This window comes from Halomonas halodenitrificans DSM 735 (assembly GCF_000620045.1).
Taxonomy (GTDB): Bacteria; Pseudomonadota; Gammaproteobacteria; order Pseudomonadales; family Halomonadaceae; genus Halomonas; species Halomonas halodenitrificans.
The window spans coordinates 55,588-108,392 of the sequence record NZ_JHVH01000014.1 but is presented as its reverse complement, the minus strand read 5'-3'; the positions used below and the strand labels follow the sequence as shown (position 1 = coordinate 108,392).

Genomic DNA, 52,805 nt, shown 5'->3' with positions numbered 1-52,805 from the left:
TTGCGCCGGGTGTTGACGGCACCGATGCGGTGAATGTCAGCCAGCTGAATCAGCAGGACAGCGACCTGACCACCAAGGGGCTAGACTTTGCCGGCGACAGCGGCACTGACGTGCACCGTGACCTGGGTCAGACCCTGAATGTCACCGGCGGTGCGGATGCCAGCGGCAACACCAACATCACGACCGTCGCCGATGACGCTAATGGCGAGCTCTCGATCGTGATGAGCGATCAGCCGCAGTTCGGCAACGTGACTGTCAACACCGGCGGCGACGACACCATCGACGGGCTGGGCAACACCACATTCGATCCCGACAACGTGGTCGACGACCGTGCGGCGACCGAAGGCCAGCTGGATGAGGTCAATAAGGTGGCCAACGCTGGCTGGGGCGTCGCGACCAGCGACACCACTGCGACGGACACCAGCAACGTGGCCCCGGAAGCTGAAGTCGACTTTGTCAGCGACGACGCCAGCATCATGGTTGAGCACACTCGTGACGATGCGACTGGCAACACCTCGATCGACTTTGCGCTGGGCAGCGACCTTAGCGTTGGCGGCCCGGGGGAAGACGGTGCTGACGGCCAAGATGGCAAAATCGGTGTCAATGGTGCCGACGGCGTTTCTGGTGTAGGTATCGACGGTTCCGATGGCTCCATCGGCCTGACCGGCCCGGCGGGGGCAGACGGTACCAGCCCAGAGCTGACCATGCATCCGGGCATCGAGCCTGGCGATGTGGCGGCCGATGACACCGACGTGACACGCCTTCAGTACGAGGATGGCGACGGCAACCAGAAGAACATCGCGACGTTGGAAGACGACGGTCTGCGCTTCTCGGGTAACGAGAATCCTGCTGACGGCTATGTAACGCGCAATCTGAACAAAGAGATGCAGATTGTGGGTGGTGCCGAAGATGCCGACACAGCGTCCTATTCGTCAGGCAACGTTAATACGGTTGCAACCCAGGAGGGTGGCATTGAAATCCAGTTTGCTGACACCCCGAGTTTCCAGGGTGCCGACATGGGTGGCGAGCAGGTCACCAGCCTGGCAAAGGGTAAGGTCGGTGAAAATAGTACCGATGCGGTCAACGGCAGCCAGTTGTGGAAAATCAAGGACATTGCCAACGCCGGCTGGAACGTTGCAACTAGCAACACCACAGGCATCACGACCAGTAACGTGGCACCTGAAGCTACAGTCGATTTCGTCGGCTCCGATGGGAACGTGGTAGTTGAGCATACCCGTGACGAGAACACTGGCAACACCTCGATCGATTATACGCTGAATGACTCCATCACCCTGGGTGACGGCAATACCGCGGTCACCGTGGATGGTAAGAACGGCAAGGTCAGCGTCGGCGATACGATCATGGACGGCGAGGGCCTGAAGATCGCTAACGGCGGTCCGAGCGTGACGGTTAACGGCATCGATGCCGGTCGCATGCAGATCACCAACGTAGGTAGTGGTCTGGGTGGTCAAAAGCTGGATAAGATTTCCGGTGATGAGCTGATGAATGCCGTGAACGTGGGCGACCTCAAGCAGGTGGCGGGTGACATCGGAGACGATGTGGCCGCAGCGAAGACCGAAGTCACGGAAGGCAATAACATCTCCGTCACAGAGTCGACCGGGGGTGATGGTCAGACCATCTACACTGTGGCTACCGATCCTGAGGTAGAGTTCGACAGCATCGAGATCAGTGAAGGTGGCCCGACCATCAATAAAGATGGCATCGATATGGGTGAGAATAAGATCACCGGCCTGGCGCCGGGTGAGGTCACCGCGGATAGCACCGATGCGGTCAATGGTAGCCAGCTGCACGGGGTCAAGGAGGAGATTGGCGATATCAACTCCTCGCTGGATGGCGGCATGGACTTCGCTGCCGACGAGGGCGATGACGTGAACCGCGAGCTGGGCGATACCGTGGCCATTACCGGTGATGACAACATCACCACACGCACCAATGACGGCGGCGTGGAAGTGGGCCTGAATCGCGATCTGGATGTCGACAGCGTGACCACGGGTAAAACCACTGTCAGCAACGAGGGGGTAACCATCGAAGACGGCCCGAGCATGACCACCGACGGCATCGATGCCGGTGACATGCGGATCACCAATGTGGCACCCGGTGTCGATGCCACCGATGCGGTGAATGTTGGCCAGATGCAGGAGCTCAACCAGCGCTTTGCTCAAGAGATCAACAAGGTCCACGGGCGCATCAAAGATGTGGAAGATAACGCGAACGCGGGTACGGCGAGCGCCCTGGCTGCGGCTACCGTTCCTCAGGCCTGGATGCCCGGCAAGAGCATGGTGGGCGTGGGTGCCGGTACCTACGAAGGCGAGTCTGCCGTATCCGTAGGCGTATCGCGCCTCTCGGACAATGGTCGCTGGGTCATCCAGGGCAAGGTGACGGGTGATTCTCAGAGCAACTTCGGCGCTGGTGTCGGCGCTGGCTGGCACTGGTAAGGAGACGAACGTGAAAGTATTGAGCTCATCTACACTGCTCAAGGCGGCCCTCGGGGCCGCCGGTATCGCCAGCCTGGCAATGGTTGCGGGCTGTGCCAGCCCGCCGAACAACGACCGCACAGATATCCGCGAAGCGGGAGACGGTTTTCCGGCGCTGGAGGATAACTGGCATGACGGCGGTCGCTTTGTTGAACCTCAGAGTATCCTGCGCATTCGCGAGGGGCAGTCGAAGGATCAGGTGCGCCAACTGATCGGCGGCCCCCAGTTCAGTGAAGGGTTCTTCGGCGTTCGTGAGTGGAATTACGTCTTCAACCTGTATACGGGAAAGGCGGGTGGCGATTACATTACCTGTCAGTATCAGGTTGATTTTGATGATGATATGACGCTGGAAAACACGCACTGGCGAGATGCGCAGTGTCCGGAACTGCTGGTGCCAACGGAGGTGCCGGAAGACGAGACACTGGTGCTATCTGGGGATGTGCTGTTCGATTTTGATAGCGACCAGCTGACCCTGGAAGGGCGCCGCGCGCTGGAGCGCGTGGCTCAGTCTGCCAAGGGCGAGTTTACCTCTCCTGGAATGACGATTGTGGGCTATACCGACCGGTTCGGAAGCGTCGAGTACAACCTGGAGTTGTCCCAGTCGCGGGCCGGTGCCGTGGCCACGTATCTCGCTGGCCAGGGTATCAGCCGCAGCAATATTCGCACGGCGGGGCATGGTGAAGCTGACCCGGTGGTGGAGTGCCCCGGTGCCAGGGCGACGCCGAGCGTCACCGAATGCCTGCGGCCTAACCGTCGGGTAGAAATCACGATCAGTGAGCTGGCAGGCGGGTAGTGCCGGTAATCAGCTGATGGCGTAACGCTTTGCAGCATTTAGCGTTGTTTGTATAAGTACCCGGCATGTCTGACATGCCGGGTTTCTCCTTGGTATAGCTGATTCATGGTTGTGGGTTCATGAGAGCAAAGATTTGGCTGGGAATTGTGCTGCTGAGCAGCAGCACGCTGGTATATGCCGATTATGATGCTGGCCTGACAGAGTTCCGGCAGAGGAATTTCGCCTCGGCGGTGCACGAGTGGAGAGAAGGCGCGGAGCAGGGTGAGGGCCAGTCACAGTTTGCGCTGGGCAAGATGTTCGAGAACGGTACCGGCGTTCGAGAAAGCCTGGGCGAAGCCTACAAGTGGTATCGACTTGCCGCTGGCAATGATGTGCTCGAGGCCCAGGTCGGCTTGGCCGAGCTGTTCTTGAGTGAACGGATCGAGGGGCGCGGGCCGGCGGACGCCGTGGAGTGGCTGGAGCGTGCCGCAGAGTCCGGCCATGCCGGTGCCCAGTTCCAGTTGGGGCTGATGTATCTGGAAGGGTTTGGCGTCGAGGAAGACGCGGTAATGGCGGCGCGCTGGTTTGAACAGGCGGCAGACCAGGGGCATGCTCCTGCGCAGAACAATGTCGGCAGCCTCTACGAGAACGGACGCGGGGTCGACCAGGACTTCTCTCGAGCCTTCGACTACTTCAATCAGGCGGCACGGCAGGGTGACGCCATGGCGCAGAGTAACCTGGGCGCCCTCTATGCCCGAGGGCGTGGCGTGGAGGCCAATCACGCCTGGGCGGTTTTCTGGTTTGCCACTGCATCGCGCAATGGTAATGAAGTGGCCAAGGAGAATATTCAGGCTAGCCTGTCGAACCTCCAGAAAAGAGAGGTTACCGGCTCCCGTGTGAATATTCGTTCGGGCGCTGGAACGGAGAATGCGCGGGTAACTCAGCTGGCTCGGGGAGCAGAGGTGTACGTCCTGGGGGAAGGAGACGGCTGGAGTCAGATCTACTTCGAGATAAAGGGTGAGCCGGTTCTGGGGTGGGTGGCCACGCGATTGATTCAGTAATACCACGCCCGGTGACAGTCCCCCAACCCCCGGTGACAGTCCCCCAACCCCCGGTGACAGTCCCCCAACCCCCGGGGACAGTCCCCTTGCCTGCCTTGCCTGTCTCTTTGCCCACTGGCCTGATGCACGGCCGCGTGACAGAATCTGTGACTGGTCTGGACACCGAGCCGCCGGCACAGGCGGCCGTCGCTAGAAGACAAGAGAAGAAGAGGACAGCATGCCCGAGTATCGTTCCCGCACCACCACCGCCGGTCGTAACATGGCCGGCGCCCGCGCCCTGTGGCGTGCCACCGGCATGAAGGACGACGACTTCCACAAGCCGATCATCGCCGTGGCCAACTCCTTCACCCAGTTTGTGCCGGGGCATGTGCACTTGAAGGACATGGGGCAGCTGGTGGCCCGCGAGATCGAGAAGGCCGGCGGGGTGGCCAAGGAGTTCAATACCATCGCCGTGGACGACGGCATCGCCATGGGCCACGACGGCATGCTCTACTCGCTGCCCAGCCGTGACCTGATCGCCGACAGCGTCGAGTATATGGTGAACGCCCACTGCGCCGACGCCCTGGTGTGTATCTCCAACTGCGACAAGATCACCCCGGGAATGTTGATGGCCGCCATGCGCCTCAATGTGCCGGTGATCTTCGTTTCCGGTGGCCCCATGGAGGCGGGCAAGACCAAGCTGCTCGACCATGGCCTGGACCTGGTCGACGCCATGGTGATGGCCGCCGACGACAGCGTCGATGACGAGACGCTCGCCGAGGTGGAGCGTAGTGCCTGTCCGACCTGCGGCTCCTGTTCCGGGATGTTTACCGCCAACTCCATGAACTGCCTGATGGAGGCGTTGGGCCTGGCGCTACCGGGCAACGGTACCGTGGTGGCCACCCACGGCGATCGCCGCCGCCTGTTCGAGAGTGCCGGCCACCGCATCGTCGAGCTGGCCAAGCGCGTCTATGAGGGCGACGAGGCGCACCTGCTGCCGCGTGCCATCGGCTCCAAGGCGGCATTCAAGAATGCCATGACCCTGGATATCGCCATGGGGGGGTCCACCAATACCATCCTGCACCTGCTGGCCGCCGCCCAGGAGGCCGAGATCGATTTCGGAATGACCGATATTGACCGTCTCTCGCGGGAAGTGCCGCAGTTGTGCAAGGTGGCGCCCAATACCCAGAAGTATCATATCGAGGATGTGCACCGCGCCGGCGGGATCATGGCGATCCTCGGGGAGCTGGATCGCGCCGGGGTGCTGGATACCCGGGTATCCACCGTCTATGGCGACTCGCTGGCCGAGGCCCTGGAGGAGTGGGACATCATGCGCACGCCCTCCCCGGAGGTGATGGAGTTCTATCGCGCCGGCCCCGGAGGGGTGCCCACCCAGGTGGCCTTCTCCCAGAGCGCGCGCTGGCCTAGCCTCGATGGCGACCGCGCCACCGGTTGTATCCGCGACCTGGCCCATGCCTTCTCGAAGGAGGGAGGCCTGGCCGTGCTCAAGGGCAATATCGCCGTGGATGGCTGTGTGGTGAAGAGCGCCGGCGTGGATGAGTCGATTCTGGTGTTCGAGGGGCCGGCCCATGTGGTGGAGTCCCAGGACCAGGCGGTGGAGGATATTCTCGGCGGCAAGGTAGAGGAGGGTGACGTGATCATCATTCGCTACGAAGGCCCCAAGGGCGGGCCCGGCATGCAGGAGATGCTCTACCCGACCTCGTATCTCAAGTCCAAGGGGCTCGGCAAGGCCTGTGCCCTGCTGACCGACGGGCGCTTCTCCGGCGGCACCTCGGGGCTCTCCATCGGCCACGCCTCCCCGGAGGCCGCCGCCGGCGGTGCCATCGGCCTGGTCGAGCAGGGCGATATCATCCAGATCGATATTCCCAACCGCGCGATCAACGTCAAGCTCAGCGATGAGGCGCTGGCCGCGCGTCGCGAGGCCATGGAAGCCAAGGGGACTCAGGCCTGGAAGCCCGAAACCCCGCGCGATCGCAAGGTCTCGGCGGCGCTCAAGGCCTATGCGCTGCTGGCCACCTCGGCCGACAAGGGCGCGGTGCGCGACCTGTCCAAGCTGGATTGATCCATCCTATGACGCCCCGGCCCTGGCCGGGGCGTCGGCATGTCCAAGGAGAGCCTGATGAAAACCCATACGCTGAATGTCGGACTGGTCGGTTATGGCCTGGCGGGCCGGGTGTTTCATGCGCCCTTGATCCAGGCCGCCGACGGCATGGAACTGGTTGCCGTCGTGACTACGGATGCCGACAAGGTTCACGCCGACCTGCCGGAGGTCGAGGTGCTGCCCAAGGCCGCGACACTGTTCGAGCGTCGCGATATCGACCTGGTAGTCATTGCCACCCCCAACGATACCCATTTCTCCCTTTCCAAGGCGGCCCTCGCGGCGGGCAAGCACGTGGTGGTGGATAAGCCCTTTGCGGTAACGCTATCCGAGGCGCGGCTGTTGCGCACTCAGGCGGAGAGTGTCGAACGCAGCCTGTCCGTCTTTCATAACCGACGCTGGGACGGTGATTTCCTGACCCTCAAGGCGTTGCTCGAGGAGGAGCGCCTGGGCCGTGTGGTGTCCCTGGAATCACGCTTCGATCGCTTCCGGCCGACGGTGGTCGACCGCTGGCGCGAGAAGCCGCGCCCGGGCGGCGGGATCTGGTATGACCTGGGCCCGCACCTGCTTGATCAGGCGATACAGCTGTTCGGCATGCCCCGGGCGGTTCTGCTGGAGCTGGATACCCAGCGTGATGGCGCCGAAGTGGATGACGACTTCCTCTGCCTGCTGGAATACGACGGGCGACGGGTCAGCCTGAAGGCGAGCGCGCTGGTGGCCGACCCTACCCCGCGTTTCCGCGTGCATGGCACTCGCGGCAGCTACGTGACGTTTGGTCAGGACCCCCAGGAAGCCCGCCTCAAGGAAACGCTGGCGGTGACGCCGGAGATGGGCATGGGCGCCGAGCCGGGGCGGCTGACCCTGATGGCGGATGATGGCGAGGCACCGGAGGTACAGCCCCACCCCACCCTGCCCGGCGATTACCCGGCCTTCTACGCCGGCATGGCCGAGATGCTGCTTCAGGGTGGGCCGCCGCCGGTACCGCTGGAGGGTGCCATGCAGGTCATGGAGCTGCTGGAGGCGAGCCTGGACAGCTATCGCCAGGCGCGTTGGGTGCGGCTCAAGGAAGGTAACAGCGTGCTGCGTCAGCGACTGCATCGCCGTTGAACCACGCTGGTCGGCGGGCTACCAGAGCCCGCCGTCGTCGGCCTCGCTGCGTAGCCGTTCCCTGGCGATATACAGCGCGGCGATGGCCCGAGCCTCGTGGAAATCCTCCCTGGCCAGCAGCGCCGGTAGTTCATCGAGGGCGTGGGTCTCCACGATGAGTGGCTCGGGTTCGTCACCGGGCAGGCGCTTGGGATAGAGGTTCGTGGCCAGCAGCACCTGCATGCGATGGCGCATGTAGTTGGGCGCCAGGGAAAGCTCCACCAGTGGCTCGATGCGTTGTGCGCCGAAGCCGCACTCTTCCATCAGCTCGCGATTGGCGGCGCTGACGATATCCTCACCGGGGTCGACCAGGCCCTTGGGCAGGGTCAGCACATATTCCTCGAAGCCGGCGGCGTATTCGCGAATCAGCAGCACATGCTCGGGGTCGGGCATGGCCACGATCATCACGGCACCGCGGTCGGTGCCGGTCAGGCGCTCGAAGGTGCGTTCCTCGCCGTTGGAGAAACGCAGGTCGAGCGATTCGACATGAAAGAGGCGGCTCCTTGCCTCCGAGCGACGATCGAGAATGGCGGGTTTCTGAGGCCAGTCGGGCGAGGTCATGGCGGCTCCGGTTCTGGGGAAGGGGGCTTGGCTGTTACCATATCACCTCCTGCTAGCCACGACCCGGAATCCTCATGATCGACTGGCGCGCCATCGATACCGTCCTGCTGGACATGGACGGCACCCTGCTAGACCTCCACTTCGATAGCCACTTCTGGCTCGAGCATCTGCCGCGCCGCTATGTGGAGCTGCATCAGCTCGACGAGGCCACCCAGGAAATGGTCCGCGCCAAGGTGATCGGCGAGCAGGGCACCCTTGACTGGTACAGCCTCGACTACTGGAGCCGCGAACTCGACGTCGACGTGGTCGCCCTCAAGCGCGAGGTTCAACACCTGATCGGCCTGCGCGGCGATGCCCTGGACTTCCTGCAGTGGCTCAAGCTGGCCCATCCCCGTGTGGTATTGGCCACCAATGCCGACCGTGCCAGCCTCGAGCTCAAGTTGCCACTTACCGGCCTGGCGCCCTACCTGGATGCCATCGTTTCCTCGGCGGATCTCGGTGTGCCCAAGGAGGAGCAGGCGTTCTGGTCCGGCCTGCAGGAGGTCGAACCCTTCGTGCCGGCCCGCACCCTGTTTATCGACGATAATCCGCGGGTGCTGGAGAGCGCCCGACAGTTCGGCATTCAGCATCTGCTGGGCATCAAGCAACCCGACAGCCGCCAGCCCGAGCGTGAGCTGGAGGAATTCACTGCTCTGGATACCTTCGCGGCCATCTTGCCCGGTTATCAGGAGGCCCCCAATGGATAGTGTCAGGCTCGACAAGTGGCTGTGGGCGGCGCGTTTCTTCAAGACCCGCGGCCTGGCCAAGAAGGCCATCGAGGGAGGCAAGGTGCATTACAACGGTGGCCGAGCCAAGACCAGCAAGAACGTGGAGGCCGGCGCCATCATTCGCGTGCCTCAGGGCTGGGATATCTGGGAGGTGGAGGTAATGGCGCTGTCCGACCAGCGTCGCGGCGCCCCCGAGGCTCGCGCCCTCTATCGCGAGACCGAGGAAAGCGCCCGCCGCCGCGAACGTGAAGGTGAAGCGCGCCGACTCAACAACCAGGTCATGCAGCACCCGGTCAAGCGCCCGGACAAGAAGCAGCGTCGCGAGATCCAGCGCTTTCAGCGCAACCAGGGGGAGTAGGCGACGACCCGGCGCGATTGGTGCCGTCTGGCGACCGGGCGATGTTAACGCTGCTTCGCCAGCCAGCGATCCAGGGCATTGGCAAACTCCCGGCGGTCGGCATCGGAGTATCCCTTGGGGCCGCCGGTGTGCTCGCCGCTGGCGCGCAGGGTTTCCATGAAGTCTCTCATTTGCACCCGGGCGCGGATGTTGTTGGCGTCGAGCGCCTCGCCGCGTGTGGTCATGACCCTGGCGCCGCGCTCGATGGCCGTCATGGCCAGCGGCAGGTCCGAGGTGATGACCAGGTCACCGGCCGCCAGGCGCTCGATGATCTCGTCGTCGGCGGCATCGAAACCATGGCTGACGGCGAGTGACTTGACGGTTCGTGAGCGGGGCAGGGGGACCGTGTGGTTGGCCACGAACCAGGTCGGCGTGGCGGTGCGTTCGGCGGCGCGCACGATAATCTCGCGGGCCACCCTGGGGCAGGCATCGGCATCGACCCACAGGCTGGGCATGTCATCTCCTCGATTCAGCGGCAATATGAGACGGCAGCCGAAAAGGCTGGCCAGGTCATGTCGACGATGGTAGCATGCGCCTTCCTCGCATGTGCTGACCCCACCATCATGTACGACGCCACCGCCTTTCAGGCCGTGGGCGCCGCAACGCCAGGCCCAGCGTCACTGCTGATTGCCGCCAGCGTTCGAAGTGTGTAGATGGAGCGCCAACCGAGATCCCGCCATTCTGGGCGAGATCGGCGCAAACGGTCGCCACGGGGGTTCACTGCCATCGCCGATGGCGTGGACCCGATGCTAGGTGCGACCGGCGTCCCCGACTCCGATGTCCCGTGCTGCTTGCCACCATTGGCCGCAGCGCGCCTGACCGCTTTTGCTCGCGTCAGGGACGCCAATGAATTTACGCCGGTGATACCGGCTTACCAAGGTGTGATTAATGACCTCTTCTTCTGTCGCCTCGCCGAGCTTCGGTGATCTTGCCCTGCTGCCTGCCGTTCTCTCTGCCGTCGAGTCTCTGGGCTACCAGACCCCCTCGCCGATTCAGGCCGAGACCATTCCTGCGCTGCTGGAAGGACGCGACATGCTGGGCCAGGCCCAGACCGGCACCGGCAAGACCGCCGCCTTTGCTCTGCCGCTGCTCTCGCGTCTCGATCTGAGCCGCCGCGAGCCTCAGGTGCTGGTCATGGCGCCGACTCGCGAGCTGGCACAGCAGGTTGCCGTTTCCTTCAGCCGCTATGGTCAAAACCTCAAGGGGCTGGAAGTGGCTACCCTGTGCGGCGGCCAGGAGTATCGTGAGCAGCTGGGTGCACTGCGGCGTGGCGCCCAGGTCGTTGTCGGCACACCGGGTCGGATCATCGATCACCTGGATCGCGGCAGCCTCAAGCTCGACGGTCTCTCCGCCCTGGTGCTGGACGAAGCCGACGAGATGCTGCGCATGGGCTTCATCGATGACGTCAAGCGCGTGGTGGCCGACACGCCCAAGGAAGCACAGCGGGTCTTCTTCTCCGCGACGCTGCCTGCCGAGATCGAGCGCATCGTCAATCGCTACCTGGTTGACCCCGTGAAGGTGGCCATCGAGTCGCGCACCACCACCGGCGAGAATATCGAGCAGCGTCTGGTACGCGTCGATGGCGGCGCCAAGCTGGAGGCGTTGTCACGCATCCTCGAGGTGGAGCCGGTCGATGGCGCGATCGTCTTCGTGCGTACCCGTGCCGCCTGTACCACCCTGACCGAGCAGCTCACCGCCCGTGGCCTCAACGTCGCCAGCCTCTCCGGTGATCTGGATCAGAGCCTGCGCGAGCGCACCATTCAGCGCCTCAAGCGCGGCAAGGTCGACGTGCTGATCGCCACCGACGTGGCCGCCCGTGGCCTCGACGTGCCGCGTATCACTCACGTCTTCAACTACGACCTGCCCCAGGATTCCGAGGCCTACACCCACCGCATCGGGCGTACCGGCCGCGCTGGGCGTAACGGCACCTCCATCACCTTTGTCGGCTTCCGCGAAGGCCGCAAGGCGGGCTGGATCGAGCAGGCCACCGGTCAGAAGATGAGCGAGATGGCGGTGCCGGATGAGGCGGCTATCCGCGGTCATCGCGACGAGGCCTTCCACCAGAAGGTCATCGCCGCCCTGACCGCCGGTGCCGAGGAGCAGCAGGCGCTGGTCGAGCGCCTGGTCGCCGAGGGCTACGACGCCGTCGAGCTGGCCTGTGCCTTCGCTCGTCTGGCCCGTGCCGACGAGGCGCCCATCGGACGCCTGCAGGCGCCACGCAAGGAGCGTGCTCCGCGTGACGCCAAGCCCGGCCGCCAGGGTGGACCGCGTGATCGTGGGCCGCGCGAAGGCATGACCCGTTACCGTGTGGCCGTGGGTCACAAGGACGGCGTCAAGCCGGGTCAGCTGGTTGGCGCCCTGGCCAATGAAGGCGGCATCGAGGGCGCGCGTATCGGCCGCATCGATATCCGCAACGCCTTCTCCGTGGTCGAGCTGCCCAGCTCGCTGCCGGCCAGCATCCTGACCAAGATGGCACGCGCCCGCGTCGCCGGTCGTCCGCTGGAAATCAGCGAGGACAATGGGGCGCCCGAGCGTGCCCCGCGCCGTCGCAATGACGATGGCGATGCGCCGATTCGTCGCCAGTCGCGCGCTTAAGGCTTCGGTTGCCGCCTGACGGGCGGCACCCCAGTCTCACGACAGGCCGGAGCCCAGCTTCGGCCTGTTCTCGTTATTGAGCCCGGCAAGTCTTGGCATCGGGAGGATGCACCATGTGGAAGCGGCTGCCATTTCGCCTGCGCGGCTATCTGATCACCATGACCGGCGTGCTGTTGCTCTCGCCGGATGCGCTACTGGTCAAGGACACCACGGTGGACGTGGCCACCTTCATGTTCTGGCGCGGCCTGTTGCTGGGCCTGGTGCTGTTGCTGATCGCCGCCGCGCGCTATCGCGAACGCCTGGTGGGTGCGGTTCGCGCCTGCGGGCCGGCGGCGCTGTGGTGCCCCCTGGCCTTCGCCGCCAGCGCCTGGGCCTTCGTGGGGGCCACACGCTTGACCTCGGCGGGCAATGTGCTGGTCATGCTCAACCTGGCGCCATTGGTGGCCGGGCTGATCGGCATGCTGTTCTTCGGCCAGCGGCTGCGCCGCCAGACCTGGGTGGTCATCGTGGTATGCATTGCCGGGGCCTGCCTGATGGCCGCCGGCGAGGTGGGGCAGGGCAGCCTGCTGGGACTGGGGGTGGCGTTGATCATACCGGTCTCCATCGCGGTTAATACCAGCGTGGCCAGCTCGCGGCCGGGTACCGGCAAGCGGGGCCTGGATACGACCGTGGTGCTGCCGCTGGGCTGCCTGGCGATGCTGTTGCCCGCGGCATTGATGGGCGGCGCCCAGCTACCGGATGCCGATAATATGCAGCGCCTGATAATGATGGGGCTGCTGTTGCCATTGGCCTACTTCCTGATCCAGACCGGGGCCCGCTATTTGCCCGGCGCCGAGGTCAGTCTGGTGATGCTGCTCGAGACCCTGGTGGGCACCCTGCTGGTGTGGTGGTGGGTCGGCGAGGTGCCGGCACTGCTGGCCTTCGTGGGCGGCGGCATGATCGTCGCGGCCATGCTGATAAGTTCGTTGCGTGATCTCCACCGTCAGCGCCGCAAGGCCGCCGAGGGTGCCCCTGACGCCCGGCGCCTGCGTGACGAAGCGGCAGAAGAGAGCATCGAGCGCGGTGATGCGGCCCCGCCGGTGGGGGAGCGTCACTGACCCTCAAGAGGGCGTCGCCACTGCCTGGGCGAAGCGCGCCAGCAGTGAGCTCGCCTCCGGTGTGGGGGCGACGCGGCGCATCAGGCGGTTGGCGTCCTGGCCCTGGTCGCGGAGCTTGTCGACCTGGCGCGCCAGGTAGGCACGCATCGTGTCCGGGGTGAACTCGGGGTGGAACTGTACGCTCCATTGGCGGGGGCCGTAGCGCAGTGCCTGATGGGCGTCGTGGGCATTACGCGCCAGCACGACCGAGCCGCTGGGTGCCTTGAGCACCGATTGGGCGTGGGTCAGCTGAGCGGGAAAGTGTGTCGGCAGCGTGCCCAGCAGCGGATCCTCGTGGCCGGACTCGGTCAGCGTTACCTCGTGGGTACCGGACTCGCGTCCCGCCGGATGGTAGTCGCTTACCCCGCCGAAGGCGGCGGCCATCAACTGGTGTCCATAGCAGACGCCAAGCATCGCCAGGTTGCGTTCCCGGGCGGTGACCAGCCACGGCTTGAGCGCCTCGCTCCAGGGTTCGGCATCGCTGACCATGGCGTGGGAGCCGGTAATATAGAGGCCATCGATGCGGTTCAGGTCCGGCAACGGCTCGTGGCGGGCGTCGAATACCTCGGCCTCGAAGCCATCCCGGGCGAGTGCCTCCTGGAACAGTGCCTCGAAATCACCATGGTGTTCGACCACCTCCGGGAAGGCATCACCGGTCTTGACGATCAGCAGGCGGGGCGTGGCGTTTCCTCGGGGCATGGCGTTTCCTGATGTATAGGCGTGAGCATGTGGTCACAGGCTAGCTGCCATTCTACTTTTGTTGCAGGCGTGCGCCCAGTGCCGCCATGAAACGCGTCCCCGCCTGGAGCTGGTCATGTTCGATGTATTCGTCGGGCTGATGGGCCTGGGCGATGCTGCCGGGGCCACAGATTACCGTGGGCAACCCGTGGCGCTGGAACTGACCCGCCTCGGTCGCGTAGGCCACCGCACCGGCGGGGCGCTCGCCGAGCAGTGCATGGCACAGGGTCAGCACCTCGGCGTTGTTGTCATCGGCCAGGGCCGGCACCGTTTCGTTGAGTGTTTCGGTCACGATGGAGGTTTCCGGCGCGCGCCGTTGCATGTCGCCTTCGAGCTCGGTGGTATAGGCGTTGATGCGCGCGACCAGTGCCTCGAAGCGGTCCGATGGCAGATGGCGGATCTCCCAGTCGAAGGTACACTCCCGGGCCATGATGTTGATCGCGGTGCCGCCACTGATCTTGCCCACATGCAGGCTCGAGTGGACCACGTTGAAGGCTTCGTCCACGCGCCCCTCGGCCTTGAGGTCGGCCATCACGTCCTCGATAAAGGTCACCAGGCGCGCCGCCATATGAATCGCCGATACGCCCTGGTTGACCTGGCTGGAGTGGCTGGCGCGGCCGGTCACCGTGGTGCGCAGGTTGGTGGCGCCCTTGTGGGCGACTACCGGCTGCATCAGCGTCGGTTCGCCGACGATCACCGCCGCGGGCCGTGGATGCTCGGCCATCAGCCTCTCGATCATGCGCGGCGCGCCGATGCAGCCCACCTCCTCGTCGTAGGAGAACGCCAGCCAGATCGGCTTCTCCAGGTTCAGGCTCACCCAGCGCGGCACCTCGCTGAGCGCGCAGGCGATAAACCCCTTCATGTCGCAGGTACCCCGGGCATAGAGCCGGCCATCGCCCTTGTCGGTCAGCGTAAAGGGGTCGGTGGACCAGGGCTGGCCCTCCACCGGCACCACGTCGGTGTGGCCGGAAAGCACCACGCCACCGGCCACGTTCGGGCCGATACGCGCCAGCAGATTGGCCTTTCTTCCGTCGTCGCTTTCCACCCGCCAGTGGGGGACGTCGTGCGCGTCGAGCAGCGACTCGACGAAATCGATCAGGTCGAGGTTGGATTCCCGTGACACGGTAGGGAAGCCCACCAGGCGGTCGAGCATCTCGGCGGCAGTCATGGCGCACTCCAGGACCTAAGGGTAAGTGAGGGGAAATCCTCCAGAAAGGGCAGATTACCATGCCCCCAGGGTGGGTCGAAGGTCAGGTCGGGTCGAAGATGGAGCAGGGAACTGGTGTGATAGCTTCCTGCTATCCGGTCGATGGTTACACGCTTATGACAAGTATCGTTAACAGGCTTATTATATGGGCCATTGATTTCTTATCATGCAGTCACTCGATCAGGAGGCATGTCGATGCCCGATACATCACTCTTCACCCCGGTAACCCTTGGTAGCCTGACCCTGCCCAATCGCGTGGTCATGGCGCCGCTGACGCGTGCCCGCACACCGGACAGCGTGCCCGGCAAGCTACAGCAGGCCTACTACGGGCAGCGCGCCGGCGCCGGGCTGATCATCACCGAAGCCACCAATATCTCGCCCACCGCCCGGGGCTATGTCTACACGCCGGGAATCTGGACCGACGCCCAGGAGGCGGGCTGGAAAGGCGTGGTCGAGGCCGTACACGCCAAGGGTGGTAACATCGCCCTGCAGCTCTGGCACGTGGGCCGGGTCTCCCACGAGCTGGTGCAGCCCGACGGTCAGCCCCCCGTGGCCCCCAGTGCCCTGAAGGGTGAAGGCGCCAAGTGCTTCGTCGAGTTCGAGGACGGCAGCGCCGGCCAGCATCCCACCAGTACCCCGCGGGCGCTGGAGACCGACGAGATCCCGGGCATCGTCGAGGACTACCGCCAGGCCGCGGTGCGTGCCAGGCGGGCCGGCTTCGATATGGTCGAGGTCCATGCCGCCAACGCCTACCTGCTCAACCAGTTTCTGGCCACCGGCACCAACCAGCGTACCGACCGCTACGGCGGCTCCATCGAGAACCGCGCGCGCTTCCCACTGGAGGTGATCGACGCCGTGGCCGAGGTGGTCGGCCCCGATCGGGTGGGCGTCCGCCTGACACCCTTCATCGAGTTGTTCGGCCTTACCGATGAAGAGCCCGAGGCGATGGCCCTCTACCTGGCCGACGAGCTCAATCGCCGCGGCCTGGCCTACCTCCACTTCAACGAGCCCAACTGGGCGGGCGGCGACATCACCTTCCCCGATGGCTTCCGCGAGCAGATGCGCGAGCACTTCACTGGCGGGTTGATCTACTGCGGTAACTTCAACGCCGAGAGCGCTCAGGCGCGGCTCGACGAGAACAGCGCCGATGCCATCGCCTTCGGCCGGCCCTTTATCGCCAACCCCGACCTGCCCGAGCGCTTCCGCCTCGGCGCGGCGCTCAACGAGCCCGACCACGGCACCTTCTACGGCGGCGACGAGACGGGCTACACTGACTACCCCTTCCTCGATAACGGCCACGACCGCCTCGGCTGATATCGACCCAGGCCCCATGAATGCCACAAGCCCGGCCAGTGTGCCGGGCTTGTGGCGTTATGGGAGAGACGTCCAATGGTTATTTATCGCAAGGAACTGGGACCTTTCCATGTTCGAGAAGACCTTAAAGAACATCCGCGATATCTTGTGTATCGACACGAGGCTCTTTCCATGAGCATGGTGGCTTTCATGATCAGAAAAAGAAGGCTAAGCCTTATAAAGGAGAAATCTGTGAGTGAGCAGGCCGACGTTGCTTGCAAGCTTAATGTGACCTGGAAGGAAACGTAGCGTCTTGAGGTCGTCTCTCAACAGACACTCTACGCCCTCGCCGAGCCGAAGCAATCCTCGTTGCAGAAGGCTTTCGCCAGCGAATTAACGGCCGAAAAACCGAGACAACGGGGGAGGAGACGACGGAATGAACACAGAGAGTCAGGCGCCCATCGTCATCTATCAGGAGGCTGACCAGACAGTCGAGGTGCGGCTGGATGCTCAGCACGACACCGTCTGGCTACGTCAGGAGCAGATGCGTGAGCTATTCGGTCGCGAGCGTTCGGTGATTACCAAGCACCTCCGGAATATCTTCAAGGAAGGTGAGCTGGACGAGAGGGCAGTATGTGCAAATTTTGCACATACTGCCGAAGACGGTAAGACCTATCAGGTTCAGCACTACAATCTGGATGTCATCCTGTCAGTTGGTTATCGGGTGAAATCGCATCAGGCGACTCGTTTTCGCCAGTGGGCGACGCGCGTACTGCGCGAGCACCTTACCCAGGGCTGGACGCTGAATCGCCAGCGCTTCGAGGAGAACGCCCGCGAGCTTGAGGCTGCCATGGCCCTGGTGCGCAAGACGGCCGGCAGCCCGGCCCTGGATGCGGCCAGCGGCCGTGGCCTGGTAGATATCATCACCCGCTACGCCCAGACCTTCCTGCTGCTGCAGCGCTACGACGAGGGCCTTTTGACCGAGCCCCATGCCCAGGCCGGAGGCCGGCTGCCGACGCTGGAGAAAGCCCGGGCGGCGCTTGGCTCGCTCAAGGCCGAGCTGATCGCCAAGGGCGAGGCCACCGAGCTGTTCGCCCGGGAGCGCGGCGACGGCCTCGAGGCGCTGCTCGGCAACCTCGACCAGACGGTCTTCGGTGAGCCGGCCTATCCCTCGGTGGAGGCCAAGGCGGCACACCTCCTGTACTTCGTCGTCAAGAACCATCCCTTCGCCGATGGCAACAAGCGCAGCGCAGCCTATCTCTTCGTCGACTTCCTCTACCGTAACGATCGCCTGCTCGATGCCTACGGCGAGGTAGTGGTCAACGACGTGGGCCTCGCGGCCCTGACGCTGCTGATCGCCGAATCCGATCCCGCCAACAAGGAGACCATGGTCCGGCTGATCATGAACATGTTGGCAAGCCCAGCAGACGCTTGAATGACCTTGCCTTCAAGGAAGTCTCGGTTGATCGAGCGAAAATACCAGGAGCCACCGACGAAGCGAGGCTTAATGGCCCGGCCCCGTAATCTTCGATAGGCTCGCCCCTGGATTTCAAGAAAGGACTCTATACCAATGAAACCCTTCTCCATTCTGTTGATCCGCCTGCTGGGCCTCTATCTCTTTCTGAAGACGCTGCTCGCTATTCTTCCAGCCCTGCTCGGCTCGAATGCCGCTGAGCTCTGGTCCGGGGAGCTGCTGCCGGTGCTTCTGGCAACGGTGGGCGTGCCGGCCGTGGGTGGCTTGCTGCTGTGGTGCTTCGCCGGCCGCCTGGCGAGTCGGTTGCATGGCGGTGGCGATGGAGATGGCGATGGAAATGACGGCGCCAAAGTAGACGCCCACATCAGGGACGATGATCTGGTGCGCGCCGGTACTTTCCTGATCGGGGTCTATCTCCTGGTGCGCCATACCGGGACCCTGGTCGGCATGTACGCCACGTCGGGTGGCGTGGCGTATGGTGACCTGATCGTCGTGGTGGCGAGCCTTGGCATGATTCTGGGGGGAAGGAAGCTCGCCGTGGTGTACCGCCGGATCAAGTACTGTCCTTAGCTCCCATGGGCCATCAGGCGTTTGAGGCCGTCGCGGATCTGCTGCTTGGCCGCTTGCCAGCGTGATGGCGCCGTTGGTGCCGAAGGCGCTTGGGGAAGCGCCGAGCCGGCACGTTGCAGCGCATCGATGATGGCGTCCAGCTGGCGATGACAACGGGTGGTGTCCAGGCCCCCGGGGCATAGGCCCAGCAGTTGCTCGCACTCCTCGCTGGCTTGCCCAAGGGCGCGGCGGGCGGTGTCGTTAACCTCCGGCAGCGCCTGGCACTCTTTCAGTTCACGCAAGAGCATCATCAGCATCTTGCTGTCGAGCCAGCAGGGAATGCTGTCGCTGGCCTTGCCGGCGAGGGAGTTCTTGATCGCCTGAAAGGAGACCTGCAGGAAGACCGTCGTGTAGTAGGCCTTGGGGCGGTGCGAGCTCATGGTATTCAGGCCCCTCGAGGAAACAAGAATTATTATCAATTGTGGTCTTTGTCGGGCCTGTCGTCAATGATGGCACTGCTATAGCATCTCTCGCGTTGCCTCCATTACCCGCCCGTCCACGGTGCGCTGGATCTTGTCCTCGATCTCGCTGAGCAGGGCCTCTACCTTCGGCAGGGGGTTGGCGGCCGCCACGAAGGTCCATTCGCTGATATCCAGGCGGTCGTGGTCGCCGCTTTCGCAAACCGCGATCGCCGGGTTGCGACCGAAGCGTTCGTGCAGGCCGCCCATTCTTTGGCGCTTCTCCTTCAGCGAGCGACAGCCCGGCAGCGAAATGTGCAGGGTAAGAATACCGATGAACATGGAGCCTCCATTCATGGGGAAAGAGTTGGCCATTACGCCGGCCGGGTGGCAATCACCGGCGCCGGCCGCCGAATGGCACCCAGGATGAACGAAAAGCCGCGTAATCCCTCGTTAGGGCGGGGAATAATCACTCGTATAAGACTAAAGTTGAGTCGAGGGGTGTTATTTCCTGGCGAGTGCTTTGCATTCCTTATAATAAACTAAGTTTCTTATCGTATACTCTTGCGCATCTGATCATTACGGCAACTCCAGTGTTCCCGAACCGGGTCCGTCCACGATGGACCCGGCGCAATGCCTGTATTGATTCCTGATAGGTCGGCCCGCGACAGGGACGGGCCAAAGAAGCCATTGGTATTTGAGGTGTCTTTTCATGAGCAAACAGCCTTTCCTGATCGCCATGACCTTCATGTCGATCATCATCGGTGGCGGCTTCGCCTCGGGACAGGAGGTGCTGCAGTTCTTTACCGGCTATGGAGTGATCGGTATCGCCGGCACTCTGGTTAGTGGCCTGCTGTTTGCGTTTCTCGGTATGCAGATCGCGCGGATGAGCTCCACCATGCAGGCGAGCTCCCACAAGGAGGTACTGGAAGCACTCTTCGGCAAGCGTGCCGGGTTGGTCATCGACCTGGTGCTTTCCTTCTTCCTGTTCGGTGTCGGGGTGGTGATGCTGGCCGGGAGTGGCTCCATCTTCGCCCAGCAGTACGGCCTTCCACCGCTGTTTGGCGGCGTGCTGCTCAGTGTACTGGTCATCCTGACGTTGTGCCTGCGAGTGCGGGGCATCATCAACTTGATCAGCATGATCATGCCGGTTCTGCTGCTGCTGGTGCTGACCATCACCATCTATTCCTTCTTCACCAGCAGCGCATCTCTGGACGCGCTGGAAACAGCGGCCGCCGAGGTGCCGACCATCAGTGATAGCTGGTCGTTCTCGCACTGGATTATCGGTGCACTACTCTATGCCTCCTTCAATATTGCCGTTGGCTTCCCCATGCTGTCGGTGATCGGTGGCCTGACCCGCAATACGCGAGAGGCATCCCTGGGGGGCATCCTCGGCGGCGTGGGGCTTGGCGTGCTGATCTTCCTGCTCAATATCGGGCTGTTCGCCAACCTCGAGCGCCTGGTCGACGTGGATATGCCCTCGTTGATGCTTGCCACGGCGGTCTCGCCGGTGGTGGCCGTGGTGATGTCCGTGGCACTGATCTGCATGATCTACAGCACCGCCGTCGGCATGTTCTTCGCCTTCAGCGCACGCTTTGCCACCCCGGAGTCCGGACGCTTCAAGGTGTTCAGCGTTATCTTCACCCTGGTGGGGCTGGTGTTGAGCCAGTTCGGATTCAGCGCCCTGATCGGTACCGTCTACCCCATGCTGGGCGTGGTGGGGTTGATTCTGATCGTTGCCCTGGGCATTCGCTGGAACAGCACGCGCAAGCAAGGCAAGGCCCAGTTGGCAAACGCCGCCAGCCGCTGATACCCCTCCAACCGCTGATAGCTCTGCCCGGTGTCCGCAGGGGCTGTGGTACCGTAAGCGGCGGGGAGCCGTTTTCCGATTGGGCCACTGCGCCCAGTGTGCCATTTCATTTAGAGCGCCAGGCCGGCCACGGTTGCCCGTGGCCGGCCTTTCTCATATCTTGAGGTTACGGGGTCGCGACGCTGCAGGCGGCGCAACCCGGTCTTTCCGCGTTGTGCTTTCAATGGCTAATGCACCGATATGGGGGGATTCATCATGGCTGGCGGTTGGACCCGAGACGGAGCCGTACAGGATCAGATTGATGCCACCGTGGAAGAGGCGGTCGATAGGGCGCGCACCAGCCTGCGCAGCGGAGAAAGCGCCGAGTTCTGCGTGGAGTGCGATGCGTCCATCCCGGAGGGAAGACGCAAGGCACTCCCGGGGGTGCAGCTTTGCGTCGCTTGCCAGTCGCGCCTGGAAGCCAAAGGCGTGGATGTCGCCGCCATCAATCGGCGGGGCAGCAAGGACAGCCAGCTCAGGTGACTCCCCTCGAGGCCCCACCAACTCACACGTTTAAGGCAGAACGAAGATGAGATCTACCGTATTGATCACCGGTGCCAATCGCGGTGTCGGGCTCGCCCTGGCGCGCCATTATCATGCTGCCGGCTGGGCGGTAATCGGCGTGTGCCGCAGTGGCGGCGAGGAGGCGGCCGAGCTGCGTGACGTCGCCGAGACGCTGATCGAAGGCATCGACGTGACCCGCGAAGGGGACGTGGCACGGCTGGCGCAAGAGCTGGCGGGCCGCCGCCTGGAGCTGCTGATCAACAACGCCGGCCTGCTGCAGGATGAGGTGCTCGGCGATATCGACTTCGACTCCCTTCGCACCCAGATGGAGATCAATGCCTATGCGCCGCTGCGCGTGACCGAGGCGCTGCTGGAGAATCTGGGAGAGGGCGCGAAGGTCGCCAATATCACCAGCCGCATGGGGTCCATCGCCGATAACGACTCCGGCGGGCGCTACGGCTATCGCGCCTCCAAGGCGGCGCTCAACGCCTTCGGCAAGTCGCTCGCCGTGGACCTCGAGCCCCGCGGTATCGCCGTGGCCCAGGTTCACCCGGGCTATGTGCAGACGCGCATGGTCAACTTCGGCGGCATGATCAGTACCGAGGAGGCCGCCACGGGCATCGCCCAGCGCATCGAGGCGCTGACGCTGGAGAACAGCGGCGGTTTCTGGCACAGCAACGGCGAGGCGCTGCCCTGGTAGGGTGAGACGCTGGCGTGGCCGTCGGCGCCGCGCCTTTCTCCTTTTCCTTGCGGCCCAGGCCGCGGAGGTTGCCCATGACGCTTGCCACGACCGCCGACAGGGCGCGGCCCGAGTCCAATCGCCTGGCGGGCATGAGCTGGGCACACTTCCTCAACGACGGTGCTGCCAACTATTTGCCGGGCGTTCTGCCGGCCATTCTGATATCGCTGAACCTGTCGGTGGCGCTGGCGGGCACCATCATGGCGGCCTTGCTGATAGGCCAGGCCCTGCAGCCGCTGGTCGGCCTGCTGGCGGATCGCCTGGGCGGTCGTCTCATGGTGGTGGCCGGTCTTGCCGGCTCATCGCTGGGCGGCGCGCTGGTCGGCTTCGTGTCGGGGCTGTGGTCGCTGCTGGGAGTGCTGGCCCTGATTGGCATCTCCAACTCGTTTTTCCATCCCCAGGCGCTGGCCGGTATTCGGCAGCTGGGCGGCAGTCGGCCGGGCATGGCCATGTCGATCTTCATGGTGGGGGGCGAAGTGGGGCGCGGCCTGTGGCCGGCGCTGGCCAGCTGGGTGGTGGTGCAGTGGGGCCTGGGTTATCTCTGGGTGCTCACCCTGCCGGCGCTGTTCTCCCTGCCGCTGCTGCTGCGCTGGGCACCCCGGCTGCCGGCTCGCACGGCGGAGGCAACGCCCATTGCCTGGCGCGATCATGCCGGGCCGGTGACGCGGCTGGTCGCCTTTTCGACGCTGCGCTCGCTGATGATCTTCACGGTGGTGACCTTCGTGCCGCTGGCCTGGACGCAGGCCGGGGGGGCGCTGACCACCGGTGCCAGCTTTATCACGGTGATGCTGCTGGTAGGGGTGATCGGCAACGTGGGGGGCGGACACCTATCCGACAAGATAGGGCGGCGGCCGCTGCTGATCGCGGCGATGGCCCTGGCAAGCGCCATGCTTGCCGCTTTCCTGCTGTCCAGCGGCGGCTGGTTGTGGGTGGTGCTGGGCGTGCTGGGGATCTGCCTGTTCGCCACGCTGCCGTTGGGTGTGCTGGTGGCCCAGGACATCCTGCCCGAGAATCGTTCGCTGGGCTCGGGACTCGCCCTGGGGCTCTCCAACGGCCTCGCGGCGCTGGGTATCATGGCGCTGGGGCCGGTAGCGGCCGCCTGGGGGCCGACGGTGCCGCTATGGATCGCCCTGGCCGGCGGGGTGATCAGCGTACCGCTGGCCATCGGCCTGCCGGAGCATGTGATGCCATCCCGGCAGGCGTAATGATCTCGCCGTACGACCGGGGCCCCAGGTTCTCAGGCGCTCAGGTTCTCAGGTTCTCAGGCGCTCGGCCAATTCGGCGATATGCGCCGGGCTGACTTCACAGCAGCCACCCACTATCGAGGCTCCCCGCGCGACCCAGCCACAGGCGTGCTCGGCATAGCCCGCGGGGTCAAGATCCTGGCGTGCCTCGAGGCCATCCACCGTGCCACCGGGCGCAAGGTCCGCGGCCGAGGTAAAGGCATTGGCGTAGCCGCCGAATGGCACGCCAAGGTCTTCGAGCGCGTCCATGGCGGTGGTGACCGCCTCGGGCACCGAGCAGTTGATCAGCACCGCCGAGGCGCCGGCGGCGACGACCGCCCGGGCCGCCTCGCCCAGCGATTCGCCGGAGCGCAGGCGCCTGCCGTCGGCGTCATCCACCGAGAAGGCGACCCACACCGGCAGGTTGTGGTCTACCGCGGCCTGGGTTGCCGCCAGGGCCTCGCGGGTCAGGGTCATGGTCTCGCAGATAAACAGGTCGACCCCCTCGGCCTGGACCTCTACCAGGCGACGGTAATCACGCCGGCAGGTGGCATCGTCCGGGACCACCTCGGCGTGATAGCTCGCCACCAGCGGAGGCAGGCAGCCGGCGATGCGCACCGCCTGGCCGCTCTCGTCCCGCGCCTGATGAGCGGCACCCAGCGCGGCGGCATGCAGGGCCTGGAACAGGGCGGGGTCGCTGTCGCGAGCCAGGCGCTGCGGTGTCACCGTATAGTTGTTGGTCGTGATGATGTGGGCCCCGGCGGCGATGAAGTCGCGATGCACCGCGGTGACCAGGTGGGGTTCATCCAGCATGACCTGGGCGGACCAGAGTGGCGTGGCGGGGCTCTCGCTGCGCCGCCTGAGTTCCTGCCCCATTCCTCCATCCAGCAGTGTCAGGTGATGTTGTATCGGGCTCATGGGGCTGTCCTTGTGATGAATGGTCGGGGGTACGGCTTCCAGGGGGCGGTGGCCGGCGGCTTCCGGGTGAGGCGCCGATTCTCTATTCGCGTTCGTCCCGAGTCGAGCGCAGCAGCACACGATCCATGCCTGCGGTGCTCAGCACGCGCCTGAGTGCCGCGAACAGATGGGTCGGCAGTGTGACCGCATAGCGCGGCCGTGGTCGCTTGCTCTCCAGGGCATGGATCAGCTTCTTGACCACCGTCTCGGGGCCCAGGGTGAAGGGGGCCTTGCCCTCCTGATTGGCCAGGCGCGCCTCCACCTGCCGATAGGTGGTGGCGTGGGCGCTATGGGTGGGGTCGATGTTGGCCTTGAAGGCGCGATAGGCGTTATCGCGAAAGCGGCTGGTGATCGGCCCCGGCTGGATCAAGCTGATATGCACGCCGCTGCCGGCAAGCTCCTGACGCAGGGTGTCGGTCAGGCCTTCGAGGGCGAACTTGGAACACACATAGGCGCCGCGATAGGGCAGGGCGGCGATGCCCAGCACCGAGCTGTTGTGCACGATGCGCCCGTGGCCCTGGGCGCGCATCATCGGCAGCACCCGCGTGGTGAGCTCGTGGGTGCCGAGCAGGTTGGTTTCCAGCTGGGCGCGCAGCACCTCCCGCGACAGGTCCTCCACCGCACCGGGCTGGCCATAGGCGCCGTTGTTGAACAGCGCCGTCAGGCGGTTTCCGGTGCGCGCCTCGACCGTCGCTACCGCGGCCTCGATGGAGGCGCTGCTGTCGAGGTCGAGCCTCAGGGCCTCGAGGCCTTCCTCCTCGAGCCTGGCCACGTCTGCTTCGGCGCGGGCCGTGGCGAACACCCGCCAACCCCGGGCCGCCAGGGCATGGGCCGCGGCATGGCCGATGCCACTTGAGCAGCCGGTGATCAGGATGCTGCGTGCGGGGATTTCCTGGGTAGGGGGCATGCGGCTCTCCTTGTCACGAGAGCCCCGAGGAGGTCGGCCCATATCACGCGTCCTTGAGCCCGAGGTCCGGTGCGTCGAAGTCGGCCGGCTCGTCGGTATAGACGCAGACATTGGCGTCTTCGATATCGCCGTCCTCGGCTTCCAGATGGGTGGCGAAGAACTCGCGGATCTCGCGGCGCTGGCAGTGGGCATCGAAGGCCGCCCGGTTCGCCCACACCTCATGGAAGACGATAGGGTAGCTGGTGCCCTGGGCGAAGGGGTTATCGATATGGCGGGTCACGGTGTAGCGCAGGCAGGCGTCTTCGCGATGGGCGTTGGGCTCCAGCCCCTGCAGGGCGCGAAACACGGCGTCTTCCCGCCCCGGCTTGGGCTTGAAGCTGGCGATGCAGTAGATCTTCTGTGACATCGAAGGTGTCCTGTGAGGAGGTGTGCGCAGACGATACCATTGCCCGCCCCGGCGGCATAATCGTGGGGGCCGCGCCATGGCTAGCGCGCCTCATGTTTACGGAATGTATTTTTTTCGACACATCACATGGATATGTCGATGTGATAAACATGTCGATCGGATAGGTTTAAAAAATCGGTTTTCAACGAGTGACAAGAAGCGAGAGTACGGCATGAGCGACACCACCCCAGCTCCCTCGGTTTTCCAGTGGCTGCGCTACTGGCGCAACTCCCTGGCGGATGCCGAGAGTGGCCGCGGCGTCCTCGACGAGAAGGAGCTCAAGGCGCTGAGTTCGGTGGATACGACCGTCTACAGGAAGGGGCGAATACCGTCGTCGGCCGCGCTGCTGGCCGAGCTGTTTGACGACGAACCGGAGGAGACACAGCTGGTTCGCGTCGTGCTTCGCCCCGCCGTCTATCGCTCTCTTCAGGAGCACGGCCAGCAGAAGCAGGCGCTCTATCCGGAGGTGGTGACGCCGCTGATCTGCGTGCTGTGGGTCTCCCGTCAGGGCGTCTTGATACCGGCCGAGCCGCCGGTGATTCCTCGGGATCTGCTGAGCCCACAGGCCGATGATCGTTTCACCCTGGGCGAGGTGGAAGCGCAGGATCGACTGCTGACCCGCGAGGCGGTGAGCGTCTGGTCGGAGCAGGAGGCGACGGCGCTGCTCCAAGGGGAAGGTGCCGAAGGCGAGGGTACCGAAGGGAAAGATGTCGAGACCCACGCGAAGCGCTGGCAGGCGTACTACGACGCCTCGCGCCGGCTGTTCGAGCAGCTGGTCGATCGCGAGCGCCTCAAGGCTGCTTTCGAAAGCCTGGGCGAGGCGCGCCTGCTCAAGGTGGAGCCGCAGGCCAAGGGAGCGGCCCGGCATATCCTCGGCTTCTATGACTGGCTCGGCGCCACGCCGCGGGCGTTGCCGCTGCTGGAGCGCTATGCGTTGTCACGCCCGGATGAGGGGTATCGACCCTGCGTCGAGGCGCTGGGCCGGCTGGATACCCGCCTGGGGCATGCCAACACCGCCTATCCCCTGGCTCCCGCGCAGCGTGATGCCCTGGCGCAGACCATGGCGATGGACGAGGGCGAGATCCTTGCCGTCAACGGGCCGCCGGGTACCGGCAAGACGACCTTCGTGCTCTCCGTCGTGGCCTCGCTGTGGGTCAGGGCGGCCCTCGATGAAGCCGAACCGCCGCTGATCGTGGCGGCCTCGACCAATAACCAGGCCGTCACGAACATCCTCGCGGCCTTCGCCAAGGACTTCGAGGAAGGCGATGGCCCCCTGGGCGGCCGCTGGCTGCCGGAGATCGACAGCTACGGCGGCTTCTATCCGGCCCGCAGCCGCGAAGACGAGGCCGCCAAGGAGTACCAGACGCCGGCCTTTTACCGCCATCTCGAGCGACCCGAGTCTCTCGAGGGAGCCGAGGGGGAGTTCCTGGCGCGGGCCAGGGCAGCATTCGATGACGAAGCCCTGAAGGACGTGCCGTCGGTGCGTCGGCACCTGCATGGCGAACTGCTAGCGACTCGAGACAGGCTGATTGATATCCAGCGCCGTTGGGCCACGCTGAGCGAGCTGGCGGAGCGCTTGGGCGAAGACGCCGAGGCCAGACAGCAGGAGGCGCGGCAGGCGCTCGAGGCGTTGGATGAAGAGCGAAGCACGATAGAGGAGGCGCTGCGGCAGTGGAAGCGTTTCTGCGCCGACGAGTCGCTGTGGCTGTCGGTACTCAGTATCCTGCCGCCGGTGGCAAGGCATCGCCGCCTGAAGCGTGAGCTGTTCATCTACGAGTCCCTCGACGATCGGGCCAGGGCGATCATCTACGCGGCAGCACAGCCGTCGCCGGAGGTGGCCTTACAGGCCTGGCTCGATGAGCGTCGGGCGCGTATCGAGCGGCTGAGTCAGGATATCGAGGCCCGCCGGGCGCTGCTGGAGGAACGAGACGCCGAGGCCGCTCGGCTGCGGGCTTTGCTGCCGGCGGGCGCCGAACTCGATTCGCTGGATGCCATCGACAAGTCGCTGGATACCTCGCTGCGCTTCGCGCTGTTTCGGCTAGCCGTCCACTACTGGGAGGCGCGCTGGCTGGAAGACTGTCGCACCCAGGCGCGGACGCTTGCCGAGGAGGCCAGGAAAGCCGAGAAGACCGGCCTCAAGGCGGTGCGCCCTCGCTGGCGTCGGCGCATGAAGCTGACTCCCTGCATCGTGTCGACGCTGCACTCGCTGCCGGGACACATGACGCATTCCGTGTACGAGGGGCCGGATCGGTATCGTCAGGAATATCTGGAGAACGAGATCGATCTGCTGATCATCGATGAGGCGGGCCAGGTCGCGCCGGAGGTGGCCGGGGCCTCCTTTGCGCTGGCCAAGCGTGCCCTGGTGATCGGCGACGTGCATCAGATCCAGCCGGTTTCCACCCAGGTCGAGGCGGTCGACGTGGGTAACCTTCGCCATCAGGGGGTGCTGGGCGCCGTCGAGGACTACAAGGAACTGCGCGAGACCGGGCGCAGCGTAGTCGACGGCAGCGTCATGCGCATCGCCCAGCGGGCGAGCCGCTATCGCTACCTCGAAGAGGCCGAACCAGGCATGTTCCTGCAGGAGCATCGGCGCTGCCTGAAGGCGATCATCGATTACTGCAATGATCTCTGCTATCGAGGCATGCTGCTGCCCAAGCGTGATACGCCTCCCAAGGATCCCGCCTGGCCGCCGTTTTCCTATGTGCATGTCGACGGTCGCGTCGAGTCGCCGCCGGCGGGTAGCCGCATCAACCGGCAGGAGGCCGAGACTCTCGCCGAGTGGCTGGCGACGCATCGCGGCTCCCTCGAGGAGCGGCATGGGACGTCGCTGGGTGAGATCGTGGGAGTGGTGACCCCCTTCAAGGCTCAGGCCCGGCTGATTCAGGAGGCGTGCCGCGCCCGCGATATTCCGGTCGCGGGAGACGAGAGCGCCGTGACCGTGGGCACGGTTCACGCTCTTCAGGGGGCCGAGCGCCCGGTGATTCTCTTCTCCGCGGTCTACTCGCGTCATGACGACGGTGGCTTTATCGACCGGGATCCGTCGATGCTCAACGTGGCAGTATCGCGCGCCAAGGACAGCTTCATGGTGTTCGGCGACATGGACGTCATCGCGGGGGCCGCGCCCGGCTCGCCGCGGCATTTGCTGGGCCGATACCTGTTTGCCGACGAGGACAACGCCCAGTCATTTACCATCGATCGCGCTCGCCCCGACCTCTTGGCATTATGCCGTTCTCCGCAAGTGATCAACGATGCGGAAGCGCACGATCGCTGTATCCGCCAGCTGCTGGAGAGTGTTCGGTTACGAGTTGCGCTCGTCTCGCCGTGGATCTCCCTCGATCGGCTGCGCGACACCGGGCTGCTCGAATACCTGTATCAGGCGGTGGAACATGGCGTCGAAGTCACCGTCTATGTGGACCACCACTTCAATACCACCAGTGCTAACCGGGCGGATGCTCAGAAGTCCGCCCGATTCGACCATTGCAGGGACGTCCTTCAAGAGGGTGGAGTAAGGGTGCGAATCGTGAAGGGGGTACATAGCAAGCTGATCATGGCGGATGATCGCTTCATGTGCGTGGGCTCCTACAACTGGGCCAGCGCCGCAAGGAGCGGGCCCTACAAGAACATGGAAACCTCCATGCTCTACAGCGGCGATCTTCGCGAGGAAATCCAGCTCCAGCTCGAGGCTCTGAATCACCGCGCCCTGCCGGACAAGTGCCAAGAGTCGTCCAGCGTCGTGGAAGAGGAAGTCGGCTAGGCCTGTTGCTGATTTTCCTGCGACTTTGGCATGGCTGGTTCTCAGGCTGCTTTGGTGGCAGCCTGTCCGGTAACCGTGTCGATATGCAGGGAAAGCCCATGATCCTCAAGGAAAGGGATGCCTACCCAAGCCGTAGAACCCATCAAGAGTGCCCTAGCCTGCTGGCAGGAAGAGCACTTGTGTGCCTAAAAGTGGGCAGTGCTTCGCAGATTTTCGCAGGATTAGGATCCCGGATGATCAAATCGCCTATAGGAGTTATTCTCTGCTAGCGGTCAGAAGGCGAGCGCGTTTTCATGGAACGGGCTACCGCCTTTTTGGAAAATGGCATGACAACAACAAGTCTCGCCGTGTAAAGCATTAAAGGGTGTCGTGAGATTGAAAGTCAGCCACTCAGAATAAACTACGTGAAAGGGATGTCGACCGATGAGATACATTGCGTTAGCAACGTTATTTATTATCACCCCTGTGTCTGCCGACATGGAGCTGAGTATCGGCGGGCTGTCAGGCTGGATTTTGAAAGAAGATGTGGTTGCCATCAAGGGCGAGCCTGACGAGAAAGAAGAATTCTTTGCCAGCATGTATACGGAAGCTTATCACTACCCCGGACTTGCGCTATATTTCATGGGCGATCATCTAGTGAGTATTGACGCAGATAGTGAGAACTACTGTACTGCACAGCATATATGTCCGGGCGACCATATTGACCAGGCCATTGCTGCTTATGGCGAACCGGACATAAAAGTCTACGACGCTGTTGATTATGACCAATACAATTTCTATGACGCCATGCACCACGGCTGCTGGTACATCTCTAGCGTTGATGGTCAAAACATCGAGGAAATTTCAATAGCCTGTCATTGATGCTGCCCCACCACTACCAAAGGGCTTGACGGCTCGCTGACGATGAACTTATCCCCGCCAGCGAGCCGTTCTCCTTCCCTTACTGGCTGATCAGCCTGGCCCGGCTGGTGCCGTTGCCCTGGGGCTCTACCTGGATCTGCACCGGGATGCGTTCGTGCATCTCCTGCACATGGGAGATCACACCGACGCGGCGGCCCAGGGCCTGGAGGCCGTCCAGGGCCTCCATGGCGAGCGCCAAAGACTGCGGGTCGAGGCTGCCGAAGCCTTCATCGATGAACAGCGATTCGATGGTGAGCTCTCCGGAGGCCATGGAGGCGAGCCCCAGGGCGAGGGCCAGTGAGACCAGGAAGGTCTCGCCGCCGGAGAGCGAGTGCACCGAGCGGCGCTCGTCGGCCATGTCCTGGTCCACCACCAGCAGGCCCAGCTCGCTGCCACCGCGTACCAGGCGGTAGCGTCGGCTGAGGCCCGCCAGATGAACGTTGGCGTGCTCGAGCAGCTGCTCCAGGTTGTAGGCCTGGGCGATACGCCGGAACACCTTGCCGTCGGCGGAGCCGATCAGCTCGTTGATTTGGCCCCAACGGCGGAACTCGGCCCGGGCGGCCTCCAGCTCGCTCTGCCCGGCCTGCTGGCGCTGGCGCCGGCGGTCATCGTCATTCAGGGCGAAGGTGGCCTCGTCGCGGACCCGCTGGGCCTCCTCGAGGCGCGGCGTCAGCTCGGCCTCGGTCTCCTCCAGTGCTTCCCGGCGGCGACGCAGCTCGTCGGCCACGGCGTCGCCGAGCAGGGCCGTCTCAGCCTCTTCAGCCTCCTCGGTCAGGTTCTGATCGTGGCGATGAGTGAGCAGGGCGGTGCGGCGCTCCGCCAGCGTGGCGGCGGCGTGCTGGCGCTTCGCTTCGGCCGCCTCGATCCGCCGTTCCTCCTCGCGTGCCACGGCGTCGGCCTGGTCGAGCAGTCGGGTGAGGGTGGCATCATGCAGCGCGGGATGCGCCGCCCGCCAGTCGGCCAGCTCACGGGTGAGGGTGTCGAGTTCCTGATGTAGCCGTTCGAGCCGCTCGGCTTCGTGCTCGGCCTGCTGGGCGAGCCGCTGCTGTTCATGCTGGGCCTCGTGGCGTCGCGTCACGGCGCCGTCATAGGCCCGGCGGGCGCTCTCCTGATGGGCGTCGAGGTGCTGCTGCCAGGCGTCGGGCGAGGCGTGTTCGCCGAGTCGCCCGACAAGCGCGCGGGCGAGCGTGTCGCGCTCCTCGCGCAGGGAAGGCGGCTGGGCGTCGAGCTCCAATAGCCGCTTGTCGGCGCCGGTCTTCTCGGCCTCCAGGCGGGTCAGCGCGAGCCGCCCCTCCTGAAGCGCCTTTTCCAGTGGGGCCAGCTCGGCCTCGGCCCGGGCCAACGCGTCCAGGTGTTCTCGCGCCTGCCGGCGCAGGGTCGCACTCGCCTCGTGCTCGGCCTCGAGCCATCCCTCGCGTTGGCTCGCCTCGATGGCGGCGAGCTCCTGTTGCAGGGGGTGGTTATCCAGGGCCTCGTGGGCGGCATGGCGCTGGCCCTCGGCCGTGTCGCGATCCTGCCGATGGCGGGTGAGGGCGGCCTCCACGGCGCGATACGCGCCGAAAAGCTCATCGCGTTGTCGCTGGGCCGCGTCGCGTGCCTCGCGGGCCTCGTCGAGCTGGCGGGTTTCCTCGTCTTCCTGGGCCTCGAGCTGGGCGGCCTCCGGCGTGGCCGGTGGATGCTGTCGCCAGGGATGATCGTGTCCGCCGCACACGGGGCAGGGCTCGCCCTCGACGAGGGCCTCGCGCAGTCGCGCCACGCTCTCGCTACGCACGGCGCGGCTGCGATCGATCAGCGCGCTAATGCTATCGAGATGTGCCTGGGCGCGGTCCAGGGCCTGGCGAGCGCTCTGGCCCTCGGTCAGCAAGTCGTGACTGCGGGTCTCGTCGTCGCCGAGTCGGCGAGCGAGCCGGCGCAGGACCTGGTCCGCGCGGGTGAACGCCTGCCAGCGGCTACTGAGTTCCTCCAGGGCGAGGTGGCGCTGGGCCGCCCGGTCATGGGCATGCTGGCCGGCCTGACGGGCGGCATCGAGGTCGGCATGAGTGCCCTGCAGCTCTTGCAGCGTTGCCTGCCAGTCGTCGCGCTGGCGTTGATGCGCATCCTGGGCGGCCCGGGCCTGGCGATACTGCGCCGCGAGGTCGTCGGCGATTCGCTGCTGCTTGCCGCGATCCGCCTCCAGCCTCTCGAGGCGCTGTTCCAGAGTGGCCAGGCCCTGCGCCTGTTCGCGGGCCTGGCGCAGTTCGGGCTCGGCCCGGCGGCGTGCCTCACCGGCCTCGTCCAGGGCCGCCTTGGCCCGGGTACCCGCGATGTTCGCGGTTTGCTGCTCGGCCGCGGCGGCGTCTCGGGTCTTCAGGGTCGCGGCATGGGTCGCCTCCAGGGTGGCGATGTCACCGGGCAGGGCGGCATGACGCGCGAGGGCATGGCGCTGGGGGGCGATCACCCGGCGCCAGTCACGGTCGGCCCGCGCCTCGGAAAGGGCCTGCCAGTCGGCTTCGGCGGCCTGCTGTTCGGCATGACCGTCCCGGTAGGCTTGGTGCAGCCGGGCATCGTCCTGATGCCAGCGCTGCTGGGCCTTGAGCGATTCCGCCTGTTTCTGCAGCTCATCCAGGGCCTGGCGGCCGGCCCGGGCGGCGCGCTCCAGCTCGGCGCGGGCCTCGGGCTCGGCGGGCCGGTCGTCGGCGAGTTTGGCCTCCTGTGCCTCTACGGCCTTCCGGGCGTCGTGGGCGCGCCGGTAGGCGGCCATGGAGATCTCGGAGTATTCGCGGGTGCCGGTCAGGCGTTCCAGCAGGTCGCTGCGGGCGTTGTCGTCGGCCTGGAGGAAGGCGGCGAACTCGCTCTGGGCGAGGAGTACGGCGCGGGTGAACTGCTCGAAGGTGAGCCCCAGGCGCTCCGGTAGCAGGCGGTCGAACTCGCGCTTCTGAGTGGTCAGCTGGCGGCCGTCGTCGAGGTCACGCAGCGACTGCTCGGCCTTCTGCAGCTTGCCGGTGACCTTCTCCCGGGCACGGCGCACCGACCAGCGGGCGCGGTAGCGGCGCCCGTCGCGGCCCACGAAGTCGACCTCGGCGTAGCCGCTCGCCGTGCCGCGGCGCAGCAGGGTCCGCGGGTCGCTGGTGGTCAGCGTGGAGTCCGCGGTGTCGTCGACCTGGCTGTCCCGGGCCGGCGCCTGGCGCAGCCGCGGCGTGCCGCCGTAGAGCGCCAGGCACAGCGCATCGAGCAGGGTGCTCTTGCCGGCCCCGGTGGGGCCGGTGATGGCGAACAAACCGGCGTCGCTGAGCGGGGCGGCGGTGAAGTCGAGCTCGAGGGGGCCGGGCAGCGAGGCCAGGTTCTCCAGGCGCAGGGCGAGGATCTTCATATGGGGTCTCCCTGGGTCGAGGCATCGTCGGCGTCGAGCACGTCCTGGCGCAGCCGGTCGAAGTCGGCGAGCACGTTCTCCGCCGGCGACTCGCCCCAGCGCTGCTCCCAGGTGCGCTCGAAGAGCCTGCGCGGCCCGAGGGTCTCCAGGTCGACCCGCGTCTTCTGGTCCCCGCCTTCGACCCGAGGCAGGCGGCGCTCGAGGCGTAGCAGGCGCAGGGCCTTGCCTTCGAGAGCGGTCTCCACCCGGGCCCGCAGGTCGGGAATCGGCGATTCGAGTTCGACACGTACCTCCAGCCAGGGCCAGTGCTCTTTTGAGCGCTCCCGCCCCCGAGCGTCGGAAAGCGCGGGGTCGTCCTCCAGGGCCGCGAGCTCGGCCAGCACCCGCTCCAGCGGGGCGGGCCCGACGCGGTGCATGGCCACCGGGCGGGGCACGGGAATCGCCTGGGTCTCGCCCAGGGCCTCGCCGTCGAGGCGGACCTCCACCACCTGATGGGGATAGCCGACCTCGCTGAAGTCCAGGGGCAGGGGGCTGCCGCTGTAGCGGATGCGGGCCTCGCCGACCTGCTGGGCGCGATGCAGGTGGCCCAGGGCCACATAGGCGATGTCCGCCGGGAAGAGGGCGGCGGAGATCGATTCCTCGCCGCCGATCACGATCGGGCGCTCGCTGGCCTCGGAGACGGCGGCGCCGTGCAGATGGGCGTGGCTCATGGCGACCAGGGCCTGGCCGGGTTCACGGCGCTTGCCGGCGGCATCGATCAGCTGGCGGTGCACGCGGGTGATGCCGGCGACGTAGTCGTTGGGTGCGTCGTCGTCCTCGTCCTGGTCGAGGCGCATGCCGGCGCCGGTGACCTCGGCGGGGCGCAGGAAGGGCAGGGCCAGGCACCAGGCGCGGGTCTCGCCCGAGGCATCGGTCAGCGGTACCAGCAGGCGTTCGGTGTCGAGGTTGCCGTCGTCCAGCCAGCTGACCCGACCCAGGGCGTGGGTGCGCAGGCGACGCATCAGCGGGGCGGGCAGTTCGATGCGATTGCCGCTGTCGTGGTTGCCGGCGATCAGCACGATCTCGAGATGGGGCAGGCGCTCGTGGGCGGAGACGATGAAGTGGAACAAGAGTTCCTGGGCCCGCAGCGACGGGTTGACCACATCGAAGATATCGCCGGCCACCAGCAGGGCGTCGGCCCGGCGTTCCACCAGGGTGTCGAGTAGCCAGGTCAGGAAGGCGCGATGTTCGGCGTGACGCTCCTGGCCATGAAAGCTCTGGCCCAAATGCCAGTCGGCGGTGTGAATCAGCTTCAAGGGGTCCCTCCCGGCGTGCCGTGCGAAGAGGAGAGTCTACGCCAGTCGGCGTGTCCCTTCAGCTCGAGGAGGGGGGCCGGCGGGGCCGGCCCCCTCGGTTCAGGCCGAGTAGGCGATGTGAAAGACCTCGGGCGGGCGTTCGGCATCGACGATGCCGGCACGCACCAGGAAGTCACCGAAGCCTTCACCGGCCTCGCGTTCGGCGGCGTAACGGCCGAGTAGCGGGTCGAGGATCGCCAGGATGGTGGCGGTGTCGATGTTCTCCCGGTAGAGGCGGTTCATGCGCTGGCCGCGTTCGTCGCCGCCGAGGTAGAGGTTGTACTTGTCGATGGCCTTGCCGCTCAGGCCGATCTCGGCCAGGTAGGGCCGTGCGCAGCCGTTGGGGCAGCCGGTGACCCGCACGTTGATGGGGGTTTCCGCCAGGCCGTGACCCGCCATCAAGGCGTCGAGTGCCTCAACCAGGCCGGGGAGGTAGCGCTCGGACTCGGCCATGGCCAGGCCACAGGTGGGGAAGGCCACACAGGACATGGCGTTGCGCGCAAGCGGTGTACTGTGGCTGCCGTCGTCGAGGCCGTGGCGGTCGATGATCGCCTGGATGCGGGCCTGCTGCTCGGGCGTGACGTTGGCGATCATCAGGTTCTGGTTGCAGGTGACCCGAAACTCGCCGCTATGCAGCTCGGCGATCTCGCGCAGCGCGGTGCGCAGTCGATAGCCCTGGGTATCGGCGATGCGACCGCTCTGGATCATCAGCGTCAGATGGCGGTTGCCGTTCTCGCCCTCCACCCAGCCGAAGCGGTCGCCGTTGTGGCTGAAGCGATACTCCCGGGCCGCCGCCATGGGCGTGCCGTGATACTCGGCGAAGCGCTCGAGAAACCAGTCCATGCCGTGGTCGTCCAGGGTATACTTGAAGCGGGCGTGGGAGCGGTCGGTACGGCAGCCGTGGTCGCGCTGGATGGCCGCGATGGCCACGCAGGCGTCGACGATCTGCTCGGCGGGCACGAAGCCTGCCTCCTCGGCCAGGCGCGGATAGGTGGCGGCGTTGCCATAGGTCAGGCCCATGCCGCCGCCCACGGCGACGTTGAAGCCGGCCAACCGGCCGTCCTCGACGATGGCGATCAGGCCGATATCGTTGGCCAGCACATCGCAGTCGTTCTCCGGAGGAATGGCCAGGGCGATCTTGAACTTCCGCGGCAGGTAGTAGTGGCGATAGAACGGCTCTTCCTCTTCATCGCCGCCCAGGCTGTGCACCCGCTCCTCGCCCAGCCAGATCTCGGCATAGGCGCCGGAGCGCCACATCAGCCGCTCGCTGATCTCGGTCGAGAGGCGGTGGATCTCGGCGTGCAGGTCCGAGTGGTGCGGATTGACGTTGGCGATCACGTTGCGGTTGTCGTCGCCGCAGGCGCCCTTGGTGTCCAGGCCCAGGGCATTGACCCGCTGCATGAAGGTGCGCATGCGCGGCTTGAAGACGCCGTGGAATTGAAAGGTCTGGCGCGTGGTGAGGCGCAGCGTGTGGTTGGCGCACTCGTCGGCGATGGCGTCGAGCCCCAGCCATTGCTGCGGGGTGAGCACACCGCCGGGCAGGCGTAGGCGCACCATGAACATGTAGAGCGGCTCGAGCTTCTGGCGGCGTCGCTCGTCGCGCAGATCGCGGTCGTCTTGCAGGTAGGTGCCGTGGAACTTGGTCAGCTTGGTGTCGTCGTCCGAGATGGCGCCGGTGGCCAGGTCGTCCAGGCCCTCGGCGACAGTGCCGCGCAGATAGTCGCTCTGGCGCTTGATGATCTCGGCGTCGGGGAACTTGTCGGTCATCAGTAGATATCCCGCTGGTAGCGTTTCTGGCGGGTCAATTCCCGCAGGTAGTCGGTGGCGTCCTCGCGGCTCTTGCCACCCGCCTCGACGATCACGTCAAGCAGCGCCGCATGCACGTCCGGGGCCATGGCCTCGGCGTCGCCGCACACGTAGAGGTGCGCGCCGCGCTCCAGCCAGCGCCATACCTCGGCGCCACGCTCGCGGATGCGGTGTTGAACGTAGACCTTTTCTTGCTGGTCGCGAGAGAAGGCCACGTCGAGGCGGTCGAGCAGCCCCTGGCGACGCCAGGCCAGCCATTCGGCCTGGTAGAGGAAATCGGTGTGGAAGTGCTGGTCGCCGAAGAATAGCCAGTTGGCGCCACCGGCCTCGCGCTCCTCGCGTTCCTGCATGAAGGCGCGGAAGGGCGCGATACCCGTGCCCGGGCCGATCATGATCACCGGGGTGTCATCGTCCTCGGGCAGCCGGAAGTGTTTGTTGCGCTCGATGTAGACCGGCACGCTCTCGTCCTCCGCGAGCCGGTCGGCCAGCCAGGTGGAGGCCACTCCCTCGCGGTGCCGGCCATGGGCCTCAAAGCGCACCGCGGCGACGGTGAGGTGCACCTCTTCCTCTACCGTCGCCTGACTGGAGGCGATCGAGTAGAGGCGCGGCGGCAGCTTGCGTAGCATCGCGACCAATGTGGCCGGGGAGCATTCCGGCACCGGGTGCGCCTCGATGAGATCGAGCAGGTCGCGTCCCGCCATCCAGGCGACGAGGTCGGCAGGGTCCTCGAGCCGGGCGTTGAGGGTCGCGTCGTTGCCCAGGGCCGCCCACTTCTCGACCACCGGCCGAGTCAGCGGGCTGATCTCGCGGTGATGGCCGAGGGCCTGGGCCAGGGTGGTGTCGGTATCGTCGAGACGCACCGGGGCCTGGGGATCCAGCGCCAGGCCCTCGATGATGGCGGCCACCAGGCGGGGATCGTTGCGGGGGTAGACGCCCAGGGCATCGCCGGGCTGATAGCTCAGCCCCGAGCCCTCCAGGGACAGCTCGATATGCCATGTTTCCTTGCCCGAGCCACGGCCGTTGAGCACCAGGTTCTCCAGCACGCTGGCCGGGAAGGGGTGGCGGCGATCGTGGTGCTGGCCGGCGTCGGCGCCGGTCGTCGTATCACCGCCGGCGGTGAGGATGCCGGCCGCTCCGACCTCGCCCTGCAGGGCCTCGAGCAGGGCGTTGCACCATGTCTCGGCGGCGTCATCGTAGTCTACGTCGCAGTCGACCCGGGCCACCAGGCGGCTGGCGCCGAGGCCCTCGAGTCGCTCGTCAAATTCGCGCCCGGTCTGGCAGAAGTGTTCATAGCTGGTGTCGCCCAGCGCCAGTACGCCGTATTGGAGGTGCTTGAGCGAGGGCGCCTTGCGGCCGTGAAGGAACTCATGGAGGTCCAGGGCGTTGTCGGGCGGTTCGCCCTCGCCATGGGTCGAGGTGATCACCACCACGAAGGCCTCGTTCTTCAGCTGGCGCGGCTTGTACTCGACCATGTCGACCACCCGGGCATCGATGCCATGGGCGCTGGCTCGTTCGCCGAGGGTCTCGGCCAGGTGCTCGGCGTTGCCGGTCTGGGAGCCGTAGAGCACCGTCAGTGAGGGGCGTTGCTCGGCACCGGCAGGGGGCGTGGCGGGGAGCGCGGCATCGGCGGGCCCGTCGCGCCGGGACGCCTGCCACCCGGCAATGAATCCGGCCAGCCAGTCGAACTGGTGTGGCTCGAACGAGTCGAGAAGACGGTTCAGGCCGCTCGCCTGCTCGGTTGTCAGGGGGGAGTTGCTGGGGTCAATCATCATCGGAGGTCCTGGCTTGCCAAGGCGCCGAGCTCAAGAAGCATTCGGCGGTGGGTCTCGACACCCGTTCTCTCCGGTCAACCTGGCTTGTCTGTTTCACAAGTCCGTCCTTTAGGATGGGGTCGTTAATAGAGCGATCAGGAGGTAGAAAAATCTTCCTGGCTAACCTACCACTGGCAGGACGATGTTTTGCGGAATCATTCATATCATTTTGTGATATTTTTCGAGCTGATCATCATATGAAGTGGCGATAAGGCGAGCAGGGTTTTCTCCGAAAAATGAGAAATATGGATTAAAATTAATGAATAGAATGTCATTTTTGTTTTATATCAATTTCACGAGATTGGCGTTTATATCATTGATTGTTTTGCATATTTCAATTGAGTATTAAGAGTTTCGTTTTTATTTTCTTCTCTTTGGGGTTGAATGAAAGCAGGAGAAATCGTCATTCCCATCCCTTTTTATCAGGAGATATTGATGAATTCGCAGAGCGAGACTCTACGCCATCAGGTGGTCATCGTCGGTGGTGGTACCGCCGGTATCACGGTGGCGGCGGCGCTGTTGAGGCGACAGCCGAGTCTGGACGTGGTCATTGTCGAGCCGGCCGAGCGCCACTACTACCAACCCGCCTTTACCCTGGTAGGCGGCGGCACCTATGACCTGTCGCGTACCAGCAAGCCGCTGCGCGAGGTGGTGCCCAAGGGCGCGACCTGGCTCCAGGCGTCGGTCGCGACCTTTGAGCCCGACGCCGATGCGGTGCGCCTGGAGGATGGTCGGCGCCTGCACTATGACGCCCTGGTGGTAGCGGTGGGCATCAAGCTCGACTGGGGGCGGGTCGAAGGGCTCGTCGAGGCGCTGGGCACCCAGGGCGTGTGCAGCAACTACAGCGCGGATAGCGTGGCCTACACCTGGGAGTGCCTGCAGGCATTTCGCGGTGGCAACGCCATCTTTACCCAGCCGCCCCCGCCCCTGAAGTGCGCCGGCGCCCCTCAGAAGATCGCCTATCTCGCCGCCGACCACCTGCGCCGACAGGGGCTCGAGGCTCAGAGCACGCTCAAGTTCTATTCCGGCGGCGGAGCGTTGTTCAGCGTGCCCGACTTTGTGCCACCCCTGGAGCGGGTCGCCCGGGACCATGGCGTTGAGGTGACCCTGTCCCACGACCTGGTGGCGGTAGACGGCGAGCGCCAGGTGGCGACCTTCGTCACCACGGGCGCCGACGGCGCGTCCCGACGCGTCGAACAACCCTTCGACCTGCTGCACGTCACGCCACACCAATGCGCGCCCGATGTGATCCGCGAGAGTCCGCTGGCCGATGCCGCCGGCTGGGTCGAGGTGGACAAGGCGACCACCCAGCATGTGCGCTATCCGAAGGTGTTCTCGCTGGGCGATGCCAGCTCGCTGCCGACCTCCAAGACCGCCGCGGCGGTGCGCAAGCAGGCGCCGGTCACGGTGAACAACCTGCTGGCCCAGATGGCGGGGCAGGAGCCGACGGCGAGCTACGACGGTTACACCTCCTGCCCGCTGGTGACCGCCTACGGCAAGGTGATGATCGCCGAGTTCGTCTACGGTGGCGTGGTCACTCCGACCCTGCCGCTTGACCCCTTCAAGGCGTCGCGCTTCTACTGGGTGGTCAAGAAGCACCTGCTGCCGAGTTTCTACTGGGGCACCATGCTCAAGGGCAAGGCACCGGATATCGCCCATAAACCGCTGAAGGCCTCCTGAACGTGACGCGGCTCCCCCTGCACGACTGGAACCTGGCGCCGAAAGACGCCATCGCCCTGCAGAAGGGCCTGGCCGGGCGCATCGAGCGAAAGGACCGCCTCGCCGAGGTGCGTCATCTCGCCGGCGTGGATATCGGCTTCGAGCAGGGCGGCGAGATAACGCGAGCCGCCGTGGTGGTGCTGGCCTGGCCGCCGGATGCCGACGGAGAGATCTCGGTGGTGGAGCGGGTGGTGCATCGCGAGCCAACGCGGATGCCCTATATTCCGGGGCTGTTGTCGTTTCGTGAGGTGCCGGCGGCGCTGGCGGCGTTCGAACGCTTGAGCGTGCGGCCCGATCTGGTGATGGTGGATGGCCAGGGCATCGCGCACCCACGGCGGCTCGGCGTCGCCAGCCACCTGGGGCTGTGGCTCGATGTGCCCACCATCGGTGTGGCCAAGTCGCGGCTGTGCGGGCGTCACGCCGAGCCGGGGCCCGCGCGAGGGGATTGGACTCCCCTGGCCGACGGCCCGGAGGATGAGGTGATCGCGGCGGTGCTGCGTTCGCGGGCCAGGGTGAAGCCGATCTTCGTTTCCACCGGCCACCGGGTCTCGCTGACTACCGCCCTCGAGTGGGTCGTTGCGTGCCTGCGGCGTACCAAGCTCCCTGAACCGACTCGGCTGGCGGACCGGCTGGCCTCGCGTCGCGATGGCCAGCAATAGCCGGCGACGCTATCGCCGTGTCACCGCCAGAGGGGCAACAGACCTCGGGGAGCGCCGCCGCTGCGCTATACTGGCGGCTCATTTCCGTGCCGAGCCGACCATGTCCCCAGCCGCTGATCCCCTTGCCGCGACCCGCCAGTGGGTCGAGACCTTCGTGGTTCCCCGCAATATCTGTCCCTTCGCCGGTCGTGAGGTGGCCCGTGACACCATTCGCTACGTGGCGGTCGATGCCGGCGACTGGGAGCGGGCCCTGCTGGCACTGGTGGCCGAGTGTGAACGCCTCGACGAGACGCCCGCCATCGAGACCACCCTGTTGGTGCTGGCGCCGGGACTCGAGGCCTTCGAGGACTACCTGGGTTTTCTCGAGGTGGCCGAGGCGCTGCTGGTGGATCAGGGCTATGAGGGGACCTATCAGCTGGCCAGCTTCCACCCGGACTACTGCTTCGCGGATGCCGAACCGGAGGACCCTGCCAACTTCACCAACCGCTCGCCCTCGCCGATGCTGCACCTGCTGCGGGAGGCGGGGCTGGAGCAGGCGTTGGCCCACTATCCCGATCCCGAGGCCATACCCGAGCGCAACATGGCGGCGCTGCGCGAGGAAGGCCATGACGCACTCGATACGGCCCTCGCCAGGTTGCGGGGCCAGGCGTAGAGCCCCTGGCCACCGGTAGGGCTAGACGATATCCAGCGGCACTCGGCGCGAGGGCGCCGGGAAGGCCGCTTCCAGCCGGGTGTAGGCCTCGTCGTCGAGGCGAACGTGCAGGGCGGCGGCGTTCTGCTCCACATGCTCGCGGCGGGCCGCCTTGGGAATGGCGATGACGTCGCGGGCGCCATCTACCGGGCGGGTGACCCAGGCCAGCAACACCTGGGCCGGAGTAACGCCGAGACGCGCGGCGATGGCCATCACCTCGGGGTGATCCAGCAGGTCGTCGCGCAGGCCGCCGGCCTGGGCCAGTGGGCAGTAGGCCATGGTGGGTATGCCGTGGCATCGTTGCCACGGCAGCAGGGAGTGCTCGATGCCTCGGGAGCCCAGGTGATAGAGCACCTGGTTGACCGCGCAGTCCGAACCGCCGGGCAGGGCGTGGAGTTTGGCCAGCTCCTCGACATCGACGTTGGAGACGCCGAAGCGGCGGATCTTGCCTGCTTCGCGCAGGCGCTCGAAGGCCTCGAGGGTCTCATCGAGGGGTATCCCGCCCGGCCAGTGGAGTAGATAGAGGTCGACATGGTCGGTGCCGAGCCGTTGCAGGCTGCGTTCGCAGGCGGTGATGGCCGAATCGCGCCCGGCGTTCCAGGGGTAGACCTTGGAGACCAGGAAGGCCTCGTCCCGGCGCCCCGTCAGGGCCTCTCCAACCACCTCTTCGGCACCGCCGTCGGCGTACATCTCGGCGGTGTCGATCAGGGTCAACCCCATGGCCAGGCCATGCTGCAGGGCGCGTATTTCTTCCCGGCGCGGGGCCAGCCCCTCGCCCATGTACCAGGAGCCCTGGCCGATGGTGGGTAGCATTACGGCGGGCTCATGGGCGGTGGCCGGCAGGGTGACGTGGGGGGCGGTAAGCATACGGTGGCTCCCTTTTTTTATGGAATTGTTTTTATGGAATTGCTTTTATGGAATTGCTTTTCATTTATTCTGGGTGCTGAGTGTCGAGGATGCAATGCGCCCTTGCCGTCGCGGCTCGCCATCTCCATAGTCTAAGGTATCAAGACACCCAGGCATGACCTGCGCACGCCTATCACCGGCGTGCCCATATGACCCACGATCGAGGAGACGTCGATGACTATTGAAAACTTTGCCAGCGCACAGTGGAAGGGCAGCCTGAAGGAGGGCGGCGGTACCCTCTCCACGCCGAGTGGTGTCCTCGCGGATACGCCCTATGACTTCCGTCGGCGCTTCGAGGGTGCCGAGGGCACCAATCCCGAGGAGATGATCGGCGCGGCTCATGCCGGCTGCTTCACCATGGCGCTGTCGCTGGTGCTCGGCGAGTCGGGCTACACCGCCGACAGCCTCGACACCCAGGCCAAGGTGACCCTGGATCCGGACTCCCTCTCGGTGACCGCCGTCCACCTGACCACCGTGGGCCGAGTGCCGGGTGCCGATCAGGCGGCCTTCGAGGAGGCGGCCAATGGGGCCAAGGAGAATTGCCCCATCTCCAAGCTGCTCAATGCCGAGATCACCCTCGACGCCAAGCTGGAGGGCTAACTGACGGGGACAGTCCCCCAGACCCCCGGGGACAGTCCCCCAGCCTCACGGGGACAGTCCCCCAGACCCCCGGGGACAGTCCCCGGGGGTGGGGTTGCGGGCGGCGCTTACCAGGGCGCTGATCAGGCGCTGTTGGGGGCGATTGAAGATCAGCCACTCGGGATGCCACTGGACGCCGATCAAGAAATCGTGCTCGCGGGACTCGATGCCTTGCACCAGGCCGTCGCGGTCACGGGCGACGATCTCGATGCCGCGTCCGGCTTGCTTGACGGCCTGGTGATGCAGGCTGTTGATGCGACACCAGGTGACCCGCAGGATGCGATGCAGCCGGCTGTCACCGACGATATCCACGGTCTTGCGCGGCAGCACGGTGCGTCGCCGCTTGAGTCCCTCGTGGCTGGTATAGATGTCCGGGTCCAGGGTGCCGCCCAGGTAGACGTTGATCAGCTGGGCGCCACGGCAGATGCCGAGCACCGGCGTGCCCCGGGGAATAAAGGTCTCGAGCAGCTCCAGCTCCAGCGCATCGCGCTGGGGGTCGACGCGTACGTCGATCTGCACCTCGGCGTCATAGAGCTGGGCCTGGATGTCGTCACCGCCGCCGATGATCAAACCATCGAGGTGGGGTGGCCAGGGGCGCGATGGCGATAGCCGCAGGGGCCGCCCACCGTGGCGCCATACCGCAAACCAGTCGAAGAGCCAGGCAATATGGCTCTTGCGATCCGAGGTGGTAATACCGATCAGGGGGCGCTGGCTCATGGCGTCTTCACCCAGCGCCGCAGGCTCAGCCACAGGCGGGTGAGCGGCGAGCGGGTATGCTTGGCCACGTAGCCCGCGGCACGGCGCCTGAGGGTCGCGGTGTCGGCGGCCAGTTTTTCCACCTCCAGCCAGCGATTCCATTCCACCGCCGAGCCCCACCCCGGCTGCGAGAGGCGCGCGTCGGGCAGCCGATAGTGGAAGGTGGGGCGGGCCTTGACCAGCTTGTTTTGGAAGAGCTCGTGAGGATAGTCCGGCCGTAGGTAGGCAAACAGCGGGGTCATGTCGAGCTCGCGGTTGCGGGTCGGGTTATCGGCCAGGTAGTCGCCGATCAGGGTGTCGATATCCGGGGCATAGTCCTCAGCCAGGATCTTGAGGGCATAGGCCTTGGGGAAGGGGTTGGCATGGGGCAGGACCTCGCGGGTGATGTCGACATCGATCTGTTCACGCAGCCACTCGGCGGTCAGCAGGTAGGCGCGTAGATGATCGAGCAGGCTCGCCGCCTCGAGGCTGGGCACCTCGGGATTGAGGTGCAGCCCGAATCCGTAGAGCAAGCTGGCGTCGGTACCCTTGGCGCCTTGCTCGCGCAGCGCCTCGAACAGCTTGTCGAGCCGTTCGAGCTCATTCCAGGGGATCGGCGGACAGACGATCTCGGTGGGCACCAGGCCGGTGACGACATCGCCGATCAGTTCTCGGGTTCGGCTGTGGAAGTCGACCCGCATCCGGTGACGGTGGCGCTCCCACTCGCTGTCGCCGCTGGGCATGGCATCGAGTATTTCCGCGTCGGGGTGGGCGTACTGGGTATCGAGCTCGATGGTAAAGTGACCCCAGCGAGTATCGTCGACCTTGAGGCGATGGGGGCTGAGCACCCGAACCTCGCCGCCGAACAGCGCGCAAACCACGGCGGCGGTATCCTGTGGCGGCAGACCCGCGAACTCGATCTCGACGCCCACACGGCGCGTCTCACCATCATGGGTGTGTGGTTCGGGTGGCGATAGCGGCGTCATGGCGGCATCCTGTACGTCACATATAAGCGTTTGCGAGCGTATCATATCGGTCTCGACCCACGACGCCTCGATTACCCGTCAACATGGAGATGTGATGTTCCCTTATCGTCGCCTCGGCCCCGGCCCTGCCGCCTGGGCCTCGCTGTTCGGGCTCCTGCTGGGGCTGGCCCTCTGGCTGCTGCCCGCCGCGGCCGTCCAGGCCCAGGCCGTCAACCTGCCGGGCCTGGTGACGTCCTCCGCGGATCAGCAGCGACATGATCCCGAGGCCTTTCAGGAGTCGCTGCAGCGCATCATCTCCACTCTCGAGGACGCCGAGCGGCGTGGCCAGTTGCTGCAGAGCCTGCAGGATCTGCAAGAGGTACACGGCGAGGCGACCGAGAGTAGCGGGATTACGCCGCGGGAGGGCCTGCTCGGCGCCCTGGCGGAGACCATCAACGACCTGGGCCAGCAGGCCGAGGGAGAGCGGTCGCCAGTGGCGCACTGGAAGGCTCAGCTCAATCAGGGCTGGCATGATCTGAGTGCCCTGGTGGCCGAGACCGGTAATGCCGACCTGATCCGCTTTGCGGTCGAGGCCACGGTGTTGCTGGTGATCTGGGGCGGGCTGTTGGTGATCCTGACGGCCCTGGGGCGCCTGTTCGCCAGGCGTCGCGGCTGGCCCCTGGACCTTCCGCGGGAGCCGCGCGCCTGGCTGCTCGGCGTACATTTCTTGCGCCGCATGCTGCCCTGGACGCTGGCCTTCGCACTGGTGCTGGGGATCGCCCAGCTGGTGCCGCCCAGCAGCGGGCGTGTGCTGACGCTGGTGGTGGCCTATGTCGCCCTGTGTGGTCGCACCCTGTCGGTGGTGCTGGAGACCTTCGTGTCCGAGTTTACCCGGGGGCACCGGTTCGTGGCGGTGCAGCTGGTGCAGAATCATGGCCTGCGTCCGTTGTTCGTGATCGGTGCCCTGGTGGCACTGGGAGATGCCTTCAACTCCGGGCGCCTCACTACGCTGCTCGGCAACGAGCTTGCCGGTCTGCTGTCCGTCCTGGCCAATATGCTGGCGGCCCTGCTCAGCGTGCGCTTCATTCTGCGATTCAAGCGACCCATCGAACATATCATCCGCAATCGCCCGTGGAGCGAGCGCCGTGACACCGGGGCCAGCGCCAGCATCGTGCAGGTGCTGGGACGCCTATGGCATGTCCCGGCGCTGCTGCTGGTGGGGGGCTCTCTGGTGGCGATCTTCGTCACCGGCGGCGATGTGGGCACCGCCCTGGCGCGCTCCATCATTTCGGCGGCGCTGCTGGTGCTGGTGCTGGTGGTGACCGGCCTGGTCCGGCGCCACGGCGAGCGGCGCAAGAGCCGCCAGCGCCGCCGCCGTACCAGCCAGTACCGTGTGCGACTCGAACGGTTCGGCTATGTGCTGGCCCATGTCGCCGCCTGGCTGACCTTCGGTGAGCTGTTTCTGCAGGTATGGAGTGGCTCGCTGCTGGGCATCGGCACCCAGGGGGTGGCCAGCGCGCGCATCGGCCAGGCCCTGCTGGCCATCGCCCTGACCCTGCTGCTGGCCTGGCTGGCGTGGATCTTCGCCGATACCGCCATCCAGCGTGCCCTGACCAGCTCGGCGCGCTCCCGCGGGCGGCGGGTCAACCAGGCCCGGGCCCAGACCATTACCCCGATGATCCGCAATGTCATGTTCACGACCATCGTGATCATCGCCAGCATCGTCGGGCTGGCCAACCTGGGGGTCAACGTGACGCCGCTGCTGGCCGGTGCCGGTGTCATCGGTCTGGCGATCGGTTTCGGCGCCCAGACCCTGGTGCAGGATTTGATCACCGGTATCTTCATCCTGATCGAGGACTCCCTCGCGGTGGATGATTTCGTCGAGATCAATGGGCATATGGGCTCGGTCGAGGGCCTGACCCTGCGCACCGTGCGCCTGCGTGACCTCGATGGCATCGTGCATATCATCACCTTCAGCCGCATCGAATCGATTCACAACATGTCGCGGCAGTTCGGCATTGCGCTGATGAAGATTCGCATTCCCTACGAGATGCGTATCGATGACGCCATCACATTGATGCAGGAGACCGCCCAGGCGCTGCGCCAGGATCCGATGATGCGCCACTACATCTGGTCGCCGCTGGAGATGCAGGGCATCCATGCCTTCGAAGACGGCTGCCCGATCCTGCGTATGCGCTTTCGTACCGCCCCCGAGATGCAATGGGACGTGGCCCGTGCCTTCAACCTGATGCTCAAGCAACGCATGGAGGCCCAGGACGTCGACCTTGGGGTGCCGCGGCTCAGCGTCAGCATGGAGGGTCATGGCGGCGGGCGCCTGGATGGTGCCAGCGAGCGTTGCGGTGATGGAGGCGGTTCTCGTGATGCGGCGGGCCGCGCGCCGGGTCGCGCCGGTGTCGCCGACCCCCATCATCAGACGAGCAGCAGTGGTGGCTCGCCTGACCCGGGCCAGTAGCCCTGCCTAACGTGAGCCGCCCATGATCAAGGTAGATCGTCAGGATAGCCTGCACTTCAAGGTTTCCCGCGTGTTGCAGGAGGAAACCTCGCACCGGCTCGACCTCTATCTCTTCGTACCGGGAGAGCTGGGGTTGACCGGTCAGGTGATCGCCGAGGAGGACTTCTATCACGGAGCCATCTATGTCAAGCGCACCTACTTCAGTGACCGCTATCGTCTGCCGCTGGTGCTTAGCCGACTGGCCGAGCGAGGGAAGCTCGATGCCGAACATTATCGCCTGAGTCTTAGCCTCTATGCCTATCAGTATGTGGTAGCCATGGAGGGGGCGATTCCGCCGCTGCTCGATGATGTGCGACGTGCCAGAAAGGCGGAAAAGGCGGAAAAGGCCGAGAAGGCCGAGAAGGCGGAAAGAACCGAGAAGGGTGAGCAGGGCGAGGCGCCGGCAAGGGCCAACGCCAGCGGCCGGTCGTCCGAGACAGGCGCCTCGTCCAGGAAAGCAACGGAAAAGGAACAGGCTCCGAGCCTGGAGCAGCGGCTGACCGAGCATGTCGATCTGGCGGTCCACATCCTGCGCCGCCTGCGGCGTCAGGAACCCAGTGAGGAAAGTCTGCATCGCTACTTCGCCACCATCGACAACTACCTCTCCTGGTTTACCGAGCAGCGGCTGCTGGCGCTGCTGGCCGGGTTACCGCGGGGTTCACGCTATCGCGCGCTGCGCACACGCCTGGTGGAGATCTGTCGAGCCGAAGACGACTATCGTCGCGAACGGGAATACAACTCCGACCGGGTGACCGGCGACTCCACGCGCATGTCCAACAAGATGCGCTTGTTGCGCCGATTGATCGAATACCCGGTGACGCTCAAGCAGAAGACCCAGGAGCTGGGCAACGCCGAACAGAAGGCGGTGAAGGCGCTGGCGACCGCGGTGGTCATGGTGTTTGTCTCGCTGGGGCTGCTCGAGATCCGCACCGTGCTGGCCGATATCACCGTGCTGTTTGTGCTGGCCATGGCCGGCATCTACGCCCTGCGCGAGGTGTTCAAGGATGATCTGCGCAACACCCTGTGGCGACTGCTGCGCCGTGGCCGTCCCAAGTGGCGCCGCCAGTACCTGGACCCGACGCATAGCCAGGTGGTGGGGCGTCAGCTCGAGTGGTTTGACTATAAGCGCTTCTCCAAGCTCGACGAGGAAATCCAGCGAGTACGCAAGCGCAGCGTGGCCCAGCGTGAAGAGGTGGTGTTGCACTACTGTTCAAGTTCGCGGATGTCGCCCACGCGATTTCTCAGCGGCTATGAGCACACCCGCGAGACGCTGACGGTCGATGTGTCGTCGATTGCCCGCCTGATGGACAAGGGCAATCGTCGCGTTTATCGGCTGGAGGAGGGTGACCAGGTGGTTCGCGAGGAGGTGGAGAAACGCCACCTCCTCAACCTGGTGATCCGCGAGACTCAAGGGAATGCGCCGCCCACCTTGCAGCGCTGGAAAATCGTAATGAGTCGCTCGCGGATCGTCGACGTGGAGCAGGTCCACGCCGAGGGACCGGGGCACGACCAGGGCTAGGCGCTGCCCAGCCCCGAGTTGGCCAGCAGGTCATCGAGCAGGTCGGAGGCGCCGAAGCGCATGTGCTGAGGCGTGATCCAGGCTCTGCCCATGACACGCTCGGCGAGCTGCAGATAGGCCAGGGCATCCTCGGTGGTGCGAATCCCGCCGGCGATCTTGAGGCCGACATCGCGCTGGCTCGCCTTGATGACGTCGAGCAAGAGCTCGGTGGTTGCCAGACTGGCATCCACGGCGTTCTTGCTGGTAGACGTCTTGAGGAAGGTGGCGCCGCCTTCGATGGCCAGTTCCGCCGCGCGACGGATCAGCGCCGGGTCCTTGAGTTCACCGGTCTCGAGAATCACCTTGAGAGTGGCGTCCCCGCAGCCCTGATCGCAGCAGGCCACCAGCTCACGGCCGGTTTCCTCGTCGCCGTCCAGCAGCGCGCGATATGGAAATACCACGTCTACCTCGTCGGCACCGGCGGCGGCTGCTTCCCGAGCTTCGCGGGCGGCGGCCATGATGTCATCTCCGCCGTCGGGGAAGTTGGTCACCGTGGCGACCTTGACCTTGCCCGCGAGGTCGAGGGCCTTGAGGGTTCGCTGGGCGGTCGTGACGAAGGCCGGGTAGACGCACACGGCTGCCGGATAGCCGACGGGGGTCCGGGTCCGGCGGCACAGCGATTCGATGCTGCGATCGCTGTCGTCGTCGTTGAGGCTCGTCAGGTCCAACAGGGAGAGCGCCAGGCGGGCGGCATGCTGGAGGTCATCGGTCATGGCAGTATCCGTAGTCGCGAGGAACAGAGGGCGCCCCGGGGTGATGGCCCGGGATTGGCGCTCAGCATACGGAACCGGGCCCGGCGCTGCCAGGGTTGAAGCGTTTGCCCAAAGCGAAGGGAGAGGGCACCATCGAGGATGAGCGTTGATGGTTCTTGGCCTGGATCAAGGCAGGAGGTTCCGCGCGTTGCTATGTTAATTCTATACAAGTTCCTGAACCCGCTGGAGAACGTCGATGCAAGCTGCCGATATCATGACCCGTAACGTCATCACCGTAAGCCGTGACAGTGAGGTGCGCGAGATCGCCAGCTTGCTGGTGGAACACGGTATCAGTGCCGTGCCGGTGGTAAGTGACGCCGGCCAGGTGCTGGGTATCGTCAGCGAAGGCGACCTGATTCGACGCGTCGAAGATGACAAGCGCAGCAAATCCTGGTGGCTGCGGCTATTTGCGGTCAATGACCCCGCCGAGTACGTCAAGACTCATGGGCGACGCGCCTATGAGATCATGACGCCCGAACCGCTTACCATCGACGAGGACATGCCGCTGGCCCGGATCTCGCGCCTTCTCGAAAAGCATCACATCAAGCGGGTGCCTGTCGTCAGCAACGGCAAGCTGGTGGGTATCGTCAGTCGTGCCAATCTGCTCCAGGGGTTTGCCATGGCCGGTCAGGAGCCAGAGGTCAGCACGGATGATCGCAGGATTCGTGAGGCGATCCGCAAGGAGATCGACGTCAATACAGGCGTGCTGGTGGGTCGCATCAACGTCATCGTCAGCGAAGGCAAGGTGGAGCTTTGGGGCCTGGTAGAGAGCAACACGGAGAGCATGGCGGTGCAGGTAGCGGCGGAAAACACTGCCGGGGTCAAGGACGTCGAGAACAACCTGGGCTATGTGCCGCGCGGCTACGGTGCCGCCTGATTGTCTCGACGATAGATAACCATCAAAACGGGCGGCCCCAGGGCCGCCCGTTTTGATGGTGCGTATTATGGCCGGTGGGTGAACCGCTGGCCGTCCATGCCGCTCGATCGCGGGCTAGGACTCGTCGGCCTCGGGTTGGGTCGGCTCGGCGATTCTCTCCAGGGCCTGGCGCAGGTTGTCGATGGCCCGCTGGTGCTGGTGAAGCTTCTCCAGGCCGAACAGCCCGATGCGGAAGGTCTGGAACTGGTCACCTTCATCGCACATCAGCGGTACGCCTCCGGCAATCTGCAGCCCCTCTTCGGCGAAGCGGCCGACCAGGCCCGGGTCGTCGGTGTAGCAGACCACCACACCGGGCGCCTCGTAACCGGGGGCGGCCACGCTCTTGAAACCATGCTCGGCAAGCAGTTCGCGTACGCCGCTACCTAGTGCCTGCTGCTCTTCACGGAGCTTGTCGAGGCCATACTGGTCCATTTCGAGCATGACCTCGCGCAGCTTGACCAGGCCATCGGTGGGCAGGGTGGCGTGATAGGCATGCCCGCCGTTTTCGTAGGCTTCCATGACGGTAAGCCACTTCTTCAGGTCACAGGCGAAGCTGGTGCTGGTGGTTTCCTCGATGGTTTCGCGGGCCAGCCGTGACAGCATCACCATGGCGCAGCAGGGAGAGGAGCTCCACCCCTTCTGCGGGGCGCTGATCAGCACGTCGATGCCAAGGTCCTGCATGTCGACCCACATGGTGCCGGAGGCAATGCTGTCGAGCACGAGCAGGCCGCCTTCCTCGTGGATGGCATCGGCCACCTGACGGATATAGTCGTCGGGCAGCATCATGCCCGAGGCGGTTTCGACGTGGGGTGCGTAGACGATATCGGGCTGGGCGTCGTGAATCGCGTCGAGCACATCCTGCAGCGGTGCCGGCGCGAACGGGGACGTGGCGTCATTCTCGTCGAGCCGACGGGCCTTGCGCACGTTGACGTCGCCCGTGATCTGGCCCATCTCGAGGATCTGGTTCCAGCGGTAGCTGAACCAGCCGTTGCGCAGCACCAGAGTGCGCCGGTTCTTGGTGAACTGCCGAGCGACGGCCTCCATGCCGAAGGTGCCGCTGCCCGGCACGATCACCGCGCTATGGGCGTGGTAGACCTTCTTGAGGTGCGTGGAGATATCACGCATTACCTCCTGAAAGCGCGCCGACATATGGTTCAGCGAGCGGTCGGTATAGACCACCGAATACTCCAGCAGGCCATCGGGGTCGACATCGGGAAGCAAGCCGGGCATCTCTCTCTCCGTATTGGTTCTAGCCTTCGGGGGCGAAGGCTCTGGTACATCCAGCATATTCCCATTGGCGAGCCGCGGCCAGTCGCCGCGGCTGTCGAATGTCGTCGCGATGAATCAGCCGGCCTGAGCCGCCTGGATGGCGGTGAGGGCAATGGTGTAGACGATATCGTCGACCAGGGCGCCACGCGAGAGGTCGTTTACCGGCTTGTTGAGCCCCTGCAGCATGGGGCCGACGCTGACGACGTGGGCGCTGCGCTGTACCGCCTTGTAGGTGGTGTTGCCGGTGTTGAGGTCGGGAAACACGAATACCGTGGCGCGACCGGCAACCGGCGAATCGGGGGCCTTCTGGCGGCCCACGCTCTCGATGGCGGCGGCATCGTATTGCAGCGGGCCATCGATGCACAGCTCGGGCGATCGTTCACGGGCCAGGTGCGTGGCCTGACGAACCTTCTCGACGTCGGCGCCGGAACCGGAGGCGCCGGTGGAGTAGCTGATCATCGCCACCCGGGGCTCGATGCCGAAGGCCGCTGCCGAACGAGCGCTCTGAATGGCGATCTCGGCCAGGGCCGCGGCATCCGGGTCGGGATTGACCGCGCAGTCGCCATAGACCACGACCTGTTCGGGCAGCAGCATGAAGAAGATTGACGACACCTGGCGGTAATCCGGGGCGGTCTTGATCAGCTGGAAGGCGGGGCGCACGGTATTGGCGGTGGTATGCACCGCGCCGGAGACCAGGCCGTCGACCTCATCCTCGCTCAGCATCATGGTGCCGAGCACCACATTGTCCTGCAGCTGAGCCTCGGCGGTAAGCGCATTCACCTTGCCGGCCCGGCGTTCCACCATGGGGGCCACGTAGTGGGCACGGATGCTGTCGGGGTCGATGATCTCGAGTGTCTCGGGCAGCGTGATGCCGCGCTGGCGGGCGACATCCTCGATCTCTTCGCGCCTGCCGAGGAGGACGCAGCGGGCGATACCACGCTGTTGGCAGATCACGGCGGCCTCCACGGTGCGTGGTTCGCTGCCTTCGGGCAGCACGATACGCCGGTCGGCCTGCTGGGCCAGCAGGACCAGCTGGTGCCGGAAGGCGGCGGGTGAAAGCCGGCGTGGGTAGCCTCGACTCAGGGTTTCCTTGAGCCAGTGAAGATCCAGATGACTGGAGACGAAGCGAGTCACCTGCTCGGCGCGTTCGGCGTCATCG

The 52,805-nt window shown here is 65.2% G+C and carries 44 protein-coding genes (1 of these 44 running past the window's edge); 25 read left to right on the top strand and 19 right to left on the bottom strand.

Annotated elements, in window-relative coordinates:
• The 5 genes from Q358_RS0108040 to Q358_RS16845 form a co-directional block, all read left to right on the top strand.
• Window positions 1-2,456: YadA-like family protein (locus Q358_RS0108040; RefSeq protein WP_027961580.1), on the top strand; the 2,456-nt coding region annotated here is incomplete at its 5' end.
• Between the two features lie 10 nt (window positions 2,457-2,466).
• Complete coding sequence (locus Q358_RS16850) at window positions 2,467-3,288, top strand: OmpA family protein (RefSeq protein ID WP_051530251.1); 822 nt, start codon at window positions 2,467-2,469, stop codon at window positions 3,286-3,288.
• Window positions 3,289-3,407: 119 nt separating this feature from the next.
• On the top strand, window positions 3,408-4,328 hold the full coding sequence (locus Q358_RS0108030) for an SH3 domain-containing protein (protein ID WP_027961579.1): 921 nt from the start codon (window positions 3,408-3,410) through the stop codon (window positions 4,326-4,328).
• Window positions 4,329-4,545: 217 nt separating this feature from the next.
• A complete protein-coding gene (gene ilvD / locus Q358_RS0108025) occupies window positions 4,546-6,390 on the top strand; it encodes a dihydroxy-acid dehydratase (RefSeq protein WP_027961578.1) in 1,845 nt (614 codons plus the stop codon).
• A gap of 57 nt (window positions 6,391-6,447) precedes the next feature.
• On the top strand, window positions 6,448-7,533 hold the full coding sequence (locus Q358_RS16845; RefSeq protein ID WP_051530250.1) for an oxidoreductase: 1,086 nt from the start codon (window positions 6,448-6,450) through the stop codon (window positions 7,531-7,533).
• 18 nt (window positions 7,534-7,551) lie between these two features.
• Here Q358_RS16845 and nudE read toward each other — a convergent pair whose 3' ends face one another.
• Complete coding sequence (gene nudE / locus Q358_RS0108015; RefSeq protein ID WP_027961577.1) at window positions 7,552-8,133, bottom strand: ADP compounds hydrolase NudE; 582 nt, start codon at window positions 8,131-8,133, stop codon at window positions 7,552-7,554.
• A gap of 74 nt (window positions 8,134-8,207) precedes the next feature.
• On the opposite strand from nudE, the gene yrfG reads away from it, so the two are divergent.
• Together yrfG and hslR are read left to right on the top strand one after the other, a co-directional pair.
• Window positions 8,208-8,879 (top strand): GMP/IMP nucleotidase, encoded by a 672-nt coding sequence (gene yrfG, locus Q358_RS0108010; RefSeq protein WP_027961576.1) that lies wholly within the window; start codon window positions 8,208-8,210, stop codon window positions 8,877-8,879.
• The gene (gene hslR, locus Q358_RS0108005) at window positions 8,872-9,258 is read left to right on the top strand and encodes a ribosome-associated heat shock protein Hsp15 (RefSeq protein ID WP_027961575.1); all 387 of its coding nucleotides are present in this window, start codon (window positions 8,872-8,874) and stop codon (window positions 9,256-9,258) included. The genes yrfG and hslR overlap by 8 nt, the downstream gene beginning before the upstream one ends.
• A gap of 44 nt (window positions 9,259-9,302) precedes the next feature.
• On the opposite strand, the gene Q358_RS0108000 is transcribed toward hslR, so the two are convergent.
• Window positions 9,303-9,752 carry a YaiI/YqxD family protein gene (locus tag Q358_RS0108000; RefSeq protein ID WP_027961574.1) on the bottom strand — a complete coding sequence of 150 codons (450 nt, stop codon included), beginning with the start codon at window positions 9,750-9,752 and terminating at the stop codon, window positions 9,303-9,305.
• A gap of 433 nt (window positions 9,753-10,185) precedes the next feature.
• Between Q358_RS0108000 and Q358_RS0107995 the strand changes: the two genes are divergently transcribed.
• Together Q358_RS0107995 and Q358_RS16840 are read left to right on the top strand one after the other, a co-directional pair.
• The gene (locus tag Q358_RS0107995; RefSeq protein WP_027961573.1) at window positions 10,186-11,892 is read left to right on the top strand and encodes a DEAD/DEAH box helicase; all 1,707 of its coding nucleotides are present in this window, start codon (window positions 10,186-10,188) and stop codon (window positions 11,890-11,892) included.
• Window positions 11,893-12,005: 113 nt separating this feature from the next.
• Window positions 12,006-12,989 (top strand): DMT family transporter, encoded by a 984-nt coding sequence (locus Q358_RS16840; RefSeq protein WP_051530249.1) that lies wholly within the window; start codon window positions 12,006-12,008, stop codon window positions 12,987-12,989.
• Between the two features lie 3 nt (window positions 12,990-12,992).
• Here the strand turns inward: Q358_RS16840 and Q358_RS0107985 are convergent, their stop codons facing one another.
• Window positions 12,993-13,727 (bottom strand): glutamine amidotransferase, encoded by a 735-nt coding sequence (locus Q358_RS0107985; RefSeq protein ID WP_027961572.1) that lies wholly within the window; start codon window positions 13,725-13,727, stop codon window positions 12,993-12,995.
• 52 nt (window positions 13,728-13,779) lie between these two features.
• A complete protein-coding gene (gene argE / locus Q358_RS0107980) occupies window positions 13,780-14,934 on the bottom strand; it encodes an acetylornithine deacetylase (RefSeq protein ID WP_027961571.1) in 1,155 nt (384 codons plus the stop codon).
• A 234-nt stretch (window positions 14,935-15,168) separates the two neighbouring features.
• Here argE and Q358_RS0107975 point away from each other — a divergent pair, with 234 nt between their 5' ends.
• The 3 genes from Q358_RS0107975 to Q358_RS0107960 all read left to right on the top strand — a co-directional run bounded on the left by Q358_RS0107975 (window position 15,169) and on the right by Q358_RS0107960 (window position 18,310).
• Window positions 15,169-16,287, top strand: a complete 1,119-nt coding sequence (locus Q358_RS0107975; protein WP_027961570.1) for an alkene reductase — start codon at window positions 15,169-15,171, stop codon at window positions 16,285-16,287.
• Window positions 16,288-16,702: 415 nt separating this feature from the next.
• Window positions 16,703-17,701 (top strand): virulence RhuM family protein/type II toxin-antitoxin system death-on-curing family toxin, encoded by a 999-nt coding sequence (locus tag Q358_RS0107965; protein ID WP_027961569.1) that lies wholly within the window; start codon window positions 16,703-16,705, stop codon window positions 17,699-17,701.
• Between the two features lie 135 nt (window positions 17,702-17,836).
• Window positions 17,837-18,310, top strand: a complete 474-nt coding sequence (locus Q358_RS0107960; RefSeq protein ID WP_027961568.1) for a hypothetical protein — start codon at window positions 17,837-17,839, stop codon at window positions 18,308-18,310.
• Here Q358_RS0107960 and Q358_RS16835 read toward each other — a convergent pair.
• Together Q358_RS16835 and Q358_RS0107950 are read right to left on the bottom strand one after the other, a co-directional pair.
• Window positions 18,307-18,729: a hypothetical protein gene (locus tag Q358_RS16835; RefSeq protein WP_051530248.1), complete on the bottom strand. Its 423-nt coding sequence runs from the start codon at window positions 18,727-18,729 to the stop codon at window positions 18,307-18,309. The genes Q358_RS0107960 and Q358_RS16835 overlap by 4 nt on opposite strands.
• Before the next feature lie 78 nt (window positions 18,730-18,807).
• Complete coding sequence (locus Q358_RS0107950) at window positions 18,808-19,089, bottom strand: DUF503 domain-containing protein (RefSeq protein ID WP_027961567.1); 282 nt, start codon at window positions 19,087-19,089, stop codon at window positions 18,808-18,810.
• A gap of 370 nt (window positions 19,090-19,459) precedes the next feature.
• Here Q358_RS0107950 and Q358_RS0107945 point away from each other — a divergent pair, with 370 nt between their 5' ends.
• From Q358_RS0107945 to Q358_RS0107930, 4 genes are all read left to right on the top strand, one after another.
• Complete coding sequence (locus tag Q358_RS0107945) at window positions 19,460-20,557, top strand: YkvI family membrane protein (protein WP_027961566.1); 1,098 nt, start codon at window positions 19,460-19,462, stop codon at window positions 20,555-20,557.
• 255 nt (window positions 20,558-20,812) lie between these two features.
• Window positions 20,813-21,079 carry a DksA/TraR family C4-type zinc finger protein gene (locus Q358_RS0107940; RefSeq protein ID WP_027961565.1) on the top strand — a complete coding sequence of 89 codons (267 nt, stop codon included), beginning with the start codon at window positions 20,813-20,815 and terminating at the stop codon, window positions 21,077-21,079.
• 46 nt (window positions 21,080-21,125) lie between these two features.
• A complete protein-coding gene (locus Q358_RS0107935) occupies window positions 21,126-21,800 on the top strand; it encodes an SDR family oxidoreductase (RefSeq protein WP_027961564.1) in 675 nt (224 codons plus the stop codon).
• A gap of 74 nt (window positions 21,801-21,874) precedes the next feature.
• Complete coding sequence (locus Q358_RS0107930) at window positions 21,875-23,044, top strand: MFS transporter (RefSeq protein WP_027961563.1); 1,170 nt, start codon at window positions 21,875-21,877, stop codon at window positions 23,042-23,044.
• A 48-nt stretch (window positions 23,045-23,092) separates the two neighbouring features.
• On the opposite strand, the gene Q358_RS0107925 is transcribed toward Q358_RS0107930, so the two are convergent.
• The 3 genes from Q358_RS0107925 to Q358_RS0107915 form a co-directional block, all read right to left on the bottom strand.
• Window positions 23,093-23,980 (bottom strand): homocysteine S-methyltransferase family protein, encoded by an 888-nt coding sequence (locus Q358_RS0107925; protein ID WP_027961562.1) that lies wholly within the window; start codon window positions 23,978-23,980, stop codon window positions 23,093-23,095.
• Window positions 23,981-24,062: 82 nt separating this feature from the next.
• The gene (locus Q358_RS0107920) at window positions 24,063-24,926 is read right to left on the bottom strand and encodes an SDR family oxidoreductase (protein ID WP_027961561.1); all 864 of its coding nucleotides are present in this window, start codon (window positions 24,924-24,926) and stop codon (window positions 24,063-24,065) included.
• Between the two features lie 43 nt (window positions 24,927-24,969).
• The gene (locus tag Q358_RS0107915; RefSeq protein WP_027961560.1) at window positions 24,970-25,332 is read right to left on the bottom strand and encodes a putative quinol monooxygenase; all 363 of its coding nucleotides are present in this window, start codon (window positions 25,330-25,332) and stop codon (window positions 24,970-24,972) included.
• 211 nt (window positions 25,333-25,543) lie between these two features.
• Here Q358_RS0107915 and Q358_RS0107910 point away from each other — a divergent pair, with 211 nt between their 5' ends.
• Both Q358_RS0107910 and Q358_RS0107905 read left to right on the top strand, forming a co-directional pair.
• Complete coding sequence (locus Q358_RS0107910; RefSeq protein ID WP_051530247.1) at window positions 25,544-29,125, top strand: AAA domain-containing protein; 3,582 nt, start codon at window positions 25,544-25,546, stop codon at window positions 29,123-29,125.
• Between the two features lie 423 nt (window positions 29,126-29,548).
• Entirely contained in the window at window positions 29,549-29,986 is a 438-nt protein-coding gene (locus Q358_RS0107905) for a hypothetical protein (RefSeq protein WP_027961558.1), read from the top strand.
• A 79-nt stretch (window positions 29,987-30,065) separates the two neighbouring features.
• On the opposite strand, the gene Q358_RS0107900 is transcribed toward Q358_RS0107905, so the two are convergent.
• The 4 genes from Q358_RS0107900 to Q358_RS0107885 all read right to left on the bottom strand — a co-directional run bounded on the left by Q358_RS0107900 (window position 30,066) and on the right by Q358_RS0107885 (window position 38,286).
• Window positions 30,066-33,374, bottom strand: a complete 3,309-nt coding sequence (locus Q358_RS0107900) for an AAA family ATPase (RefSeq protein WP_027961557.1) — start codon at window positions 33,372-33,374, stop codon at window positions 30,066-30,068.
• Window positions 33,371-34,669 carry an exonuclease SbcCD subunit D gene (locus Q358_RS0107895; RefSeq protein WP_027961556.1) on the bottom strand — a complete coding sequence of 433 codons (1,299 nt, stop codon included), beginning with the start codon at window positions 34,667-34,669 and terminating at the stop codon, window positions 33,371-33,373. Before Q358_RS0107895 ends, Q358_RS0107900 begins: the two co-directional genes overlap by 4 nt.
• Before the next feature lie 99 nt (window positions 34,670-34,768).
• Complete coding sequence (gene cysI, locus Q358_RS0107890) at window positions 34,769-36,475, bottom strand: assimilatory sulfite reductase (NADPH) hemoprotein subunit (RefSeq protein ID WP_027961555.1); 1,707 nt, start codon at window positions 36,473-36,475, stop codon at window positions 34,769-34,771.
• Window positions 36,475-38,286 carry an assimilatory sulfite reductase (NADPH) flavoprotein subunit gene (locus Q358_RS0107885; protein ID WP_027961554.1) on the bottom strand — a complete coding sequence of 604 codons (1,812 nt, stop codon included), beginning with the start codon at window positions 38,284-38,286 and terminating at the stop codon, window positions 36,475-36,477. Before Q358_RS0107885 ends, cysI begins: the two co-directional genes overlap by 1 nt.
• Window positions 38,287-38,760: 474 nt before the next feature.
• On the opposite strand from Q358_RS0107885, the gene Q358_RS0107880 reads away from it, so the two are divergent.
• From Q358_RS0107880 to Q358_RS0107870, 3 genes are all read left to right on the top strand, one after another.
• Window positions 38,761-40,005 (top strand): NAD(P)/FAD-dependent oxidoreductase, encoded by a 1,245-nt coding sequence (locus tag Q358_RS0107880; RefSeq protein WP_027961553.1) that lies wholly within the window; start codon window positions 38,761-38,763, stop codon window positions 40,003-40,005.
• 2 nt (window positions 40,006-40,007) lie between these two features.
• Window positions 40,008-40,703, top strand: a complete 696-nt coding sequence (nfi, locus tag Q358_RS0107875) for a deoxyribonuclease V (protein WP_043487865.1) — start codon at window positions 40,008-40,010, stop codon at window positions 40,701-40,703.
• A gap of 100 nt (window positions 40,704-40,803) precedes the next feature.
• A complete protein-coding gene (locus Q358_RS0107870) occupies window positions 40,804-41,355 on the top strand; it encodes a DUF1415 domain-containing protein (RefSeq protein ID WP_027961551.1) in 552 nt (183 codons plus the stop codon).
• Between the two features lie 21 nt (window positions 41,356-41,376).
• Here Q358_RS0107870 and Q358_RS0107865 read toward each other — a convergent pair whose 3' ends face one another.
• Complete coding sequence (locus tag Q358_RS0107865) at window positions 41,377-42,261, bottom strand: aldo/keto reductase (RefSeq protein WP_043487864.1); 885 nt, start codon at window positions 42,259-42,261, stop codon at window positions 41,377-41,379.
• Between the two features lie 213 nt (window positions 42,262-42,474).
• Here Q358_RS0107865 and Q358_RS0107860 point away from each other — a divergent pair, with 213 nt between their 5' ends.
• Complete coding sequence (locus Q358_RS0107860) at window positions 42,475-42,900, top strand: OsmC family protein (RefSeq protein WP_043487861.1); 426 nt, start codon at window positions 42,475-42,477, stop codon at window positions 42,898-42,900.
• A 45-nt stretch (window positions 42,901-42,945) separates the two neighbouring features.
• Here Q358_RS0107860 and Q358_RS16830 read toward each other — a convergent pair whose 3' ends face one another.
• Both Q358_RS16830 and Q358_RS0107850 read right to left on the bottom strand, forming a co-directional pair.
• The gene (locus Q358_RS16830; protein ID WP_051530246.1) at window positions 42,946-43,656 is read right to left on the bottom strand and encodes a gamma-glutamyl-gamma-aminobutyrate hydrolase family protein; all 711 of its coding nucleotides are present in this window, start codon (window positions 43,654-43,656) and stop codon (window positions 42,946-42,948) included.
• Window positions 43,653-44,660: an amidoligase family protein gene (locus Q358_RS0107850; RefSeq protein ID WP_027961548.1), complete on the bottom strand. Its 1,008-nt coding sequence runs from the start codon at window positions 44,658-44,660 to the stop codon at window positions 43,653-43,655. The genes Q358_RS16830 and Q358_RS0107850 overlap by 4 nt, the downstream gene beginning before the upstream one ends.
• 94 nt (window positions 44,661-44,754) lie before the next feature.
• Here Q358_RS0107850 and Q358_RS0107845 point away from each other — a divergent pair, with 94 nt between their 5' ends.
• Together Q358_RS0107845 and Q358_RS0107840 are read left to right on the top strand one after the other, a co-directional pair.
• On the top strand, window positions 44,755-47,112 hold the full coding sequence (locus Q358_RS0107845) for a mechanosensitive ion channel family protein (protein ID WP_051530245.1): 2,358 nt from the start codon (window positions 44,755-44,757) through the stop codon (window positions 47,110-47,112).
• A 22-nt stretch (window positions 47,113-47,134) separates the two neighbouring features.
• Window positions 47,135-48,670: a hypothetical protein gene (locus Q358_RS0107840; protein WP_027961546.1), complete on the top strand. Its 1,536-nt coding sequence runs from the start codon at window positions 47,135-47,137 to the stop codon at window positions 48,668-48,670.
• On the opposite strand, the gene deoC is transcribed toward Q358_RS0107840, so the two are convergent.
• On the bottom strand, window positions 48,667-49,422 hold the full coding sequence (deoC, locus tag Q358_RS0107835) for a deoxyribose-phosphate aldolase (RefSeq protein WP_027961545.1): 756 nt from the start codon (window positions 49,420-49,422) through the stop codon (window positions 48,667-48,669). The two genes, Q358_RS0107840 and deoC, sit on opposite strands and share 4 nt — an antisense overlap.
• A gap of 235 nt (window positions 49,423-49,657) precedes the next feature.
• On the opposite strand from deoC, the gene Q358_RS0107830 reads away from it, so the two are divergent.
• Entirely contained in the window at window positions 49,658-50,338 is a 681-nt protein-coding gene (locus Q358_RS0107830) for a CBS domain-containing protein (protein WP_027961544.1), read from the top strand.
• A 114-nt stretch (window positions 50,339-50,452) separates the two neighbouring features.
• Here the strand turns inward: Q358_RS0107830 and Q358_RS0107825 are convergent, their stop codons facing one another.
• Together Q358_RS0107825 and pta are read right to left on the bottom strand one after the other, a co-directional pair.
• Window positions 50,453-51,607, bottom strand: a complete 1,155-nt coding sequence (locus Q358_RS0107825; RefSeq protein ID WP_027961543.1) for an aminotransferase class V-fold PLP-dependent enzyme — start codon at window positions 51,605-51,607, stop codon at window positions 50,453-50,455.
• 114 nt (window positions 51,608-51,721) lie between these two features.
• Window positions 51,722-52,805: the 3' end of a phosphate acetyltransferase gene (gene pta / locus Q358_RS0107820; protein ID WP_027961542.1), read on the bottom strand. It continues 1,094 nt past the right edge of the window; only the last 1,084 of its 2,178 coding nucleotides appear in the window; its start codon lies off the right edge, out of view; the stop codon is at window positions 51,722-51,724.

What these genes read in the sequence shown, in the direction of transcription:
- Q358_RS0108030 (WP_027961579.1), top strand. Translation starts at nt 3,408, where the DNA reads ATGAGAGCAAAGATTTGGCTGGGAATTGTGCTGCTGAGCAGCAGCACG.
- ilvD (WP_027961578.1), top strand. Translation starts at nt 4,546, where the DNA reads ATGCCCGAGTATCGTTCCCGCACCACCACCGCCGGTCGTAACATGGCC.
- Q358_RS16845 (WP_051530250.1), top strand. Translation starts at nt 6,448, where the DNA reads ATGAAAACCCATACGCTGAATGTCGGACTGGTCGGTTATGGCCTGGCG.
- nudE (WP_027961577.1), bottom strand. Translation starts at nt 8,133, where the DNA reads ATGACCTCGCCCGACTGGCCTCAGAAACCCGCCATTCTCGATCGTCGC.
- yrfG (WP_027961576.1), top strand. Translation starts at nt 8,208, where the DNA reads ATGATCGACTGGCGCGCCATCGATACCGTCCTGCTGGACATGGACGGC.
- hslR (WP_027961575.1), top strand. Translation starts at nt 8,872, where the DNA reads ATGGATAGTGTCAGGCTCGACAAGTGGCTGTGGGCGGCGCGTTTCTTC.
- Q358_RS0108000 (WP_027961574.1), bottom strand. Translation starts at nt 9,752, where the DNA reads ATGCCCAGCCTGTGGGTCGATGCCGATGCCTGCCCCAGGGTGGCCCGC.
- Q358_RS0107995 (WP_027961573.1), top strand. Translation starts at nt 10,186, where the DNA reads ATGACCTCTTCTTCTGTCGCCTCGCCGAGCTTCGGTGATCTTGCCCTG.
- Q358_RS16840 (WP_051530249.1), top strand. Translation starts at nt 12,006, where the DNA reads ATGTGGAAGCGGCTGCCATTTCGCCTGCGCGGCTATCTGATCACCATG.
- Q358_RS0107985 (WP_027961572.1), bottom strand. Translation starts at nt 13,727, where the DNA reads ATGCCCCGAGGAAACGCCACGCCCCGCCTGCTGATCGTCAAGACCGGT.
- argE (WP_027961571.1), bottom strand. Translation starts at nt 14,934, where the DNA reads ATGACTGCCGCCGAGATGCTCGACCGCCTGGTGGGCTTCCCTACCGTG.
- Q358_RS0107975 (WP_027961570.1), top strand. Translation starts at nt 15,169, where the DNA reads ATGCCCGATACATCACTCTTCACCCCGGTAACCCTTGGTAGCCTGACC.
- Q358_RS0107965 (WP_027961569.1), top strand. Translation starts at nt 16,703, where the DNA reads ATGAACACAGAGAGTCAGGCGCCCATCGTCATCTATCAGGAGGCTGAC.
- Q358_RS0107960 (WP_027961568.1), top strand. Translation starts at nt 17,837, where the DNA reads ATGAAACCCTTCTCCATTCTGTTGATCCGCCTGCTGGGCCTCTATCTC.
- Q358_RS16835 (WP_051530248.1), bottom strand. Translation starts at nt 18,729, where the DNA reads ATGAGCTCGCACCGCCCCAAGGCCTACTACACGACGGTCTTCCTGCAG.
- Q358_RS0107950 (WP_027961567.1), bottom strand. Translation starts at nt 19,089, where the DNA reads ATGTTCATCGGTATTCTTACCCTGCACATTTCGCTGCCGGGCTGTCGC.
- Q358_RS0107945 (WP_027961566.1), top strand. Translation starts at nt 19,460, where the DNA reads ATGAGCAAACAGCCTTTCCTGATCGCCATGACCTTCATGTCGATCATC.
- Q358_RS0107940 (WP_027961565.1), top strand. Translation starts at nt 20,813, where the DNA reads ATGGCTGGCGGTTGGACCCGAGACGGAGCCGTACAGGATCAGATTGAT.
- Q358_RS0107935 (WP_027961564.1), top strand. Translation starts at nt 21,126, where the DNA reads ATGAGATCTACCGTATTGATCACCGGTGCCAATCGCGGTGTCGGGCTC.
- Q358_RS0107930 (WP_027961563.1), top strand. Translation starts at nt 21,875, where the DNA reads ATGACGCTTGCCACGACCGCCGACAGGGCGCGGCCCGAGTCCAATCGC.
- Q358_RS0107925 (WP_027961562.1), bottom strand. Translation starts at nt 23,980, where the DNA reads ATGAGCCCGATACAACATCACCTGACACTGCTGGATGGAGGAATGGGG.
- Q358_RS0107920 (WP_027961561.1), bottom strand. Translation starts at nt 24,926, where the DNA reads ATGCCCCCTACCCAGGAAATCCCCGCACGCAGCATCCTGATCACCGGC.
- Q358_RS0107915 (WP_027961560.1), bottom strand. Translation starts at nt 25,332, where the DNA reads ATGTCACAGAAGATCTACTGCATCGCCAGCTTCAAGCCCAAGCCGGGG.
- Q358_RS0107910 (WP_051530247.1), top strand. Translation starts at nt 25,544, where the DNA reads ATGAGCGACACCACCCCAGCTCCCTCGGTTTTCCAGTGGCTGCGCTAC.
- Q358_RS0107905 (WP_027961558.1), top strand. Translation starts at nt 29,549, where the DNA reads ATGAGATACATTGCGTTAGCAACGTTATTTATTATCACCCCTGTGTCT.
- Q358_RS0107900 (WP_027961557.1), bottom strand. Translation starts at nt 33,374, where the DNA reads ATGAAGATCCTCGCCCTGCGCCTGGAGAACCTGGCCTCGCTGCCCGGC.
- cysI (WP_027961555.1), bottom strand. Translation starts at nt 36,475, where the DNA reads ATGACCGACAAGTTCCCCGACGCCGAGATCATCAAGCGCCAGAGCGAC.
- Q358_RS0107885 (WP_027961554.1), bottom strand. Translation starts at nt 38,286, where the DNA reads ATGATGATTGACCCCAGCAACTCCCCCCTGACAACCGAGCAGGCGAGC.
- Q358_RS0107880 (WP_027961553.1), top strand. Translation starts at nt 38,761, where the DNA reads ATGAATTCGCAGAGCGAGACTCTACGCCATCAGGTGGTCATCGTCGGT.
- Q358_RS0107870 (WP_027961551.1), top strand. Translation starts at nt 40,804, where the DNA reads ATGTCCCCAGCCGCTGATCCCCTTGCCGCGACCCGCCAGTGGGTCGAG.
- Q358_RS0107865 (WP_043487864.1), bottom strand. Translation starts at nt 42,261, where the DNA reads ATGCTTACCGCCCCCCACGTCACCCTGCCGGCCACCGCCCATGAGCCC.
- Q358_RS0107860 (WP_043487861.1), top strand. Translation starts at nt 42,475, where the DNA reads ATGACTATTGAAAACTTTGCCAGCGCACAGTGGAAGGGCAGCCTGAAG.
- Q358_RS16830 (WP_051530246.1), bottom strand. Translation starts at nt 43,656, where the DNA reads ATGAGCCAGCGCCCCCTGATCGGTATTACCACCTCGGATCGCAAGAGC.
- Q358_RS0107850 (WP_027961548.1), bottom strand. Translation starts at nt 44,660, where the DNA reads ATGACGCCGCTATCGCCACCCGAACCACACACCCATGATGGTGAGACG.
- Q358_RS0107845 (WP_051530245.1), top strand. Translation starts at nt 44,755, where the DNA reads ATGTTCCCTTATCGTCGCCTCGGCCCCGGCCCTGCCGCCTGGGCCTCG.
- Q358_RS0107840 (WP_027961546.1), top strand. Translation starts at nt 47,135, where the DNA reads ATGATCAAGGTAGATCGTCAGGATAGCCTGCACTTCAAGGTTTCCCGC.
- deoC (WP_027961545.1), bottom strand. Translation starts at nt 49,422, where the DNA reads ATGACCGATGACCTCCAGCATGCCGCCCGCCTGGCGCTCTCCCTGTTG.
- Q358_RS0107830 (WP_027961544.1), top strand. Translation starts at nt 49,658, where the DNA reads ATGCAAGCTGCCGATATCATGACCCGTAACGTCATCACCGTAAGCCGT.
- Q358_RS0107825 (WP_027961543.1), bottom strand. Translation starts at nt 51,607, where the DNA reads ATGCCCGGCTTGCTTCCCGATGTCGACCCCGATGGCCTGCTGGAGTAT.